Origin of the sequence: Nocardia sp. NPDC050630 (assembly GCF_044457245.1) — a bacterium.
Taxonomy (GTDB): Bacteria; Actinomycetota; Actinomycetes; order Mycobacteriales; family Mycobacteriaceae; genus Nocardia.
Genome location: NZ_JBITGN010000012.1, coordinates 115,344 through 172,526, shown reverse-complemented (window position 1 = coordinate 172,526; position 57,183 = coordinate 115,344). Strand labels below are relative to the sequence as shown.

Genomic DNA, 57,183 nt, shown 5'->3' with positions numbered 1-57,183 from the left:
CCCGCCGAGCCAAAAGGTCGGATCGTGGTTCAGGGTGCCGAAATTGCCGAAGACATAAGGTAATTCGGTGGCGTGACCCGCGCCGACGCGGGCGGCCTTCAGCATCGGGGTGGCATGGTCGAAGCGGTACATCCAGGTCGGCGAGTGCTGGGCGTGGCCGTCGGCGACCCAGTGGGCGGGCATGCGGAAGGCCGCGTCGGTGGACATGGCAAGTGCGCCACGGGTCTTCGCGAGATCCGGATAGGCCGAGGTGATTTCGGCGATGCGCTCGGGCGACATATCCGGATGGCTGGCGGCCACATCGCGCAGCATGACGTTCACCGCATCCGGGGTCACCGGCATGATCGGTGAGCGGAAAACGCGGAACAGTGAGGCCTCGTCCTTATTGGTGCCGATGATCAGCGGCACACGATGCGACTGGCCGTGTTGGAAGCGGTCGATCGGATAGGTCGGGACCAGATCGCCGTCGACCACCGGCGCGGCGGCCAGTCGGCCCGGCTCCTTCAACGGAATCTCATCCAGCAGCAAGCCCGCCGCGGTGACAATTCGTTCGATCGGGCACTCCAGCAATTCGCTTGCGCGCGAATACGGTAATTCAATCAACTCCAGAAAGCGTTGGGCCACCGCGGCAGCCCGCGCCTGCCCGAAAACTGTTGTCGCGGGCGGGCTTTGCGCGATCGCCTGGTGAAACAGACCAGCGGCGCGCGGTGCGGTCAGCAGTGCGGTCACGCATCCGGCGCCGGACGATTCACCGAACAGGGTCACATTGCCCGGATCGCCGCCGAATGCGGCGATATTGTCGCGGACCCACTCGAGTGCGGCGAGCTGGTCGTGCAAACCGAGATTCGGCGTGAAAGCGTCGGAGAGCGAGGACAAGTCGAGGAAGCCAAGCGCGCCGAGGCGATAATTGACCGTCACCACGACCACGTCACCGGCTTCGGCCAGCTTGCGACCGTCGTAGATCGCCTGGGCCGCGGTGCCGAGGCAGTAGGCGCCGCCGTGCAACCACACCAGGACCGGCCGTGGCGTACCGGTATCGGCGGAACTGCGCGGGGACCATACATTGAGCCACAGGCAGTCCTCGCCCATCCGCAGGTCGGAATCGACCGGGACCATATTGCCCATTGTCTGCGGGGCGATTTCGCCGAAGGCGGTGCACTCGCGGATGCCATCCCATGGCTGCGGCGGCAGTGGCGGCCGGAACCGATTCGGACCCGACGGCGCGGATGCGTACGGAATGCTGCGCCACACCGCGACCGGTCCGTCCCACCGTCCACTCACGCGGCCCCAGGTCGTTTCCGCGACCGGCTCAGTGTCACCGACCTCGGAGCCAGGTTCGATATCGAACTGCGTGGTCATGTTCAGCACCTCCTGCCTACGACCCGGGCAGTGCGCTGTGAGTTTGCTCCGGCCGGGTCCAAGCACCTAGCGATCTCTTATCGAGAGTACGTCCAGTTGGACAGCGGGATAGGGCGATGTAGCTCTCACCCTTGGCGCTACGCTGGGCTGATGCCGAGTTATAGCTTCCGGTGTCGCAGCTGTGGCGACACTTTCGAGGTCAACCGTCCGATGGCGGAGGCGTCGAATCCGGCGGCCTGCCCGAACGGTCACGATGACACGGTCAAGCTGCTGACCACATTTGGCACGGTCAGCAGGGGTGCGGCGGCACCCGCGCCCACGCCGCGGCCCGCCGGTGGTGGATGCTGCGGTGGCGGCTGCTGTTCCTGAATCCGGCGTGGTCGATATCAGGCTCGGTTGGGTCAGTCCCGTTTGTCGACGTGGCCGAGGTCACGCTCCGGTGCGACGCGATCGCGCACGCGCTGTTTGAGTACCGCGATATCCGGGAACCCGCCGTCCGCCTTGCGCTCCCAGATCTGGTCGCCGTCGATGGTGATGCGGAAGACACCGCCCGAGCCGGGGATCAGCGCCACCTCACCGAGTTCGGTGGCGAAGGTGCTCAACAGTTCCTGTGCCATCCAGCTCGCGCGCAGCAACCAGCGACATTGGGTGCAGTATTCGATCGCGATTCGCGGCATGGTTGGCACGCTACCCGTCATGGTTCGATGACGCCGTCGAGGTAGACCCAAGCGCCGTCCACGCGGGTGAATGTGCTGACCTCGTGCAGGGATCCGCGTCGATCGGTCTTGTAGTGGGCGATGAATTCCACGATGCCCGTGTCGTCGAATGGTCCGCCGCGCTCGGTGCGCAGGATCTCCAGGAACAGCCAGCGCTGGTCGGGATCCAGTTCGAGCGTTTTCGGTCGGGTGCGCGGATGCCAGGACCGCAGTAGATATTCGGTATCACCGACCACGAATGCGGTGTAGCGCGAACGCATCAGCGCCTCGGCAGTCGCCGCGGACCGCTCCCCTGCCAGCACCGGTCCACAACAGGCACCGAACGCCTCCCCACGCTTACACGGGCATGGCCGCGACTGATCCATGACTCCAAATCTTGCTCGTCCCGCAATCACCGCGTGCACTGGGGCCGGGCTTATCAAGACAAGATCAGGTGGCGCTGGTGGAGGGGCTACTCGCTTGGCGCCTGCACAGATTCCACCTGATCTTGATCCACATGTGCGGGGGGCGGTCAGCGGGGGGCGGCTGTGGCTAGGGTGGTGGCGATCGCGGCGGTCTGTTCGCGCCAGCGGCGTAATTCGGTGACGCCCGGGGCGAGTTCGTAATCGTGGTGGTGGGCGGCGCGGGATAGAGCGGCCCATACCGTCGCGACCTGCGCGGCGGTGGCGTCGCCCGCGAATACGCGCAGGGCGAGCAGTTGTGCGCGCATCGGACAGCGCGCCAATTCTGGTGCCACCTTCGACCACAGCTCGTCGACGGACTGTTCGAGCGCGAGCCGCAGAATCCACACCGTCGCCCGCGACCAGAGCCCGTCGGCATCGGTCACCGCCCCGTCGAGCAGCCGATCCACCGCATCGAACCGCTCAGCCACCGTCGGCCGCGGTGGATGCCGTTTCCGTGTCGCCTCTCGCTTGCGCCCACCACCCCGCCGTTCCACACCCCCTACCTTCCGCTGCCCAGCCCCCTCGCCCTGCCGAGCCATACGGCCCTGCCGGGCCCCCTCGCCTTGCCGACTTGTACGACCCTGCCGGGTCGTACCGCTCTGCCCACCCGAGTCATCCGGCCCCCCCACCCCGACTCGCCTTCCCACCCGACCTTTTCCGGCCCCTGGAGCCCCATCACCGTCCTGAGCCGCGTCGCCGTGCCGTGCCGCGTCGCCCTCCCCAGCCGCGTAGCCCTGCCGAACCGTGCCGCTCTCCCCACCCAAGGCATCCGGCCCACCCACCCCGACTCGCCTTCCCACCCGACCTTTTCCGGCCCCTGGAGCCCCACCACCCTCCTGAGCCGCGTAGCCCTGCCGAACCGTGCCGCTCTCCCCACCCAAGGCATCCACCCCACCCACCCCGACTCGCCTTCCCGCCCGACCTTTTCCGCCGTGCCGAGTTCCGTCGCCCTGCCTACCCCCCGAATCGTCGGCCCCACCCACATCGACTCGCCCTCTTGCCAGAGCACTTCCGCCGTGCCGCGCGCCCGCATCCCCCTTCCGGCCAGCACCATCCCACTGATCCCCGGTGCGCCCCGAATCGCCGATGCCGTGCGACTGCGCGCCGCGCAATGGATCCCTATCCGGCGCGCGACTCTCGTCCTCGTCCGATGTGCCCGCGTCTTCAGGCGCCGCGCTCAACGCCGCCCCCGAGCTATCGATATCTTCCGAGCTATCGAGACGCAGCAGCCGTTCATCGTCGTAGCCAGCCGACGAACTTTTCGGTGTCCGCGATCAGGTCGCGCATGCTGCGGCCGATGGGGACATGGGCGCCCGCGGTGGCGTCGCGTAACGCGTCGACCACCCATTTGCCTTCGCGGGCGAGGTGCTTGTTGAGGTCGTCTACTCGGCCGTCGATACCCATTACCGCGAGTGCGACCATTGCGCGGGTGGTTTGTGCGCCTTCGATATGGCGTTCGACGTCGCGGTGGTCCATGCCGTCGGCGAGCAGATTGCGCCGGGCTCGAGCCAGGCTGGCGGCTTCGACGGCGGAGCGGCAGCAGGTGGCCACCAGTTCGTCGGCGATCGCCGGGGGAAGTTGTGGGGTGCGCACGAGGGAGCGGGCGTCGTCGAGGTAGCGGCGGATGGGGTCGCTGGAGACCCGTACTTCCACTACCGAGCGCTCGCGGCGCTGCACTTCCAGCACGCTGGCGTCCAGTTGCATGCGCCGTACCGCCTCGGCCAGCCGCTCGTCATGGGTGAAGACGATCACCTGCCGCGTCCACGCCATGACCTCGAGCACCCTGGCCAATCCATCCACCTTCGCCGGATCCATGGCCTGCACCGGATCATCGATCATGACGAAGCGAAAAGGGCTGTCCTCCACCGTCGCTCGCGGCAGGAACAGCGAAAGTCCAAGGGCGTGCAATTCGCCCTGACTCATCACGCCGAGCGCGGCGCCGTCCACCTCGTCGACGGTGACATCGAGCAGTACCCGACGTGCGGTTCCGGCATTGCCCTGCAAACGAATGGCACCGAGTTCGACATTGCTCTGCTGACGCAGTGTGCGCCAGACCCAGCGCGCCGTGGTCTCCAGCGGCGCCATCCGCTCCTCGCGCAATCCGGCGGTCGCGGATTTGAGCCAATCCTCGGCACGCTTGAGCGTGCGCAGTTCGCTGCCGTTCGCGACGACCGCGCGCGCCCCCTCCAGCCACCCGCTGATGCGTGGCACCAGGGGCGACCACACCTCGTCTAGGCGGTTCAGTTCCTTGCGGGTGCCCTGCTGCAGTAGTTCGAGTTCGTCGACCAGACGCGTATGTGCACCGCGCAGGCGATCGGGCAGATCCGGCGAGTAGTCGGCACCGGTCAGCGCCGCCCAGTCCGTCCAGGCGCGACGCACGGCGGTGGTGTCGACGGTGGGCGGATTGCGTGGATCGAAATCGAGTTCCGGGGGAATATGCTCCGGTAGCGCGCGGGCGTCGCGGAGGGCCTGTCGCAGTGCGGCGCGTGCGGTCGCGAGCGCATCGACCCGCGAGGTCAGCTCGGCAATCGAGGCTTGCGCACCGCGCGACCACGTCGCATCCAGTTCCCCACGTCCACAGACCGGGCATGGGCATTCCCCGCTGGCACCGACATGATCGAGTGCCCGCCGCAGCAACTCCAGCACCCGCAGATCGGCCTCGGCATCCGCGGTCGAATTGCGAGCCAGGACCGCGCGGCACTGTTCGAGGCGCGCGGCGATGGCCTCGACCTCGGCACCCGACGGCAAGACCAGCCGCACGATTGCCCGCAGCCCATCCGGTCCGACCGGATTCTCTGCGGTGCCGAGTATTTCGCGACCGATGGCGGTGAGATCGGGACGGTCCGGGCGCAGCAGTGCCGCCATCCGCACGGCACGGTCGTCGGCCACCGCACCGAGCGCGGTCACCAGTTCGATGCGTTCCAGACGCGAATCCCGCGCGGCGCGTTCGAGTTCCAGTCGGCGACTGCGAATCCGTTCCTGCGCCACGGTCAATTCATCGAGACCGAGCAGCCGATGCAGCGCGTCGAATAGATCGCTCGGTTTGCCGTCGACGAGTGCGCCGAGTTCGCTGTAGGACAGAAACGGTCGATACAACTCCAGCAGACCTGCCCAGCGGTCGCCATTGAAATCCGTTGGTGTATTGCGGGATCGCCGCTCCGTCCAGTGCGCCTGAGTCAAATCAGCCTGTGGTGACCACTCTTTGGCTATGGTCAGCTCAGGATCGTCTCCGGCGGTGAGCAATTCGAGTTCGATCCGCGCCGAACCACCATCGTGCAGATTCCGCCAACCCTCGCGCCACGCCGCGGATCGGCCGTCCCAGCGGCGATTACTACCGGTGAGCACCAGTTCAGCGGCCTCGGCGAAGCTCGACTTGCCACTTCCGTTGCGGCCCACCACCAATGTGAGACCAGGGCCGGGCGACAGCTCCAGTGTTGCCTCGGGTCCGATGCCGCGGAAACCGCGCACCCGAATCGCACGCAGGAATATGCCCGAACTGTCGAATTCGATTGTCAGATCATCGGGCTCGCCGCCACCGAGAGCGCGGAGCACGGTATGGGCCACATCGGGGGTGACGGCGGGATCGGTGGCGAGCCGCCGGGATACCACTTCGGTCAGGCGCGGCACCGGCGCAGTATCGGTTCCGGGATCTGTACGCATGCGTAACCCCCTACGCCACCGAACCGCGGCATGTCCTCCAACCCCGCACGGGTATCACTGTTGAAAGTTGAGCGAAACGCTACCCGATGGCGTCGAATTCGCCCACCGCGGTGCCGTTTCACCTGGTCGGAAGGGGAAATACGAATCTGCCCGCGGGGATGGTATGGCCATCGAACAGGCTGGGCCCCGCTCGATGTCCACCCCTCGCCAACCCCGGCGGGCAGCTCGATGGTGTGTCACCCGATTCGGGCGGCTCGGTCGGAGCCGAACAGGACAGAATGCCAGAATCGGACAACCAGCGCAAGGCGCGGTTGCCGCCGAATCTGCCGTCCGCGCAGCGTATTCCAGGAAAAACACCCGCTCACCACCTAACTTGTCGGTGGGGTGCGGTAGAAATTCGGCAACCTAGTAACGGGGGAAGACATGACATACAGTCGATCCGGGGCCGCCGGATGAACCAGGCGGGAGCCAACACATGACCGCGCCGTGGACCGAGGAACAGGTCAGCGCGCTCGCACCGGATGCGAGCTCGCTATCGGCCGCGCGCAAGCTCGCCGGGCGCTGGCACGGCACCGGACAGTCGGACACCGCACTGTGGGGCCTGTGTCAGGGCAGCGGCTCCAAGCCTTATCAGACAATCGTGGATCTGGCGGGTCCGGCATATAAGTGCTCGTGTCCCAGCCGCAAGTTCCCGTGCAAGCACGCATTGTCGCTCTTACTCGCCTGGTCGGGTGGCGCGGTCGCCGAAGCCACGATCGCGGACTTCGCAGCGGAGTGGATCAACGCACGCGCGGTCCGCGCGGCCAAGCCCCCCGCCGACCCGCAGGCCCGCAGGGCCAATCCGGCGACCGCCGAACAGCGGCGGGTACGGGTGACGGCGGGGCTCGAGGAGCTCGATATCTGGCTCGGCGATCAGGTGCGGACCGGACTGGCCCAGACAGACCGCTCATATCGTGCCTTCGAGGCGATCGCGGCCCGGATGGTGGACGCGCAGGCACCCGGCGTCGCCGCCGCGCTGCGTCAGCTGCCGACCACCGTGGTGACCAGGGCGGATTGGCCGGATGTCGTACTCGCCGAATACGCGAGACTGCATCTGCTGATCGCCGCGCACCGCCGCCTCGACGAATTGTCGCCGGAGCTGCGGGCAAGCGTCCGTACCCATATCGGCTATCCGACGTCCGCCGAATCCGTGCGCGCCGAACCGGCGGTTCGGGATCAGTGGCAGGTACTCGGCATCCGGACCAGCGAGGAGGAGCGCCTCTATACGCGCCGAACCTGGTTGTACGGCAGGCGGACTCGCCGCTGGGCACTGCTGCTCGAGCATTCCTTCGGTTCGCCGAGCTTCTCGGCGGAGGTACCACTTCCGGGGATGATGGCCGAAGCCGATCTGCACTACTACCCGGGCGGCGCGCCACTGCGGGCGCTCTGGGGCGAACGGCACGGTGCGGCCGAACCGTTCACCACGCTGCCGGTCGCCGACGGTACGATCGCTGGCGCATTGGCCGAACATGCCGAGGCGCTCGCGGGCGATCCATGGCTGCGATCGCGGCCGCTGCTGCTCACCGATGTCATGCCGGTATGGACTGAAAATGGCTGGTATATCACCGAATCCAATGGCACCGCGCTACCTGTTGCGGCCGCCGAGCAGCCGTGGCGACTGCTCGGGGTCTCCGGTGGCCATCCGTTGACACTGGCCGCCGAATGGGGTGTGGCCGGATTGGTGCCGATCTCGGTATGCACCGCCGGTGAGGTCGTCGATGTGGGTAGTGCGGAGTTCGGGCCGCGCGGGGCATCGAATGCGCTGGTGTCCGAGGAGCTGACCTCGGTGGCACTGCTCGGCACTGCTCGCAGGGCAGCCGATCCCGCTCGACTCGAGGCTCCGGTGGCGGCCGCCGCGACCAGGTTGCGCACCGATCCGGCACTGCTGCTGCTCGAATCCGCCGCGCTGCGTGGGGCTTTCGCGCGCGGCGGCGTATCCGTCAGCACGGCGGCCAAACCCGAACCCGCCGTGGATGACCCGCGGCGACTGCTGCCCCGCGCCGCGGCATCCCGCCTCGCCCGCCTGTTGCGGGATCGGTCCCCGTTTCTGCCCGAATGGCTTACGGCCGCAGCACCATTCGACTATCGCGCCCCCGATGCACTGTGCGCGCTGCTGCTCGAGCAGGCGAAGGCCGATACCGAACTGCGCGAGCCGCTATTGCGCCTGGCCGGAACCCGCGGCCGCTGGCTCGCCGATCAAAATCCGGACTGGCGCGACCTGGTGCGGCAAGGACCTTCCGATGCGCCGACGGAGCAGAGCTGGCTGTTCGGCCAACCGCCCGAGCGCCGCGAATGGCTGACCGAGCTGCGCGGCCGAGATGCCAAGGCCGCACGGGAAGCACTGATCGCGTCTTGGCCGAAGGAATCCGGTCCGCTGAAGGCGGAGCTATTGGCCATACTCGCCGATGGGATTTCGGCCGACGACGAACCACTGCTCGAGGCCGCATTGGACGATCGGCGATCTGATGTGCGGCGAGTCGCGGCCGCACTGCTACCACTGCTGCCGAATTCGGCATTCACCCAGCGCATGACTCGGCGCGCGAGCGCATGGGTCACGGTCGAACATATGCTGCTGCACCCGAATCTGGTTGTCCGCATTCCGGAGGAGCTCGATGACGCCGACCGCAGGGACGGCATCAACGACCGCACCGTCGAGTTCACCTATCGCTGGGACGGAGCACCGGATCTGCGTGCGGGTCGGCTGCGGCAACTCGTCGCGGCGACACCGCTGATGCACTGGGAGTCCGAACTCGGCGCGCCGGATAAGGCCACCCGCGCCAAGATCAGCGAACGGTTCCGCCAGCCGCTGTTCGACGGCTGGGTGGATGCCACACTGGCACAACATGATCCGACCTGGGCGCGGGCGCTATTCGACGCGGGCGTGCCGACCGATCTGGCGATGCTGCGGCGGCGTGAATTATTCGCGCTGCTGCCGCTGCCCGATCGCACTCGGCATCTGCTGCAATTGGACGGCGCGTGGCTCTCGGAGCTCGAGGCATTGCTGCCCGCCATCGGCCATCCGTGGCCGGAACCCCTTGCCCAACACCTGATTCTGTTGTTGTTCGAACGCGCACGCGCCGCAGCCAAGCGCCCGGAAGCGCATGGCACGGGACCGAGCGCGCATCGGTCACTGCTGTCCGCGGCGGCCGTACATCTGCCCGTCAGCGCGGCGCGTACGGCCACTGCGGTGGCACGCCGATGCACCGATCCCCATTGGGAGCGAGCCTTCGATCAACTCGCCCATGACCTCAACCACCGCTCGATGATGCTCGAGGAGTTGCAGTGACCACTACCGATTCGATGCCGGAGCTGTTGCGTCCACATGCCGAACAGGCGTATGCCGAGGAGTTGCGGGCGCTGGCAGCGATCGATGATCGGCCGCGGCCGCCGTCGTGGCAGCTGTCACCATGGGCGGTGGTCACCTATCTGCTGGGTGGCACGCTCGACGATGGCACCGTGATCAGCCCCAAGTACGTCGGACCGCGTCGCCTCATGGAGGTGGCGGTCGCGACGCTGGCGACCGATCGGGCGCTGCTGCTGCTCGGCGTGCCCGGCACCGCGAAAACCTGGGTATCGGAACATCTTTCGGCCGCGATCAGCGGCGCGTCGACGCTGCTCGTCCAGGGCACATCGGGCACCGCCGAAGAGGCGATCCGCTATGGCTGGAACTATGCGCGGCTGCTCGCGGAGGGGCCGAGCGAGGGTGCGCTGGTGCCGTCGCCGGTCATGACGGCGATGCGTCGCGGTGCGATCGCGCGGATCGAGGAACTCACCCGTATTCCGTCCGATGTGCAGGATGCGCTGATCACCGTGTTATCCGAAAAGACGCTGCCGGTGCCGGAACTCGGGATGGAGGTGCAGGCGGCCAAGGGTTTCAATGTGATTGCCACTGCCAATGACCGTGACCGTGGCGTCAACGACCTGTCCTCCGCGTTGCGTCGCCGCTTCAATACCGTTGTGCTGCCGCTGCCCGCCAGTGAGGACGAGGAGGTCGCCATTGTGACCCGCCGCGTCGAACAGCTCGGCTCCGCGCTCGAACTTCCGACTGTTCCGGCTGCGGCCGAGGAGGTGCGCAGAGTTGTTCGCGTCTTCCGCGAGCTGCGCTCCGGTATGACTGCCGACGGCCGCACCAAACTCAAGACGCCCTCCGGCACCCTGTCCACCGCCGAGGCGATCTCGGTGATTACCAATGGCATAGCCCTGTCGGCACACTTCGGCGACGGTACCTTGCGTGCCTCGGATATCGCGGGCGCGGTCCTCGGCTCGGTCATCAAGGATCCGGTGGGCGACGCTGTCATCTGGACCGAATATCTGGAAGCCGTTGTGCGTGAACGTCCAGAGTGGTCCGACTTCTACCGCGCCTGCCGCGAGGTCACCCGATGAGGGCGCGGCGACATCTGAGCCGACGACATCGCCCGTTCTACCGGGGGTGACATGGTGAGGAAGACAAACACAGTGGACGAGCAGCAGAGCGCAGCCTCGAGCGGTCCGGTGACCCGCGTATTCGGTATCCGCCATCACGGCCCGGGTTCGGCCAGATCCCTGCGCGCCGCATTGGAGCAGTTTCGTCCCGACGCGATCCTGATCGAGGGTCCGGCCGATGCCGATCCCTTGGTCGGATACGTCGCGGCAGAGGGGATGTCGCCGCCTGTCGCGCTGCTGGCCTATGTGCCGGATCAGCCCGCCAAGGCCGCATTCTGGCCCTTCGCCGTATTCTCCCCCGAATGGCAGGCGCTGCGATATGCGGTGGAACATGCAGTGCCGGTGCGGTTCTGCGATCTACCCGCCACCACTGTCCTGGCCACCGAAGACGAACCGGGCGACCGCATCGACCCACTCGCCGAATTGGCCGCCGCCGCCGGCTATGACGATGCCGAACGCTGGTGGGACGCAGTAGTCGAATCCGTCGCCGACACCGACGCTTTCGAAGCGATCACCGAGGCAATGGGCGCACTGCGCGAAGCAGTTGCAGGTGACACCAGCGGCGAGGCACCCGATGACGCGGGCGACGACATCACACCGACTGGCGGCACTGTCGAGGTCGAACCCGGCGACGCACGCGAAGGGTCGGTACGCGATCGAATCCATTACGAATACACGGCAACCGACGCCGTCGCAGGCCGTACCGCACACGGCTCGGCCGACGCCAACCCCACCGAGGTCGAACCCGGCGGCACATGCGACGGGCCAACACACGACCGACTCCAGCAGGAACACACAGCATCCGACACCGCCGTAGGCCGTGCCGCACACGGGGCGGCCGGTGAGAACGCACCGACCGGCGACACTGTCGGCGAAGCGATCGGGCTCGAACACGCCGAGCGCGAACCCCTCGGAATCGACACGCACACACTTCGGCGTGAAGCGTATATGCGGCAGACGATGCGGAGGGTGTTGAAGGAGGGGGCGCGGCGGGTTGCAGTGGTGTGTGGGGCATGGCATGCACCGGCGTTGGCGGGGAAGTTGGGTCCGGCGACGGCAGACACCAAGTTGCTCAAGGGGCTGCCGAAGGTGAAGGCGACGGTGACTTGGGTGCCGTGGACGCATTCGCGGCTGGCGACGACCTCCGGATACGGTGCCGGGATTACTTCGCCGGGCTGGTATCACCACCTGTTCACCGAGACCGAGCAGCCGATCGCGCGCTGGCTGACCAAGGTGGCTGGAGTACTGCGCGCCCACGATCTGCCGGTGTCGAGTGCGCACATCATCGAATCCGTCCGGCTCGCCGATACGCTCGCGGTGCTGCGGGCTCGGCCGCTGGCCGGACTGTCGGAGGTCACCGAGGCGGTGCGGTCGGTAATGTGCGCCGGCGATGAGACGATGCTGCGGCTCGTCGCTTCCGAACTAGTGGTCGGCGAGGCACTCGGAGCCGTGCCGGATGGCACGCCGACCGTGCCGCTGGATGCCGATCTGCGCGCCAGGATCCGCACACTGCGGCTCGAGCAGGAGGCCCTGTCCCGCAATCTCGATCTCGACCTGCGCAAGGAGCGCGGAGTCGAGCGTTCGCGACTGCTGCACCGGCTGCGGGTGCTCGGAATCGACTGGGGCACACCGACAACCGGTGAAGTGCGCAGCACCGGTACCTTCCGCGAATCCTGGACGCTACGGTGGCGACCCGAATTCGCCGTCGCGATCATCGAGGCCTCCCGCTGGGGCACTACCATTCGCACCGCGGCGGAAGCCAAAATCCTGGATACCGCTGGCCGCGAGGGCAGTACCGTCGGCGATCTCACCGACGCACTCGAAGTCGCGCTGCTCGCCGACCTCGGCGATGCCACCAATGGCCTGATCACCCGCCTGGAGTCGGCAGCGGCACTCGACCACGACGTAACCCACCTGCTCGCCGCCCTTCCCGGCCTGACCCGCACACTGCGCTACGGCGATGTCCGCGGCACCGATACCGAGGCACTCGCCCACGTCGCGGACGGTCTGCTCGTGCGGATATGCGCGGGCCTGCCCGGCGCGGTGACCGGCCTCGATACCGACGCCGCCGAACATCTGCGCACCCAACTCGATGCCGCCCACACCGCCATCCACACCCGCGACAATGATTGGGCAACCGGCGAATGGCTCGCCGCCCTGCACCGCCTGGCCGACCGTGACGATGTGCACGGCGCTCTCGTCGGCCGCGCCGTCCGATTACTGGCCGATGCCGGGCGCATCGATGAAACCGATTCCGCGCGTCGGCTTTCCGCCGCGCTCTCGATCGGCAATACGGCCGCCGCCAAGGCGGCCTGGATCGACGGGTTCCTCGGCGGTCGCGGGCTGATACTGGTCCACGACCGAGAGTTGTTGCGGCTCATCGACGATTGGCTGCGCGGTCTCGGCGACGATATGTTCGTCGAAATCCTGCCGCTACTGCGCCGCACCTTCGGCGCATTCGAATCCGGGGAGCGCCGCGCCATCGGCCAGGCGGTGCGCGACAGCGGCTCCGGCGCAGCGCGCACCGGCGAGGAAGCGGCATTCGATATCGAACGCGGGCTCGTCGCCATGCGCACGGTCGCGGACATCCTGGGAGTGCCGGTATGAGCCCAAACACGCTCCTTCAGCACCCGTTCGACCCCCTCGATCAACCCCGAACCACGATGTGGCGACATAGTGCCGTCACCGAACTTCCCGGAGTGACCGGATGAACGCGATCGATGAAACCCAGTCCAGGCGTTGGCGTCTGGTACTCGGCACCGCGGCCGAACAACCCCTCGGCGGGTTGGGTTCCGCGGACGACGAGGCGATGGATCGAGCACTCGGCGCGGTCTACAACACCGATGATCAGACATCCGGTAAACGCTCCGCCGGACTGGGCGGCTCCGCACCGAAGGTGGCCCGCTGGCTCGGCGATATCCGCAGCTACTTCCCGTCCACCGTCGTCGAGGTCATGCAGCGCGATGCCGTGGATCGGCTCAATCTGACCCAGCTCCTGCTGGAACCGGAACTACTCGAGGCGGTGGAACCCGATGTGCATCTGGTCGGCACCCTGCTGAGCCTGAACCGCGTGATGCCCGAAACCACCAAGGCAACAGCGCGAATGGTGGTCGAGAAGGTGGTCCGCGAAATCGAACAGCGCATTGCCGCGCATACCGTCGCAGCGGTCTCCGGTGCGCTGAATCGCGCCGCCCGCGTCACCCGACCTCGGCTGCGCGATATCGACTGGGACCGCACCATCCGCAAGAACCTGGCCAACTACCTCCCCGAACATCGGACCGTGGTGCCCGAACGCCTGGTCGGCTACGGCCGCAAGGCGCAGGCGGTGCGCCGCGATGTCGTCCTCGCGATCGATCAATCCGGCTCTATGGCCTCCAGCGTGGTCTACGCCTCGGTCTTCGGCGCGGTTCTGGCCTCCATGCGCTCGCTGAAAACATCTCTGGTCGTCTTCGATACCGAGGTCGTCGATCTGACCGAACAGCTCAGCGATCCGGTCGAGGTCCTTTTCGGCACCCAACTCGGCGGCGGCACGGACATCAATCGTGCTATCGCCTACTCCCAATCACTCATCACCCGCCCGGCCGATACCTTGTTCGTCCTCATCTCCGATCTCTATGAGGGTGGTATCCGCGAAGAGATGCTGCGCCGCGTCAACGCCATGCGGGAGTCCGGCGTTCAGGTGGTTGTGCTGCTCGCCCTCTCCGATGACGGCGCTCCCGCCTTCGACCACGAAAATGCCGCCGCCCTGGCCGCGCTCGGCGTACCGGCGTTCGCCTGCACCCCCGACAAGTTCCCGGACCTGCTCGCCCTGGCCCTTGACCGCGGCGATATCCAAGCCTGGGCCAACCGAAATGCCGGAGCCAGCTGAGTCAGCGCGTCGGCACAAGCTGCGGACCCACCGGCCCCATGGCACCCCACGCCGTAGCCGAGGCGGGCACCACCAGCGGATGCAGCAGCGCGGCCAACCCGAGCAGCACCACCGCGACGATCGCGTCGAGCCAATAGTGATTGCCGGTCCCGACCACGACGAGCGTGGTGAGCACCGGATGCGCCAATGCCAGCCACCGCCAGGAACTACGGGTCGCCGCGACCACGGCGAAGGCCAGCAGCAAGGCCCACCCCACATGCAGCGAGGGCATGGCGGCGAACTGGTTCGAAAGCCCGCCGGAATCCGGTGAACCATAGACGGATTGGCCGTGGAGGGCGGCGAGGTCGACGAAACCGTAATCGGGCAGCATGCGCGGAGGCGCGAGCGGTATCAGCACATGCACGACGAGCGCGGCCCCGGTCAATGCCACCATCAGGTTGCGGGTCCAGCGGTAGTGCTCCGGCCGGAAGACCCACAGCCACAACAGCACCCCGACCGCCACCGTGAAATGTGCGGTGGCGTAATAGAAGTTGGCCGGTACCGCGAGCAAATCCCGATGCAGGAATACCGCCTGCACCGTAGTCTCCTCCGGCAGCCCGAGCTTATCCTCGAGCCCGAGCATGGCCCTGGCATTTCCGAGCGCGTGCACGGTGTCATCGGCGGTGAACATCCGCCCGACCCGATAGGCCACATAGAGCACGGTGATCAACGCGAGCTGTCGAACCGCCTCGCCGCCGCGGCCGTGCACCGCCGCCCTCATCTTCTCGCCGATGCCATCGACCGCGGGCGAAAAACCCACGTTCGGACCACCGAGACCCACCGCCACCATTGCCAGCGGCCTCCTTACCCATCCATCCCCGGGCCGTTATCAGACGTTAAACGGAGTATCAACCTCCGTTTAACGTAGCATCAGTCGTTAGCCAGACTCAGCACACTGTGACCAGAGAGACATCTCGATTCGACTGCTCAGCGATCTCGACTCGCTGGATGATCCGCACGCTGCGCGTCATCGCCAGCCGACGGCCGCACCCGACTACACGCATCGGGATGCGAAACCCGCCAATGTCCTGCCGCGACGGTCGGCGGGCACTGGATTCGCACGATCGAGCGCTGTTGACCGACTTCGGGATCGCCCGGCTGCCCGACGACAGCGGCCACGTCACCAGCGCCCGGAACGCGGTCCGGGCTACGCCTCGCCCGAGTAGCTGACTCTTGGATCGCCTAACCGACCAATACTCCCCGGCCTACCCCAGTCAGCTGCGCACCGACCGCATGCAGCCCCGCGTGGACTCGACCACCGCAGAATCGACGGAGACATCTTCGAATCTCAATGTGTGACGCAGCGGCACTCACACGATTGGCCCGGAAGGCTGGCTGCCGGGCATTCGCCGTACTCCCCGCCGACCCGGTCGGCGACACATCGAACCGATCGTGCGCAGCGAAACCGTTGTCGCGGCGGGTCCGATCATCGAGCGACTGCCGCGCACCTCTGCACCGACTCGGCCCACTCCGCCGAGCGACGTCTATCGAGTGCCGACGGCGGAGTGGCCCGTACTTTCCGAGGTAGACCTACAGGTCCGCGATAGCCGCCAGTGGTGGCGTACGGGCGGCCCGGATGCCCGGCCACAGCGCGGCCAGCACACCGACGACGGCCGAGCTGATGAGCACGAGCACCAGCTGGTTCCACGGGATGGCGATCTCATCGATGCCCAGATCACGCAGGGTTCGGAGGAAGCCGATACCCAGACCGAGGCCGAGCAGCATCCCGACGATCGCACCGAATACCGCTATCAACATGGATTCCAGATAGATGGTTCGGCGCACCTGCGACCGTTGCATGCCGACCGCGCGCAACATACCGATCTCTCGACGGCGTTCCACCACCGACAACGCCAGGGTATTGACGATGCCGAGAATGGCGATCACCACCGCCAACGCGAGCAGTCCGTAGAGGATAGCGAGCAACGTATTGATCTGTTTGCCCTGCGCGCCCTTGAACTCCTCCCGGTCCTGCACCTGAACGACGACGAACTGCTCGGTCGCATTCTCCAGATCGGTACGCATCTGGGTCAGATCGGCACCCGGCTCGGCCTTGACGAACATGAGCAGGTTGGTCCGGAAGTTGACCGGCATCACCTCGTCGTACATGACCGGCGAGACCACCAACGGGCCGAGCAGCGGCGTCTTCTTGTAGATGCCGACCACCCCGACCGGAATCTTCTTGAACCCGAGGCTCGTCACGGTGACCTGATCGCCGACCTTCCAGCCGCGTTTATCGGCCTCGTCCTCCGACACCATGACATCGTGATCGCCGAGGGTGTTGGTGCCCTTGATCATGTCGTAGTTGATGACGCGATCGGGCGTGCCGTCGAATTCGGTGCCGGTCAGCTGCTCATCGCCGACCTTGAATGTGACACCGCGCAAGCCGACCACATCCGCCACCCCGGGCACCGATTTGCGTACCGCGTCACCCGCACCGAGCGGCACACCGATCAGCTGCGGTCCGGCCAGCACATAGTCGGCCTTCACCCCCTTATCGACGAGCACACTCACGCTGGCTTTCGCCGATGCGCCGAGCATGCCGATCGCGGTCACCAGCATCAGACCGAGGGTGAGCGCGAAAGCCGTTGCGGCAGTGCGCCGTGGATTGCGCGCGGCGTTATTGCGCGACATCCGGCCGATCGACCCGAACGGCCGCAGCAGCACCCCGAGACCGCCCACCACCGGCCGCGACAATGCGGGCGCGGCGAGCAGTACCGCGAAGATCAGACCGAGCGCGCCGATCCCGACCGTCAATGCGGCGTGGCCGCCGGTCTTCTGCGCGCCGAGCAGCACGAGCACCACACCCGCGACGGCCAGCGCGAGGCCGATTCCGGTCCGCAGCCGCAGCGATTCACCGGTCGAGGCGAACTCCTCGCGCATCGCCTGCACCGGCGGAATCTTGGCGGCGCGACGCGCGGGCGCATAGGCGCTGACCACCGTCACCAGCAATCCGACGAGCAGCCCGACGATCACCGTGCGCGGCAGCACCGTCAGCGATCCGGTCGGCAGGCCGAGATCGAATGCATTGAGCAGTGCCGAAAGCCCGAAGGCAAGACCGATGCCGCCCGCCAAACCGATTGCGCTGCCGATCAATCCGATGACCAGCGCCTCCGCCACCACGGATCGGCCGACCTGTTGTCGACTCGCGCCGACCGCGCGCAGTAGCGCCAACTCACGCAGCCGCTGGGCCACGATCATCGAGAAGGTGTTGTAGATGATGAAGGTGCCGACGATCAGTGCGATCGCACCGAAGGCGAGCAGGAAGTAATTGATGAAGTTGAGCGCGTTGGAGACTTCCTTCTTCAGATCGGCGCGCACCTGATCGCCGTTCTGCACCTTGTAATCCACCAGCACGTTCGCGATCTTGTCGCGCAGTTCGTCGCCGGGAGTACCGGCAGCGGCCGCGATATCGACATAGGCGACATGGGTGCCGTCGGTGAACAGCTGGCGCGCCTGCGTGTCGTCGAACAGCACACCGATGAATCCGCCGGTGTCCGACGGGACTTCGTAGATTCCGGTGAGCGTGACGTCGATCGGATTGCCGTGTGAGGGAACCAGCACCTTGGTCTTCTCACCGACATGCAGACCCGCGCGTTCCGCGCCGCCGGTATTGAGCGCGATTTCGCCCTCGCGCGCGGGCGGGACACCCTGAACGAACTTATCCGGCTCGGCGACCGCCTTATCCGGCGGGATATAGGACTGACCGAAAGTCGGTGCGCCTCCGGTCTGTACGGCCTTTTTGCCATCCGGATACAGCAGCACCAGCGGTCCGTTGACACTCGGCGCGACCGCCCGCACCCCGTCCATCTTGGCGATCTGATCGACCACGCTGAGCGGAATACCCTGTGCCTGTTGTTTTTGCGGACTCACCCGCACATCGACGCCCTTGGCCTGATTGGCGAATATCCCGTCGAAGGTCCGCTGCAAGGTGTCGGTGAAGACGAAGGAGCCTGCGATGAATGCGGTTCCGAGCACCACCGATAGCAGGGTCAATGCCAGGCGCACCTTGTGCGCGGCGAGATTGCGCAAGACCACCTTGCGCATCGGTTTGCCGCTCACGACTGCGCCTCGCTGACGCTCGGCTCCGTCGTGCGCGAAGGCGCGCTGTGTCTTTGGTTCACTCGCTGACGCTCGCTCACGACTGCGCCTCGCTGACGCTCGGCTCCGCCGTGCGCGAAGGCGCGCTGTGTCCTTGGTTCACTCGCTGACGCTCGCTCACGACACCTGCTCCAGCGACTTCATCTTGTCGAGCACCGATTCGGCGGTCGGATCACGCAACTCGTCGACAATACGACCGTCGGCTAGGAATACCACCCGGTCGGCATATCCCGCCGCATGCGGCTCATGGGTGACGATGACGACCGTCTGCCCGAATTCGTCCACCGCCGCGCGCAGGATCGACAGCACCTCCTCCGAGGCGCGCGAGTCGAGATTGCCGGTCGGCTCGTCACCGAAAATGATCTCCGGCTTGCCCGCCAGCGCCCGCGCACACGCCACGCGCTGCTGCTGTCCGCCGGACAGTTCGCTCGGGCGGTGCGTGAGTCGATCGGTGAGTCCGAGCCGCTTGATCACCGTATCCAGCCAGTCCTGGTCGGGCTTGCGGCCCGCGATATCCAGCGGCAGGGTGATGTTCTCCTGCGCGGTCAGCGTCGGCACCAGGTTGAACGCCTGGAAGACGAAGCCGATGCGGTCGCGGCGCAACCTGGTCATCTGCTTATCGGAGAGCCCGGCGAGATCGGTATCGCCGATCCGCACGGTTCCGGAGCTGGCACTGTCCAGGCCGGCCAGGCAATGCATGAGAGTCGATTTGCCCGATCCGGAGGGCCCCATGATCGCGGTGAACTCCCCCTTCACGAACTCTGCCGATACCCCATCCAGTGCCCTGACCTGCGTATCTCCGTGTCCATAGACCTTCGTCATGTCGATGGCGCGGGCCGCCACAGTAGTGGCGGCTGCCGAATTCTCGAGGTCGGCACCTAGGGCGTGCGAAGTCATGGAATCCAGTCTGTCCGGTATCGAGCGCCCGCGCCATCAGGGACCTCCCCCAACTCTCGAGGTCTCAATAAACCCTTAGAACTACTCCGACCGGCCCAGACCGAAGACGGTCGGATCTTGCGCGAGGTCGCGGAAGTAGCGCGCGCCGTCCGGCACCAGGCGCCGTTCGGTGAGATCGAGCAGACCGCCCACCCCGACGATCTCGGCGGAGATCGTGCCATCGGCCTTGCGGATCTCCTGAATGGTCCGGTGGGTCTTGCCATCCCAGGCGAAATCGCAAGTGACGGTGACCTCGTCGCCCACGAACAGTTCCTGTTTGAACTCGAGCGTGACCTGCAGCGAGATCGGCCCGACCCCGGCATCGCGCAGCTTCTCTTGGGACAAGCCGCCCTCCCGCAGGCAGGCCCACCGCGCACGTTCCGCATAGTGCAGATAGACAGCCTGGTTCATATGCCCGTTGCCATCGATGTCCTCGGGCGACACGGTGATCGAGAGCGCGAATCCCATGGACTCACGGTAGCGGCGGGGTACGACAAGAATCCGCAGCTACCGCACCGGCCTCATGCCTTGATGAAATCGAGGATGTCGGCATTGAGCTGCGCGGCGTGCGAGATCATGATGCCGTGTCCGTTAGCCCCGGTATCACTTGGCCAGTTGCCCTACTCGCTGGCGCGCAACACCGAGCAGAGTTGCGACATCGACGTCAGGAACGTCTTCGCGCCGGAGCTCCTTCACAAGTGCACGCTGTTCATCGTTGAGTTGGTTCGACAGACTTTCGAGCTTCGCGCGAAGCTCAGCAATGCGTTCAGTTCGCATTTGCAAATCGTGCGCATCACCGAAGTCGTCGACAATCAAACGTGTTTCGACCCGAGAGAGCGGAACGTCGAGCTTCGCAGCAATGATCGTGCGCGCCTCATAGCCGACGTCTGTCAAGTGGCGTGCTTGTCCGCACGGATCTTGCCCGTACACATCTGGGATAGTGATTTCCCACCATCGCCCGACGCGGCTTGCGTGAATGTCATAGGTAATGGCTTCGCTCACTGTTCCTCCTTAGCGCAATCGCAGGAGTCAACGGCCTTGTTGATAGTGCGGACCACGCCCGGCGAAATTGTGCGGTGGCCATCCGGGACACTCACGTCATGTTTACTGGACGGACACCCGTAGATGGTGTGGCTACCGGCACCATCGCGCAGCCGGGACCAACCGGCCTCCTTGAGTGCCTTGAGGACTTTCCTGGTCGGCTGCTCTGCGATCACTAGATATGCTAGCACGCTAGCCGAAAATTCGGCAAGCGAGCTAGCCCATTCTAGGTTACGAGGATCGCCACGGACGCCGAGGTTCCGCCGTGACGGAGGAGGAACTACTTCAGAATCAGCAGTGCCGACTTCTCGATGCGGTCGGCGATTTCGGAGTAGGAGGCGTAGCCCATACCCGCGCGGACGAGCGCGCCCGCGTACAAGAGTTCCAGGGATTCGACCACATTCTGGTCGGCGTCGGGACCGAGAGCGCGCACCAGGCGTTTGCGGATCTCCATCCCGATCCGCGCGCGCAGGTGGGCCACATCCGGATCGCGACCGAGCAACGCGCTGGTCACCGCGCCCGAGAGTTCCTGTTCATCGGCGACGAGCATGGCGATATTGCGCAGTTCGGCGACGACCCGGACCGTGGGGTCAGGATCATCGCTGACGGGAGCCGAACTGGCGAACAGGCGACGCCAGAAGATCTCGGCGACGAGATGTTCCTTGGAGGAGAAGTAGGTATACGCCGTGGCGGTGCCGACGCCGGCCGCCGCGGCGACCATGCGGATGGTCATCCCCGCGAAGCCTTCGCGCGCAAGCACTTCCACTGCGGCCTTGGTCAGCTTGTCGACGGTGTCGGCCTGCTTCTCGGTGAGGCGACGCCGGGTCGCCTCCAGGATGATGGACTCACCTTCGGACATGTGTCTAGATCCTACTTTGCGGCGGCGCGACCGGCGCGTCGGCCATAGAAGCTGCCGTCACCAAGGGACGCACCGCTGACATAGCCACCGGCACAGAGCCCGGAGGTGCAGCGGCCCGCGGCGAACAGACCCGGAATCGGTTCACCGCAGACGTGCAGCACCCGCGAATCCAGATCGGTGCGCAACCCACCGAGCGTGAAACCCGCTGTGAATCCCCGCATGTCGAAGGCCGCGAGCGGGGTGCCGATCGGCTTGACCCACTCCGGCTTCTTCCCGAGCAACGGATCCTTGCCATCGGCGGCGTGCAGGTTGTAGCACTCCACGGTGCCCTGCAACGCACGCTCCGGCAGACCCATATCGGACTCCAGCTCGGCGACCGTCTCGGCCGCCCAGGTCGGCGGTTGCCGGAAGAACGGCGTGGACGTCACCGTGGCCATGGCTGCCTCGAGCGACTCCTCATCAATGACCAGAAATGCCTGATTCTCCTGCTGGATCAGCGTCGCCTGCCCGATCCGCCCCGGATAGGTGTCCTCCGGGATATAGCGCTGGCCGCGCCCGTTGACCAGGATCCCGCGCGCCAACAGCTGTGGATCACCGAAGAACGCCACCTCGGTCGCATCCATGTGCGCCAACTCCGCACCCAGCGCCTGCGCTACCAGGATGCCGATGCCGTCGTGCTCCTCGATGGCGGCGGCGGGTCGCCCGATCAACCGCGGCGCATAGCCTTCGATCATCTGCTGGTGGTAGGCGAAGCTGCCGGTGGCGAGCACGACCCCGCGTTCGGCGCGGATCGCGACCTCTTTGCCGAAGCGCGTCGCGATGACGCCGACCACCCGATCGGTCTCGTCGATCACCAGCCGCCGGATCCTGATGTCGTATTCGACGCCGACGCCGAGACTTTCGGCGGTATCGGCGAGCGGTTTCATCAGCATGTAGCCGCCGCTCTTGGCCCCGATCTTCTTATCCGCCATCTGCGGAACGTGGCCGCGCGGAGCGGGTTTCGCGATCGTATTGAACGGCGCGGCATTCTCGCCACCGGAGTACATGAGTCCTTGGTCGTGCGGCGGTTCCCAGCCGGGCTCACCCCAGAACTCCTCCTTGAACGGCACACCGCAGGAGACCAGCCAGTTGTAGTGCTCGACGCTGTTCTGGCAGTAGTCCGTGATCTTGGCTCTATCCTGTCCCGGCCCCAGCGCGGCCTGCAGGAATGTCTCCATATTCTCGGGTGTGTCCTCGAAGCCGAGCGCCTGCTGCAACGGGGTGCCACCCCCGAGGTAGATGAATCCGCCCGCCATGGCCGCCGCACCGCCCCAGCCGCCGGTGCGTTCCAGAATCAGTACATCGGCACCCGCGCGTGCGGCCTCGATCGCGGCACAGACACCGGCGATGCCGTATCCGGCGACGACGACATCGGCTTGGAAATCCCACGCGGTGACCGCGTCGGCGAGCAGCGGCCGGACCTTTGCGGCATCAGACATGTTTCGCGTTCCTCACTTGCTCACGTCTTCGGACGGCACAGACGATTCGGACTCCGCCACTTGTTCGGACTGCTTGCGTGCCGCCTTTTTCTGTTGGGCGACAATCGTTCCCACCAGTAGATCGAGTTTCGTGCCGGTCGGCCACCCGATGTAATAGCAGAGGAATAGCGCGATTTCATGCAGCTGCGCCTCGGTCAGCTCCTGGTTGCGCAGGGCCGCGCCGATCTGGATACCCGCCGTATCCATCGCCCCCTGGGCGGCGAGCGCACCGAGCAGGAGCAGTCGGCGGTCCCGGATGGTGATTCCAGGGCGCGACCAGATTTCGGCGAAGAGGTGATCTGCCGTCACGGCGAAATGGTCGCCCGGGTAGTCCTGGAACTCGGTGCCGTAGACCTCGGCCATCTTGGCCAGCCCGCGCTGACGCACGGAATCGGCGGATCCGTTCTCCTGCGCACCGGTCACCCGACCGCCACCCCCCATCGAATCGCTACGCGATGCCTCACTCATTGGATTCCCTTTCCTTTGGCACGCCGAGCCCCGGCCCGAGACGGTCGAGAGCCAGTTCCGCCAGCGGCAATTCGACGCCGAGTCGCGCGCCGAGATCCAGGGCCAGGCTCAGATCCTTTTCGCCGAGATCGCGCACGTGGCTCAGGATCGGCAGCCAGAAATCATGCGGTTCGATCGGCGCGGTGCGGTCGCGCAGCATGATCGCGCCGGGCCCGCCGGTGACCGCGTCGGAGTGCCGGACGACATTGCCCAGCACGGTGATATCCAGATCCGCGGCCTCGGCGAGCCGCTGCGCCTCGGTGGCGGCGGTGAATGCGATGAAATGCAAGAGGTTGCGCGCCAACTTCATTCGGGTGCCCGCACCGACCGGTCCGGCGTGCACGACCAGATCGGCGAAGCAGCCGAAAGGACCGCGCACCCGCTCGAATGCCGTATCGCTGCCGCCGACCATCACGGCGAGCTTGCCGCGCGCGGCCCCGACCGCACCACCGCTGATCGGTGCGTCCACCAGTTCGACGCCATATTCGCCACATTCGCCCGCCAGCTCCTCGGCGGTCCGGTCGCTGATGGTGGAGTGGACCGCGACAACCGTGCCAGGGGCGGCCGTTCGCAACACCCCGTCCGGTCCGGTGACCACGGCCCGCACCTGCGCGTCATCCAGTACGGTCACCGAGATGACGGCCGCCTTCTCGGCGATCTCGGCAGCAGAAACGGCCGCTGCCGCACCGGCTTCGAGAAGCGGCGCGACCGCATCGGGCCGCATATCGCAGACAGTGAGGCCGCCGGGCCAGGACAGCAGACTTTTGGCCATCGGGGCGCCCATATTGCCCAAACCGATGAACCCGACCGGCAATTCGTCAGCTGTGCCGATTGTTCGCTCGTTGCGCTCACTCATGACCGGAACACTTGTCCGCCGTCGACATTGAAGATCTGCCCGGTGACCCAGCTCGCGTCGTCCGAGAGCAGATACAGGCAGGCGCCGACCAGGTCATCCGGTGTTCCCATTCGCTTGAGCGGCAACCGTTTCACCATATCGTCGACAATGACGCTCGGTGTCACGGTTTTGGTGGCTTCGGTATCGATGGGGCCGGGTGCGATGGCATTGATGCGAATGTTGGAACCGCCGAGTTCGAAGGCAAGTTGCTGGGTCAGGCCGTTGATGCCGACCTTGGCCAGGCCGTAGAAGCTGGAGTAGGTCCAAGCGGCGGTGGAGGATTGGTTGACGATGGATCCGCCGCCCGCCTTGACCATGTGCTGCCACACCGCACGCGTCATATTCAGCGCGCCGTCCATATTCACGCTCATGAACTTCTTGTAGTAGTCCCATGGCACGCTGAGCAGCAGGTTGAGTTTCATATCGCCATAGATGGCGGCATTGTTCACCAGATGGTCGATCGCACCGAATTCGCGGATGGTCAATTCGGCCAGGGCGGTGGCCGAGTCCGGATCGGCCACATCGACCTCGCCGAAGATGGCGCTGCCGCCGTCGGCGGTGATCTCGGCCGCGACGGCTTTACCGCGTTCGGCATTCAGGTCGGCGACGACGACATTGGCACCTTCGCGCGCCAAGGCCTTGGCATACGTCGCGCCGATGCCTTGGGCCGCGCCGGTGACGATGGCGGTCTTTCCCGGGAATCGAGTCATGAAATCAGCTCCTATAATTTATCCAGCATCGCGAAGCGAGACGGGTGGGCCTATCCGGCGGTCGCGACGAGCTTGGTTTCCAGGTATTCCTCGAATCCGGCGACGCCCATTTCCCGGCCGATGCCGGATTGTTTGTAACCGCCGAACGGTGCGTCGGCCGAGTACCAGATGCCGCCGTTGACGCCGATCGTGCCGGTGCGAACGCCGTTGGTGACGTGCCGAATTCGGTCCGGGTCGGTGCCCCACACCGAGCCGGAGAGCCCGTACGGGGAGTCGTTGGCGATCCGGATCGCATCGTCGTCACCGTCGTGCGGGATCACCACGAGCACGGGTCCGAAGATTTCCTCGCGCGCGACCGTCGCGGTATTCGGCACATCCGCGATCAACGTCGGTTCGATGAAGTACCCGCGCTCGCGGCCAGCCGGTCGGCCGCCGCCGACTACGATCCGGCCGCCTTCGGCGCGCGCGATCTCCAGATAGCGCTCGACCCTGGCCCGCTGGCGTTCGGAGATCAGCGGCCCGCAGACGGTGCGCGCATCGGCGGGATCACCAGGCACGATGCCCGACAGCGTTGCCGCCGCCGCCTGGATCGCTTCGTCATATACGGCGCGCGGCACCAGCAGTCGGGTGGTGAGGGCACACCCCTGTCCCGCGTGCACGGCCACCGAAAACGCCGCCACCGAACAGGCTCCCGCGATATTCGCATCGTCGAGCACGATGAATGCCGATTTGCCGCCGAGTTCGAGGAAGGTCTTCTTCAAAGTTGTTGCCGCACCCGTCATTACCGATCGACCGGTCTGCGTCGAACCGGTGAAACTGATCATGTCGACGCGCGGATCGGTGGTGAGCTGTGCGCCCAGACCGTGATCGGTGGAGGTCACGATATTGACGACGCCGGGCGGAATATCGGTCTGCTCGGCAATGATCGCACCGACCGCCGCCGCACACCACGGGGTATCCGGTGCGGGTTTGAGCACCACGGTATTTCCGGCCGCGAGCGCGGGACCCAGTTTGGCGAAATTGATCTGGTGCGGGAAGTTCCACGGCGTAATGGCACCCACCACGCCGACCGCCTCGCGGCGCAGCACCCGATGGCTCTTGATGCCCATGGGCGTCGCGGTGCCGAGATCGGTTTCCCAGCTGTAGGTTTCGGCCAGCGACGCGGAGAATGACAGATCCGCGACCGGGCCTTCGAGTTGCGGCCCTCGGGTCAGCATAGTCGGTGCGCCCGCCTCGGCCACGGTGATCTCACGTAGCTCCTCGACATTGGCCTGCAATGCGGTGCGCAACTGTTCGAGGCAACGGGCGCGGAAGGCATGATCGCGCGACCAATCGGTGTCGTCGAATGCGGTGCGCGCGGCCCCGATGGCCGCGTCCATATCCGCGCCGTTCGCATTCGCGGCCTCACCGATGACCGCTTCGGTCGCCGGGTTCACCGTCGCGAAGACGCCGTCCCCGCCGGTGACCAGTTTGCCGCCGATGAGCAGGCGCGAACCGTCGGCGGGCAGGAGGCTGCGCCCACCCGTCGCCCGACCATCACCCTGCACCGAATCGCTGCGCGATGCTGCATTCATAAAGGCTCCGATACTGTCTGGACAGGTGTACGGAATATAGTCTCGCCGCGCTCGCAAGCGCAAGAACCCGTTTCAGAACCGAGCTTCAAGACTAGTCTGGCCGCGCCAGGCAAGAGCTATCAGCGACCATTCTGAGCGAACTCCACCCACACCTAGATTGTTCAGGAAACCTCTGTTGATTCCGGCATCTCGGTGGTACCGTCCAGACACATGTCCAGCTATGTGTCTCCCACCGATGCCGCGGCGCGGATAATCGATGAGAACTGGTTCTCGAATTTCGGGTTATCGCGATGACGGCCGCCTCACTGGAGCCCCTGACCTTCGACCCCTACGACTACGCGTTCCACGAGGACCCGTACCCCACCTATGAGCGGCTGCGCACCGAGGCGCCGCTCTATCACAACGCCGATATGGATTTCTGGGCGCTGTCGCGGCACGCGGACGTGACCGCGGCCTTCCGCGACAGCGTCCGCCTGTCCAGCGCCAACGGTGTCTCGCTGGATCCGGCGGCCTGGGGCCCGCACGCCAGCCGGGTGATGTCGTTCCTTGCCATGGACGATCCGCGGCATATGCGCATGCGCCGATTGGTCTACAAGGGGTTCACCCCCAAGCGGGTTGCCGAGATGGAAGCCCGGATCAGGGCACTGACGCTCTCCTACCTCGAACCGGCACTCGCGACCGGCGAGTTCGACTGGATCGATGAGGTCGCGGGCAAACTCCCGATGGATGTCATCTCCGAGCTGATGGGCGTGCCCGAGCCAGACCGCGCGGAGATCCGCAGGCTCGCCGACCTGGTGGTGCACCGCGAGGACGGCGTCCTGGATGTCCCCATGGCCGCGGCGCAGGCATCGATTACCCTGCTCACCTATTACGCGGATCTGGTCGCCGCGCGAAGGAAAACTCCGACAACGGATCTCACCTCCGCGCTGCTGGACGCCGCCATCGACGGCGACACCCTGTCCGATGAGGAGATCATCGGCTTCATGTTCCTGATGGTGGTGGCCGGCAACGAGACCACCACCAAACTCCTCGGCAATGCGCTGTATTGGAGTGCGCGCAATCCGAACGAGTACGCCAAGGTCGTGGCAGAACCCGAGCTGGTCACCGACTGGGTCGAGGAGACGCTGCGCTACGACACCTCCAGTCAGATGGTCGCGCGCTGCGCCGCGACGGATATCGATCAGCACGGCCGCACCATCCCGAAGGGCGCGAAGGTGCTGCTGCTGATCGGTTCGGCCAACCGGGACCCGGAGGTCTTCGCCGACGGCGACAGCTACCGTATCGACCGCGCCGACAAGGCCGGACTGGCCAGTTTCGGTGCGGGCGTGCACTTCTGCCTCGGCGCACATCTCGCCCGGTTGGAAGCCACCGTCGCGCTGCGCGAATTCGCTTCGCGGGTGCGGTCTTACGACGTCGTCGACGCCGGGATCAAGCGGGTGCACTCGAGTAATGTCCGTGGGTTCGCCCACCTGCCCATCATCGTGGAGGCGAAATAATGCCACGGTTCGAACCGAATCCGGTGCGCCGACCGGCGATTGTGGCCGGAGCGTCCTCCGGTATCGGCGCGGCAACGGCCGAAGCACTCGCCGAACTCGGACATCCCGTCGCGCTCGGGGCACGCCGGGTTGATCAATGCGAGGCACTGGCGGCCAAGATCCGCGCCAATGGCGGCGAGGCCTTCGCCCATCAGCTCGATGTCACCGACCCGGCATCGATCGACGATTTCGTCGGCGCGGCCGAAGATACCCTCGGGCCCACCGAAATCCTGGTCTCCGGTGCGGGCGATATCGAATTCTCGCTGGTACACGAGATGGAGCCGGATCGGTTCCTGCAACAGGTACAGGTGCATCTGGTCGGCGCGCACCGATTGGTCCACCGAGTGCTGCCGGGCATGATGCGAAGGCAGCGTGGCGATTTCGTCCTGATCAGTTCCGACTGCGCCGACGAACCGCGCCCGCGTACCGGCGCCTACAGCGCGGCCAAGGCCGGGCTCGAGGCAATGGTCCAGCAGATGCGCATGGAGCTGGAGGGCAGCGGAATTCGCGCGTCACTGGTGCGCCCCGGCCCGACGCTGACCGGTATGGGCATGAACTCCACACCCGAGGTGGTCGGGCCGATGCTGGAGGACTGGAAGACCTGGGGTTTCGCCCGTCACCCCTACATGCTGCGCGCCAGCGATCTGGCCGCCGCGGTCATCGCCGTGGTCTGCGCACCGCGGGGGGCACATCTCGTGCTGGTCGAGGTCCAGCCCGAGGCCCCGCTGCGTCCGTTACCGAACCCCGAGAACAGGAGCTGACCGTGAGGATCGTCGCCGATCTGGATCTGTGTCAGGGGCACGCCGTCTGCCAGGACGAAGCGCCCTCGACCTTCACCGTGCCCAAGCGCGGCAAGGTCGAAATCCTCGACCCGACACCGGGTTCCGAAGCCCGCGCGGATATCGAACGCGCGGTGCGCTACTGCCCCACCCAGGCGCTGTCGATCCGGGAGGACGACCCCGCGAAAGGAACACGGTAATGCCAGACTTCGACCGCGCCGAACTCGACGAGATGGTTCGGCGCTGGGTGCTGGAGAACCAGCGCTGCGAGGAAAAGGGCGATTGGAAGCCACTCGCCGAGATGTATACCGAGGACGCGACCTACGGCTGGAATTACGGCCCGACCCAGGAATTCATGGCCGTCGGACGGGCCGAGATCCGGGAACTCGCACTCGGTCAGGAAATGGAGGGGCTGGAGGGCTGGTCCTATCCATACCAACAGTTCGTCATCGATGAGCGCAGCGGCGATGTCATCGGGTTCTGGAAGCAGATCAGCGATAACAAGCGACCCGACGGCCGCAACTACAGCCCGGAGGGCATCGGCGGCAGTTGGTTCCGCTACGGCGGTGACTACCAATGGTCCTGGCAGCGTGACTTTTTCGACTTCGGCAATGTCTCGCAGTTGTTCGTGGAGATGATCCAGAACAATGCGTTGACCGCGGGTATGCAGAAACGCATCCAGCGGTCGGTCTCCGGAAAGACGCTGCCGGGCTGGTATCGGATCGGCGAAGCACCGGTTCCACTGTGGTGATATCGAGCTTCGACCGGTTGACGCGGGCCGAGCTGGCGAAGCTGGTGCCCGAACTGCTGCTGTGCGGTCACCTGATCGACCGGTCCGGAATGGCGCACTCCATCGGCGCATTCGGGCGCGAGGGCATGACGGCGGTCGCCATCGAGGAGTGGCAGCTGGCCAGTCCGGTCTATACCCGCCGCATGCGCCGCGCGCTCGATTTCGACGGCGATGACGTGCCGACGATCTTCAAGGGTCTGCAACTCGATATCGGTGCGCCGCCGCAGTTCATGGACTTCCGGTTCCGCGTCGACGATCGCGATCACGGCGAGTTCTGGCTGGACCACTGCGGCGCGCTGGCGGATGTGGAGCCGCTCGGCGAGGAGTTCGTGGTGGCCATGTGCCACGACATCGAGGATCCGACCTTCGATGCGACCGCCCTCGCCACTAATCCGCATGCCCAGGTCCGGCCGATCCACCGGCCGCCACGTCGGCCAGCGGACCGAAAGCCGGTGTGCGCGTGGACCGTCGTCATCGATCCGGCGCATATTCCACCGCCCGCACCGCCGAATGCCGAGGTGGTGGCCGATTCGCGAGCCGCGCTGCTGGAGTTGTCCCCGATCGATAAGGACGATCCGGGCCGAAGCGATTACGCGGGTCCGCTGCTCAGCGATCTGCGCTTCGCGGACTTCTCCAAATCGGCGTTGGTGCGCATGGCCGACGAGGTCTGTCTGCAACACCATTTGCTCACCCTCGGCTTCATGACCGCCGTGCGCGCGCGAGCCGCCGACATCGCGACCGATATCGGCCGCAAACAATTCACGGGCATCGCCGGAATTACCTCCGAGCGGATTCGCAACGCACTCGGGCTCGGTGCCGATCCGGCCGCGCTCGCCGAAGTACTTCGCCTGCATCCGGCGTGGAATCCCGTGTCATACAGCGGGTTCGACGTATCCGCTACCGACGATGCGGTGCGGCTGCGGGTGCCGTGGCACAGCGATGCCAACACCGATCGCACGTGGCCATCGATGATCGATCCCGACTATCTCGCACCGCTGGAAGCCATGGTGCGCGGCGTGAATCCGCGGTTCGAGGTGCGCTCTACCTCCTCCGACGAGCAGGGCTGGATCGCTGAGATAGCCCTCGCCGCAGCGCCGTTCAAGGAGGCGACCGAGGTGGCCATTACCCGGATCAGCACCGGCGCCGCCTTCACCTTCACCGACCGCGGCATCCCGCTACCGCTCACCGTCATTCACTGAGAGTGAATCGCCATGTCCAACAACTTCGCCGACCTCTTCGAACATGCCGTCGACGCGATGCCGCGGCGCATCGCGCTGATCGAAGGCGATCTCGCACTCACCTACGCCGAACTCGAAGCCCGCGCGAATCGGCTCGCCGATCATCTCGGCTCGATCGGTGTCGGGCCCGGTACGCACGTGGGTTTCCAGATGCACAACGGCATCGAGACCATGACAACCCTCATTGCCTGTTTCAAGGCGCGGGCCGTGCCGATCAATATCAACTACCGCTACGGCGTCGAAGAGCTGCGCTATCTCTATGACAATGCGGATCTCGAAGTGCTCGTGTGCCATGCGAAATACGCAGCCGGGGCACTGGAGGCACTTACCGACACGCCGTCGATTCGCGTGTTGATCGTCGACGACCGGCAACCCGACGACCCCATCGCCCCCGCAGAGCTGTCCGCCTCGTATGAGCAGGCTTTACTATCCGGCTCCCCCACCCGCCGCACCATCGACCGCAGCCCCGACGACCTGTTCATGATGTACACCGGCGGCACCACCGGCCGCCCCAAGGGCGTCATGTGGCGGCAAGAGGATATGTGGCGGGTCCTCGGCGGTGGTATCGACTTCTACACCAACGAACCGGTTTCCGACGAATATCAGCAGTCCCGTATCGGCGCACAGGGCGAACCGAGCACCTGGTTCGTCCTCCCGCCGCTCATCCACGCCGCCGCGATGATGCCGTCCTTCACCGCCCTGTGGTCCGGCAATGCCGTGCTCTTCGAGCCCAAATTCGATGCGCGGCGGGTATGGCAGGTGGTCGAACAGCGCCGTCCGCAGATCATGGTGATCACCGGCGATGCCATGGCACGTCCACTGATCGATGCCTTCCGCGCCACACCGGTCGACGCCTCCTCGCTCGTCGCTATCGGCTCCGGTGCCGCGCTGCTGTCGCAACCGGTGAAAAACGCACTGCTGGAACTTTTTCCGTCGACGGTCGTCTCCGACTCCATCGGCTCCTCCGAAACCGGCTTCGGCGGTATCGGTTTCGCACAGAAGGACGACAATCCCGGCCGCGGGACGCGCGTACAGAGCGGGCGCGGTGCGGTCGTGGTCGATGATGCGGGACGGCCGGTCGAATCCGGTGCCGAGGGGTGGCTCGCCAAGACCGGTGCGGTGCCGATCGGCTATTACAAGGATCCGGAGAAGACCGAGCGACTGTTCAAGACGGTCGACGGCGCCCGGATCGTGGTGACCGACGATCGCGCCAGGGTGGAGCCAGACGGCTCGGTGACCCTGATCGGGCGCGGCAATATGGTCGTCAATACCGGCGGCGAGAAGGTCTTCGTCGAAGAAGTCGAGAGCGTGGTCAAGGCGCACGAGGCCGTGTATGACGCGGTGGTGATCGGGGTACCGCACGAGCGCTGGGGCCAGCAGGTGGCGGCGGTCGTATCCGTGGCGGGTGCCGAGATGGACTTCGCCGCACTGGAGCATCATGTGCGCAAGCATCTGGCGGGATACAAGGTGCCGAGGCAGATCTGGCTCGCCGACGTCGTCACGCGCGCCCCGAGCGGTAAGCCCGACTACCGCTGGGCGCGGGAATTCGCGGCGAGCCGAGCACCGGATCATCAGGCGGATTGAATATGCATTCGACCAGGTCATCCCACCCAAGGCCCTGACAGCCACGATGAGAACGTGTTCTAATTCGGGGGCATCTACCGTCAGCACGGAGAAGGTCTGATGAATACAACCGAAGCCAAGAAGGATTCCGCACCGGCGCTGCCCGCCCGGATCACCGAAGCGTTGATCGGCAGGCTGACCGACATGGTCGCGGCCTCCGGCACCGCCGCTGCGTATTCGATGATCGAGGTCTACACCGGCGCCGTGGTCGGCGAGCTACCCCAATCGACTCCCGAGGATGTCGCCGCCGCCTACGCGAGCGCTCGCGCGGCCCAGAAGGAGTGGGCCGCCTGGCCGCTGCAGCGCCGCCTCGAGGTCTTCCAACGCGCACATGACCTGATTCTCGCCGAATACGAAACCATTGCCGACCTGATCCAGATCGGCTGTGGGAAGACCCGCCGCATGGCCTTCGAGGAGTCCTGCGATGTCCCGATGGTTATCAGCCATTACCTGAAGACCGCACGCCGCGTGCTGAAGTCCAAGCGGCGCGGCGGGCCGGTTCCGCTGATCACTACTTCGACCGAAGAGCACCGACCCAAGGGGGTCGTCGCGGTTATCGCGCCGTGGAATTTCCCCTTCGCCATCGCGCTGTCGGATTCGATGCCCGCGCTGATGGCGGGCAATGGCGTCGTGCTCAAGCCCGATAACAAGACGGCGCTCTGTGCGCTATTCGGTGTCGAACTGCTATATCGGGCGGGTCTGCCGAAGGGGCTGTTCCAAGTCGTCTGCGGCGAGGGTCCCGATGTGGGCCCGGCCTTGATCGACAACGCCGACTTCGTCATGTTCACCGGCTCGACCGCGACCGGACGGGTGGTCGGCGAAGGCGCTGGCCGCAATCTGATCGGCTGCAGCCTCGAACTCGGCGGTAAGAACCCGATGATCGTGCTGGACGACGCGAATCTCGACGAGGTGATTCCCGGTGCGTCATTCGCGGTCTTCGCGAATTCGGGCCAGGCATATATGCACATCGAACGGATCTATGTGCAGGACAGGTTGTATGACGAATTCGTGCGCCGATTGGTCACGGCGGCAGAGGAATTGAACGCCGAGATCGGCGCGGCCTACGACTTCACGCCGGAATTCGGCTCGCTGGTCTCGGTGCAGCATATGGAGCGGGTCGCGGCGCATGTCGAGGACGCGCGCGCGAAGGGCGCGACGGTGCTGACCGGCGGCAAGGCGCGACCGGATATCGGCCCGGCATTCTATGAACCCACCGTGCTGACCGATGTCACCCCTGAGATGACGCACGCGACCGCGGAAACCTTCGGCCCGGTGGTGAGTGTCTACCGGTTCACCGACGAGCAGGAGGCCATCCGGCTCGCCAACGACACCACCTACGGTCTGAATGCCAGCGTCTGGAGCCGGGATCTGGTCCGTGCCAACCGAATCGGCGCGCAACTCGAGGCCGGGAATATCAATATCAACGATGGCTTCGTCACCACCTATGCCGCCAAGGGCACCCCGTCCGGTGGCGTCAAACAATCCGGCGTCGGCACCAGGCACGGCGATCAGGGCCTGCTCAAATACACCGACACGGTGAATATCGGCGTGCAGAAGCGTCAGGTAATGGCCGCCCGTGCGGGCTTGCCCTACGAGAAGCAGCTGAAGACGACGCTGACAACCCTACGACTCATGCGCCGACTCAGGCTGCGCTGAAACGCATTTCACCCCAGGAGGTAGCTATGGCAGCGCCCGCGTTCCCGGCAGGCTTCGATTTCACCGATCCAGGACTGTGGGAAAACCGCATGCCGGTCGAGGAATTCGCGACTCTGCGCCGCACAGCACCGGTGTGGTGGTGCGCGCAGCCGGATGCGACCTCCGGCGGCTTCCGCGACGGCGGGTACTGGGTGGTCAGCAAACACGAAGATGTGAAGGAGATTTCGCGCAGCCCGGAAATCTATTCCTCCGCACAGAAGGGCGCGATCATCCGGCTGCCCGACGATGTCACGCCGGAGCAGATCGAACTCACCGGTGCACTGCTGGTCAATATGGATGCGCCCAAGCATGCCAAGATCCGCCGGATCGTCTCCAAGGGCTTCACCCCGCGCGCGGTCGAGGGCCTACGCGCGGCGCTCACCGAACGTGCGGCGCGCATCGTGCACGAGGCCAAGCGAACCGGCGGCGGCGATTTCGTCCAGCAGGTAGCCTGCGAACTGCCGCTGCAGGCCATCGCGGAACTGCTCGGCGTGCCGAACGACGACCGGCACAAGCTGTTCGAATGGTCCAACCAGACGCTGAACTACGACGATCCGGAGTACGGCGACGCCACCACCGCCTTCACCGAAATCCTCGGTTATGCCTGGAATATGGCCGAAAAGCGGCGCGCCTGTCCGGTCGACGACATCGTCAGCCAATTAGTGCATGCCGATGTCGACGGCGAAGCACTCGGTTCCGACGAATTCGGCTTTTTCGTCATCCTGCTCGCCATCGCGGGCAATGAGACCACCCGCAATGCCATAACCCACGGCATGAAGGCCTTCGTGGACCATCCGGAACAGTGGGAGTTGTACCGGGACCAGCGACCGCGCACCGCACCCGATGAGATCGTGCGCTGGGCGACCCCGGTGAATGCCTTCCAGCGCACCGCCGCCGAGGACACCGAACTCGGTGGACAGCGGATCGAGCAGGGGCAACGGCTGGGAATCTTCTACAGTTCGGCCAACTTCGACGAGGACGCCTTCGAAAATCCGTTCACCTTCGACGTATTGCGCGATCCGAATCCGCACGTTGGATTCGGCGGCACCGGTGCGCATTATTGCGTCGGAGCGAATCTGGCGCGACTGGAGATCGACCTGATGTTCAATGCGATCGCCGATGTGATGCCCAAGATCAGCCAGGTCGCTGATCCGGTACGGTTGCGATCGGGGTGGATCAACGGAATCAAGAACTGGCAGGTGCGATACGAATGAATATCCGCAACATTCCCCTACGTACCCTCTCCGGCGACCCGGCAACACTGGGCGAATTAGTCGGAGATAAAGCGGTACTGCTGGTCAATGTGGCCTCCAAGTGTGGGCTGACACCGCAGTACACCGGGCTCGTCGAACTTCAGAAAACTTATGGCGAGCGTGGTTTCAGCGTCGTCGGGGTGCCGTGTAACCAGTTCATGGGCCAGGAGCCGGGTACCGCCGAGGAAATCGCGGAATTCTGCTCGACCACCTATGGCGTCGACTTTCCGCTGCTGGAGAAGACCGATGTCAACGGTGCGGACCGGCATCCGCTCTACCAGGCACTGATCGAGACCGCGGATGCCGAGGGCGCTGCCGGTGATATCCAGTGGAACTTCGAGAAGTTCCTGATCGATCGCGAAGGTGCGGTGGTCGGCCGCTTCCGCCCGCGCACCACACCCGACGACGCCACCGTCGTTTCGGCCGTCGAAGCCGTTCTGTAGCAATAGCGGCCGGAGCTCCTCGCCCGAGCTCCGGCCGGCCTGCTCATGCCATGGCGAAATGCAGTAGGGCCTGCTTATCGCCCTGCTTGATCTTGCCCTTGCGGTTGAGCACCTCGAGCTGCCAGCTACCACCGTTGCGGAATGCCTTGGCCACCGCATTGGCGTTATCCGTGCCGAGCAGCGACGGCCAGATATCGGCCACCTGCTGGGTACTGCCGCCGGAGGCGTCGTAGATCTTGAAACTGATGTTGTTGGCCTTCTCGAAAGAGGAGCCCTTCTTGAATGCCGCGGCCACGAAAATGATCGCGTCGATGGCCTCGGGCACATTCGCGAACGTGACGTGCACCGATTCGTCGTCACCGGTGGCGGCGCCGGTCTGTTCGTCGCCGGTGTGCTGGACCGAACCATTGCCCAGCGGGTCGAGCGAGTCGAGACCGGCGAAACGCACCGGCTCGGCGCCTTGCATGAGGATGGCGATCAGATCGAGATCCACACCGCGCTTGCGGCGCAGCATTCCGAGCGCGCCGCCGCTGGTGCCCCCCGACGGGTCCCAGCTCACCCCGACCGTCAGCTTGGTGATGCCGTTGAGATCAGCGGCACCATCTTCCTTTTTGAGCGTGATCATGCCTTCACATTACAAGCGAATTCGCCGAGCTTATGGGGCACAGAACGTTCCAGCGCACGCGGAACCGTCGGCGTAGAGCTCGTCGAGTTCATGGACCACCCGGCGCAATTGCGCCGGATGCCTGAACAATTCGATGACCGTCCAGGCCGATTGCCGGGCGAAGCGCTTGCCTAGAGCCGCTAGCCCGGATCAGCGGCGAAAGAGGTTGTTGAGGTCGCTCTGAGTGAGTTGCTCGGCGGCATAGGTGAAAGTACCTCGGTCGGCCAATTCATGTGCGGTATCGAGCAATTGGCGATACATGGCGCGGAAGATGCTGCCGCCGACCGTAACTCGCCGAACGCCGAGCTCGCGCAGGTCGTCGAGTGACAGTGCGTTGCCGGTCAAACCCACGACCACGTTGAGTGGACCGTCGAGTTCGCGCACCAGGGTGCCGATGGTGGTTGCGTCGCTGGCACCTGGAACAAATGCACAGTCCGCACCCGCTGCCAGGTAGGCGTTGGCCCGGCGGACGCATTCATCCAGAGAGCTATCGACCAGCAGTCCGTCGGTGCGCCCGACCAGAACGAATGGCTCGCCGCTGGCATCGATAGCGGCGCGGGCCGCGCTGATGCGGTCCGCGCACAACGCCTCGTCGTAGAGCGGGCGGGTGCTGTCGCCGGTGAAGTCCTCGATATTGCCGCCCGCCGCACCGGCGTCGAGCGCCAACGAGATCGTGGTCGCCACCGTCTCGGGCTTCTCGCCGAATCCCTCCTCGAGGTCGGCGCTGACCGGCACCCCTACCGCATCGACGATCTCGCGAATCCGCCCCAGCATGGTCTCGCGATCGACCCGGCCCTCTTCGTGCTCAGCGAAGAAGTCGTGATCCGGACGCCCGAGGGAGAATGCGATACCAGCGCTGGTGGTGGCGACGGCGGGGAATCCAGCCGCTTCCAGAATCCGGGCACTACCCGCATCCCACGCATTCGGAAGCAGAAAGCAACCTTCCCGATGCAACTCCACGAACCGCTGCGCGCGTTGGCGCCGATCGCTGACCACGTCGCCTTCCTCTCTATATCCCGTGTTCATTCGTCCAGCGCGAAGGCCATCGAGACAGCCGAACTTGTTCGGCTATCAGTTCAGCGGAGCCGAACGCCACCAGCGCAGGACCTTGTCCTGAGCACCCGCCAAACCGTCGGCGTACATGAGGAATTGGGCACGCTTGCTGTCGCCGGTGAAGGCGGTGACGATCTTGGGCCCGTCGTTGACGAACTTGTAGTTGGTGTAGGTCTTGCCGCCGTTGGTGTCGGTCGACTTGGTGGCGTCCGAGGGCAGGTTGCTCAGCACCTTCTGCACATCGGAGGTGTTCTTGTAGACGTAGATCGTGTAGAACGGATCGTCGTTGTCACCGCCGCCGTAGCAGTCCCATTGCGCGGCCCAAGCGCCGAAGTCCGGCGTGCCCGGTGTGGGCAGGGTCAGATCGCCGGTCTTGTGGGCATTGCATTTCGCGCCGTTGTAGCCGACCGAATCGGATTCGCTGGCGGGCACCATGCGCGGGAACTCTTTACTGATCGCGGCCGCGGTCGCATCCACCGAGCCGCCACCACCATTGGACGAAATGGAGGTCGTGGTGCTGCTGCCGCTGGAACTCGACGAACCGCTGCTCGACGACAGCGCGCCGATGATCGCGACCACGATCACCAACAGGATCACCAGACCGACACACAGCGCGACGATCAGCCCGACATTCGATTTGCGCTGGGGCGGCGCGGGCGGGTGCGGTCCGCCCATCGGCGGCCGCGGCGCGAAGCTGAGTGGCTGCTGGTTGTATGGGTTGCTCGGATGCGGCTGCTGCTGGGTCGGCGCGGTTTGCACCGGCTGCGGATGTGGAGTGCCCTGCGAGGCGGGATTGACGGTTGTCGGCGGCTGCGGCTGCACGGTGTGCGGTGCGCTGGTCTGCGGGTACGGCCCGCTGGTCTGCGGGTACGGTCCGGCGGTCTGCGGGTAGGGCCCGTTCGTCACCGGAATCGGCTGCCCGGTGATCGGCCGCGGCACACCCGTCACCGGAATCGCCGGACCGGTGCCCGGACGCGGTCCACCGACCACCGGCATCGACGGAACGCTCGGATTGGTCAGTGCGTGCTTGGCGGCCTGCGCGAACTCCGAGCACGAGGCGAACCGATCGTCGGGCCGCTTGGCCATGGCCTTGGCCATCACCGCGTCCAACTGGTACGGCAAGCCGGGACGCACACTGCTCAGCGCCGGCGGCGCGGCCTGCAGATGTCCTTGGATCACCGCCGCCGGATTCGTCGCCGCGAACGGACCGGACCCGGTGAACAGCCAGAACAGCGAACACGCCAGCGAGTACTGATCCGATCGGTGATCCAGCGATGCGCCGGTGAGCTGTTCGGGCGAGGCGTAAGCCAGGGTGGCGGTGAAGGTGCCGGTCTGGGTGAGGTGGCCGGTGTCGTCGCGCAGTCGCGCGATGCCGAAGTCGGTCAGGTAAACCCGCTCGCCGCGGCCGCCGCCGGAGCGGGCCAGCAGGATATTCGCGGGCTTCACGTCGCGGTGCAGCACGCCCATGCCGTGCGCGTAGTCGAGCGCGTCGGCGGTCTCCTTGATGATCTGGACCGCCCGCTCCGGCGGCAGCGATTTGGGATCGACCGATGCGGCATCGATGCCATCGATGTATTGCATCGAGATCCACAGCTGCTCGTCATCGAGGCCGCGGTCGTAGACGGTGACGATATTCGGGTGATCGAGCTGGGCGACCAGATCCGCCTCCCGCTCGAACCGCGCCCGCACCTCCTTATCGAAGAACATCTCCCGATTCAGCAGCTTCAGCGCCGTCATCCGCGGCAGTCGCGGATGTTTTGCCAGGTACACCGAACCCATGCCACCGCGACCCAGTTGTCGATCGATGACATAACCGGCGAATACGTCACCGCTGGCCAGCATGTCTGCTCCACTTCCCGCCGCCACCGGGACCCACCGATGACAGGCGTACAGCATAAGAATGCGCGATCAGGACCTCCTGACCACGGAAAACATCGAAACCTTAGCAGGATTCGCTTAAGCCCTGGTTATCGTCGACTTATCGTCATCGCCTGCGATATCCGGCTATGGCGGCGGGCGCGGCGCGGGTCCGGGCGGGGTTCTGCCGGGGCGACGTGGGATATCGGGCAGGGCGATGGTGCCGGGCCGCGGTGCGCGGCGCGGGGGCAGCGGCAGACGTGGCCGAGACGTTCTCGGTGGCTCGGAGGCGGAGTGGCTGCTCGGCTCGATCGGCCGGGCGGTTCTGCTGCCGACTCGTTCGGAAGCATTGGGGGGCACCGTGTTTCCAGACGGCACCGGGTTCCGGGCCGGACCGACATCACCAGAATGCTCCGTGCCTGGCCCCCTGCCCATCGCTGGACCGTAATGCCCGTTCCCTTGATGCGGGTACGGCACCGCCGACAGCAGCGCCCGACGGGCGGCCTGCGCGAATTCGGTGCAGCTGACGAAACGGTCCGCGGGCCGTTTGGCCATGGCCCGCGCCAGCACCGCGTCCAGCGCGTGCGGCACGTCGGGGCGATACCGGCGCAGCGACGGTATCGCCCCATACAGATGCCCGTTGATGACGGCCATCGGATTCGCGCCTTGGAACGGCGCGGCACCGGTCAGCATCCAGAACAGCGAGCAGGCCAGTGAATACTGGTCGGCCAGGTAGTCCGGCGTCCCGGTCAGTTGTTCCGGCGCGGCGTAGGCCAGCGTGGCGGTAATGGTTCCTGCCGAACTCAGCGTTGACTCGCCATCGCGCATGCCCGCGATACCGAAGTCGGTGAGCAGCACCCGTTCCGGCTGTCCGATCGGGGCCTTGGCCAGCAGGATATTCGCCGGTTTCACGTCACGGTGCAGTACGCCGTTGCCGTGTGCGAAATCCAGTGCGGCAGCGGTATCGACGATGATCTGCACTGCGCGGCCCGGCGCGAGCACATTGACATCCGCGCAGGACGCATCCGCGCCTGGCACGAATTGCATCGAGATCCACAGCTGTTGCTCCTCGGCGCCGCGGTCGTAGACCGTGACGATATTCGGATGGTCGAGCTGGGCGACCAGATCGGCCTCCCGCTCGAAGCGGCGCCGGATCTCGGCATCGGTATACAGTTCGCGCCTCAGTAATTTCAGCGCGGTCAGGCGCGGCAGACGCGGATGCTGGGCCAGGTATACGGTGCCCATACCGCCTTGGCCGAGCACGCGTTTGATCGTGTATCCAGCGAAAACATCGCCAGTTCGCAGCACAGTGGATTCACCCCCCGTATCGGGTCGAGCACCTGGATCCTACCGATGTATCTGTCCGCACGGCCCGGACGCAACACCTTCGTTGCGGTGGGCGAAGACGTTGTCGGTGGCAGTCGTTAGGCTCGGCCCCATGCGCATTGGAGCACACGTCCGGCTCGACAGCGATCCGATCGGCTTCGGTGAAAAACTCGGCGCCGATGTTATCCAGCTGTTCGTCGTCGACCCGCAGAGTTGGGACAAACCGACCCCGCATCCGCGGACCGAGGAGATCCTCGCTAGTCCAATCGATGTGGTGGTGCACTCGTCCTATCAGATCAATGTGGCCAGCCTGAACAACCGCCTGCGCATGCCATCACGCAATGCGGTCGCCCAGCAAGCGAAGGCCGCCGCCGATATCGGCGCGTTCGGTCTGGTGGTGCACGGTGGACATGTGCGCTCCGATGGCGAACTGGAAACCGGAATCGATAACTGGCGCAAGCTGTTCGAACGTCAGCAGGACAAGGGCGGCTTCGCGGTGCCGATCCTGATCGAGAACACCGCCGGCGGTAACCACGCCATGGCCCGACATTTCGATTCGATCGCCCGGCTCTGGGACGCGGTCGGCGATTTCGGCGCGGGTTTCTGCCTGGACACCTGCCACGCCTGGGCGGGCGGTGAGGATCTGGTCGGCGTCGTCGAGCGGATCAAAGCCATCACCGGCCGCATCGACCTGGTACACCTGAACTCCTCACGCGACGAATTCAATTCGGGCGCGGACCGGCATGCCAATTTCGCGGACGGAACGATCGATCCGCAATTGCTCGCCGAGGTGTGCCGAACCGCGGATGCTCCGGTGGTCCTCGAGACTCCCGCCGAGGGCGTCGCCGAAGATCTGGCGTATCTGCGCGAGCACGTCAGCTGATCGCCCCGCCTTCCTCCGAGGCATGGGCCGAGAGCAGATCGAACCGAACAGCTGGCTGAGGGTAGTCGGATAGCCGAGGCCGTGAGCGACCATTCGACTCCCCTCGACAAACGCTCGATAACGCAACCACAACCAGTGGGGCGAGACGGAGGCTGTGGGCCCGCCCAGCTGACTGCGGGAGATAAGCCAGGTGCGGCACACGACGCGCCCAGCAATGCAACGCGAACCACGCAACGGCCAGCCCTCCCATCGAGGGCAGTCATATGGCGGCTCCGCGACATGTGCCGAGCCGCCATATGACTCCGCTCGGCGGGTGGTGCGTTGGGATCACGGCGACGAAAACCCTGGTTGGAGTGGTTGTTTCGGTGGTGTGCTCGGGGGCGCATCAACCGATTCAACGCAGCGAAGGTGATCTCATGACGGTCGACTACGCCCAGACAACCGCCACCGTGACCAAAATCGGCGCACGCATCGGCGCCCAAGTCGACAACGTCCGGCTCGGCGGCGATGTGGACGCGGCAACCGTCGCGGTGATCCGGCGCGCGCTGCTCGAGCACAAGGTCATCTTCTTCCGCGGTCAGGACCACTTGACCGAAGACGGGCAGTACGAGTTCGCACAGCTGCTCGGCACCCCGACCACCCCACATCCGACGGTCACCTCGCACGGTGTCAAGAGCCTGGCCATCGACTCGGAGTACGGCCGCGCCAATAGCTGGCATACCGACGTCACCTTCGTCGACCGGATCCCGAAGGCTTCCATCCTGCGCGCGGTTACCCTGCCGACCTACGGCGGCTCGACCACTTGGGCCTCCACCGTCGCCGCCTACGATTCGCTGCCGGAGCCCCTCAAGCGCCTGGCCGAGAGCCTGCGGGCGGTGCACACCAATCTCTACGACTACGCGGCCACCGACATCGACCGGAGCAACCCGAATACCGACGCCTACCGCGCCGAGTTCCAGTCCGACTATTACGAGACCGAGCATCCGGTGGTGCGGGTGCATCCGGAGACCGGTGAGCGCGCCCTGCTGGTCGGGCACTTCGTCAAGCGTTTCGTCGGCGTCTCCACCAGTGAATCCCAGGCCCTGTTCCGCCTGTTCCAGGACCGGGTGACCCGGCTGGAGAACACCACCCGCTGGAACTGGCAGCCCGGTGACGTCGCCATTTGGGATAACCGCGCCACCCAGCACTACGCCGTCGACGACTACGACGACCAGCCGCGCAAGCTGACCCGTATCACCCTGGCGGGGGATGTCCCGGTCGGTGTCGACGGCGTCAAGAGCACCTCGCACCACGGCAATGCCGAGCACTACTCGATCATCGAGGAGGTTTCTCCGCTCGAAGTGTGACGGCAATCGCACGGCTGCCGCAGTATCGCCTATTGTGCTGCGGCAGTTGAGGGGCCGTGCGGTTGCTTGACCAGCATTCGCCGAGGTAGTAGGTCGGGCCGTTGCCGGGCGGCGCGATGGTACAGACTGATGCCCATGAGTATCAGCCCGCTGGACGGGGTTCGCGTCCTGGAACTCGGCAATTACATCGCCGCGCCGACCGCTGGGCGCATCCTCGGCGATTTCGGCGCCGAGGTGATCAAAGTGGAGCGGCCGAAGGCCGGGGACGAGCTACGCAACTGGCGGCTCTACGGCGGCGATACCTCGATGCTGTATCGCACCATCAACCGGAACAAGAAGTCGATCACGCTGGATCTACGCACCGACGCGGGCCGGGGCGTCGTCCTGGAACTGCTGCGGCACTGCGATGTGCTGTTGGAGAATTTTCGGCCGGGAATGCTGGAGAAGTGGGGCCTCGGTCCGGAGGTGCTGAACGAAGTCAATCCGGATCTGGTGATCACCCGGATCTACGCTTACGGACAGACCGGGCCGATGGCCGCGCGGCCCGGATTCGCGGCGGTCGCCGAGGCGGTCGGCGGGCTGCGCGAACTCGTCGGGGATCCGGATCGGCCGCCGGTCCGGGTCGGTGTGTCCATCGGTGATTCGATCGCGGGGATCTATGCCGCATTCGGCACGGTGATGGCGTTGTTCCAGCGGGAACGCACCGACGCCTCGATTCCGCTGGGGGAACGTGTCATCGATGTGGCGTTGAATGAGGCGATTTTGTCGGTGATGGAATCGCTTGTGCCCGATTATCTTGCCTACGGCATCAACCGCGAGCGGGTCGGCGGGCGGATGGAGGGCATCGCGCCGAGTAATGCCTACCCGACCAGCGACGGTACGAGCATCATTATCGGCGGCAACGGTGATGCCATCTTCCAGCGCTATATGGAGGTGATCGGCCGTCCCGATCTGGCCGCTGATCCTGAGCTGCAGGACAATGCCGGACGCTGGCGCAATCGTGAACGGCTCGATGCGTCCATTGCCGAATGGACCGTTCGGCACACCCGCGACGAGGCGCTGAAGCTATTGGAGGCGGCCGCCATTCCGTGCGGTCCCATCTACACCGCCGCCGATATCGTCGTCGACGAGCAGTACAAGGCGCGCAATATGATTCAGCGATTTCCGGTGGATGTCGGTGCGCCGCAACCGAAGACGGTCGGCTTTTCCGGCATCGTGCCGGTGATCGGCGAAAAGTCCCTGCCGATCCGCAATATCGGGCCGGACCTGGGTGAGCACACGCGAGAGGTGCTGTCGGAACTGCTCGGAATGAGCGATGCCGATATCGCCGGATTGGAGGCGTGATGCACGCCGGTATCGATGGAGTGGAGGCGGAATGACGCGACGGGTATATGGCAGGCGTCGACCGCCGGGGCGTGGTGCGCGCGAAATGAGTGCGCCCGGACACGCGCGTCCGACAGTGCATCCGACCCCCGCTTCGAATGAAAAGCCCTGCGGCGGAGTGATGTGTGTCCCCATGCATGTGCGTCAAGCCCAGCCGGTCCCGGACGCGCGGGAGGAAGAGGGATGAGCGTGGCATCACGTAGCGGAAAAGAGCAGTGATGAGCACGGCATCGCGTAGCGACTCGACCACGAGCGGTGGTCGGGCGATGCGGCCGGAATCCATCCTGCGCGATGTCACACTGCGCGACGGACTGCAATTGACCGGGAAGGTGCTGCCGGTCGAGCACAAGGTGGATATCGTGCGCCAACTGCTCGCCGTCGGCGTGCCCGAACTGGAGATCGGTTCGATGGCGCGTCCCGACCTGGTGCCGCCGATGGCAAACACCATGGAACTCATCGCCGCGCTGAGTCCCGAAGAACTGCAGCACTGTTGGGTCTGGGTGGCCACACCGCGTCACGTGGAGAAGGCCGCCGCCGCGGGTGTGCGCAACTTCCAGTACTGCTTCTCCGCATCGGACGCGCACAATAAGGCCAATATCGGTCGCAGCACCGAGGACAGTGTCGCCGCCATGCCGGATGCCGTTCGGTTGGCGCGGGAGGCGGGCGGCGAAATCCAGCTCTGCCTCGCCACCAGCTTCACCTGTCCGTTCGACGGTCCCGTCGATCCGGAGCGAGTTCTGGCCATCGCCAACGATCCGCGCACCGAGGGCGCCTCCGACATCGTCATCGCCGACACCCTCGGCCAGGCCCACCCGACCCAGGTATCCGAGCTGATCTCGGCGGTGCGCGACCGGACCCCGCACCGCCGCATCGTGTTCCACGGACACGACACCTGGGGCATGGGCGTTGCCAACACCCTCGCCGCCCTACAGGCCGGGGCCACCATGGTCGACGGCTCCCTCGGCGGCCTCGGCGGCTGCCCCTTCGCCCCCGGCGCCAGCGGCAACACCTCCACCGAAGACATCCTCTTCGCCACCCGCCCCACCTGGTTCACCCCACCAGTCCTGGCCACCCTGGTGACCCTCACCGAATCCCTACTCACCGACCTGAACGAACCCAACCGCTCCCGCACCGTCGAAGGCGCCCGCTCCAAAGCCACCGCCTTCGAATGGGTCACCTCGACACCTGGTACCGCACAGGCAACGCGAACCTGCTGAGAACCGCAGGCGGCCCGCCCGTCTATAGATCGATTGCGGCCGAGGTGAATTGATAGTGCCTGAAATCGCGGACGGGTTCGAAGCCGATGGTGCGGTAGATGTGGTTCGCGGTGGGGTTGGCCGTGTCGGCGAAGAGGCAGACGTGCAGGTTCTGCCAACGCAGGGTGCGGGATACGTGGGCGGTGAGGATGCTGGCGTAGCCGCGGCCGCGGTGCGCGGGTGGGGTGTACACGGGGCCGATTCGGGACCAGCCGAAGACCGGGACCTGGTGTGCGGCAAGGGACACGGGCTCACCGTCGCGCTCCCAGAGCCACCAGCGGCCGGTCGAGATGCGGTTGCGGATGGCGATGGGGGTCAGGCTCGGTGGCGGCATACCGGATTCGCGGCGCATGGCTTCGGTCCACTCGACACACAGTCCGATATCGGAATCGGTTGCGCGGCGAGCTGATCCGACGATACTCGGAAAGTTCAGTTCCGCGAGCCGGTAGAGGCGGGTCGAGTACGCCTCGCGATAGCCGATACGGTGCCGTTTGCCCCAGTGCTCGGCGAATTCGGTGGCGTCCTCGGTCGCGCCCTCGACCCCGTCCGCATCCGCGGCTACCTCGGCCAGCGCCTCGGCAACGGGCACAACACTTCCCGCGGGTAGCGCACCGAGATACACCCCGCGCCCGGCCGCGCGCATGGCGACACCGATCACCGTCGCATCCGCATCGTGGACCGACAGGAACCGCGAATGGTCGGCATCGACTTGCATGCCGGTCAGGTGGTTGGCGATGCCGGTGGTGATCACCGTGTGCCGCAGTGGATCACACAGCAGAAACGGCTCGGTCAGCGACCGGAACCGCGCGGCATCGGCGGTGATCTCGATTCTCATACCGAATCACGCTAGAGCCCGAAAGTCCTGTGCGCTCGCGATTTACCCGCGCCACCTGGCGCGGTTCAGCTGGTTCGATCGGCGCGCAGCTTCAGTAGCACCAGACCGGCCGTGCACGCCAGAATCAGTCCGGCGACAGTGATTTCGACGTGCAGTCCGGCGATGCCGAGCACGGCTCCGACAATGCCGCCGATGAAAATCAGCCAGGCCGCTATCCGCGACAAAATCGTGGACAGGGTGCGCACCGGCGGGTTCGACACGACTTGCTGCGAAGTTTCCGGGGCGGCCGATTCGTCGGCCGTGGCGGAGGCTCGCAACGGAGTTGTCGAGTAAGCTCCCATCATCAACTCCTCGATGACGCCGATCAGAGTATTGCCGGCGCCCGATTTGCACCGCGCGTCTCTCATCTAAGTACTGGCGTCTCACGCGTAACTTTGATCACACACGCTACGGCCCGGGACGTGGTTCGACCACGACACGTTCCCGCGACACGCCGAAGAGACACCAATTCGATATCTGAATCACCGCTGTTTAATTGCGCTGGGGCGCCGCACGCTTGCCGTGTTCCCTCGCCTGGCCGGGTCGACCGGCCTCGATTATTGTGAGCCCCACTCGAACGACGAGGAGTGTCACCGATGGAGAGCAGCAGGACCAAGATCGCCGGTCCGGTGATCGCCGCGGGCGCGGTCTCTCTTGGACTCGTTCTCATCGGCGCCTGCGGAATCGGTAAGCACGACACCTACGTCGCACCCCCGCCGATCAAATCCGCCAATGACGCCGTCCCGGCCGTGCGTTACGGCACCACCACCTCGGCGGTCGCGAAGGTGTTCATCCCGCCGTCGCCGAGCTGGCAGGTCGCGCGCCCGGGACCGCCGCGCAAGTCGGTCGATTTCACCGTTCCGCCGACGGCCCTGCCCGAATCCACGAGCCGAGGGGCACAGACCTCCACACCGCCGCCTGCCTTCACCACGGAAGCCGAGCCGCCGCCGACCACCCAGCCGCGTTCTGCCGTCGACCCGACCGTCGAAGAGGCGCCGACGACACGCCGCGTACCGACGGCCAGCTCGCCGGGGCAGAGCGACGACGAATAGCGAAACGGCGGCGCATGACTCGCACGCGCCGCCGTTCGGAACTATCGGACCCTACAGCTCCGGCAGGTCGTAATCACCGACCTGGGCACTGAGCACCCGCAGATGCTCCAGCCCACCACCGAGCGTGCGCTCGATCGCGGTGAGCCGAGCGACGTAATGGCTCACCGGGTATTCCGCGGTGACGCCGATGCCGCCGTGCATCTGGATCGCCTCCTGGCCGATATGCCGAGCCGACCGGCCGATCTGCAGCCGCGCCCGCGAGGCTACGACCGCGTCTACGGAGCTTGCGGAGCCATCGGATCCAGCCGCGGCACCGTCGGCCAGCGACGCATTCGCGTAGAGGCTCATACTGCGCGCCAGTTCCAGCGAGACATACATATTCGCCGCCCGCTGGGTCAGCGTCTGGAACTTCGACAGGGTGACGCCGAACTGCTTACGCGTCTTCAGATAATCGGTCGTCAGCCGCAGCGCCTCTTCCATCGCACCGATCGACTCAGCGCACAACGCGGCCTGGGCGTGCCCGATCGTGACCCGCACCGCCTCGGCGGCGTCGATATTGTCACCGAGCAATTCGCCCGGGACCTTGTCGAATTCGATCTGCGCGCCACGCTGACCGTCGAAGGTCCGGTACGACTTGCGCTGCACCCCGGCGGGATCCACCAGGAACAGTCCGATACCACCGGTCGGCAGCACCGCGCTGACCACCAGCTCATCGGCGCTGTCGCCGTGCGGAACCGGATTCTTCAGACCCGTCAGCACCCACGAATCCCCCTGCCGCACAGCGGTGGTCGCGAGTTCGGTGGACGGCCAGCGCACACCCGGCTCGGCGTGTGCGAACGCGAGCAGCTTGGTGCCACCGGTCACCTCGGGCAGAATCCGCTGGCGCTGTTCGGCACTGCCGACCCGGGCGACCAGACCACCCGGCACCAGCACCGCATCCAGCAGCGGTTCGGGTGCGAGCCGACGCCCGATCTCCTCGAGAACGACCATCGTCTCGACGGGACCGGCGCCGACGCCGCCGTCCTCCTCGGTGAAGCTCAGACCGAGCACGCCGAGTTCGGCCAGCTGGTTCCAGACATCGCGACTCCAGCCGAGTTCGGTGTCGGTAACCTTCAGACGGGTCTCGGGATCGTAGTTGCGGGCCAGCAGCTCGCGAACCGTGTCGCGCAGCATGACCTGTTCATCGGTGAGTTCGAAATCCATGGCTGCGCCTCACAATCCGAGGATCGTGGAGGCGATGATGGTGCGCTGCACCTCGCTGGAGCCTCCGTAGATGGTGGTCTTGCGGTAATTCAGATAGCTGGGGCCGCTGCGCTGTGCCCAACCGGGCGAGGCGATATCGGCGGCATCGACCGGCAGTGCGTCCTGGCCCGCGATATCGAGCAGCAGCTCGGTCGCGGCCTGCTGCAGTTCCGAACCGCGCAGCTTGAGCACCGACGAGGCCGGATTCGGCTTACCGTCGGAGGAGTTGGAGACCACGCGCAGCTGGGTCAGTTCCAGTGCGAGCAGTTCGTTCTCCAGTTCGGCGATGCGCGCGGCGAAGATCGGATCCTCGAGCAGGGTGCCCGAACCCGACTTGGTCTGGCGCGCGTACTCCTTCGCGACACCGAGCTTGACCTTGGTGCGCCCGACACCGGTAATGCCGGTGCGCTCGTTGCCGAGCAGGAATTTCGCGTAGGTCCAGCCCTGGTTCTCCTCGCCGACCAGCTGATCGGCGGGCACCCGCACATTCTCGAAGAAGACCTCGTTGACCTCGTAGCCGCCGTCGATGAGTTTGATCGGGCGGATGGTGACGCCGGGAGATTTCACATCGAAGAGCAGGAAGGAGATGCCAGCCTGCTTCTTCGCTGCGCTCGGATCGGTGCGGACCAGGCAGAAGATCCAGTCCGCGTACTGGCCCAGGGTGGTCCAGATCTTTTGGCCGTTGACGATGTAGGAGTCACCGTCGCGCACCGCGGTGGTGCGCAGCGAGGCCAGATCGGATCCGGCGTCGGGCTCGGAGAAGCCCTGGCACCACCAGATATCCAGCGCGGCGGTCGGCGGGAGGAAGCGCTCCTTGATCTCCTGCGAGCCGAAGTGCGCGATGACCGGACCGACCATCTGGGCATTGAACGTCAGCGGCTCGGGCACCGAGGCCAGCTGCATTTCGTCCTGCCAGATATGCCGCTGAATCGGCGTCCAATCCTTGCCGCCCCACTCGACCGGCCAGTTCGGCACGGCCAGACCGTGGTCATTGAGGATCTTGTGCGCAGTGACGATGTCCTCGCGGGACAGTTCGCGGCCGTATTTGACGCGGTCACGGATGTCGGCGGGGATCTGCGTCCGGTAGAAGTTCCGCAGCTCGTCGCGGAAGCTCACCTCGTCGGGCGTCAGACTTAGTTTCATACACATCTCCCGGTGTGTCTCGTACGTCCGAGTCAAACCTACCCCCCGGTAATCTCGCACTGTCGAGTGGGTCACAGGGGTGGGTCGGGTAGGTGTCGCGCGTCAGCCCCGAGCGGTTGCCCGGGAGTCCCTGGGCGGCGTACGCGACGAGCTGGTACGTTGCTGCACTATCCCGGTGTTCGGTATCGAGGAGAACGAGTGAACGGCAGATCCATCGCACGCACCACCGCGGCAGTGACATCTCTCGGGATCGGCGCGGTCCTCGCCCTCACCGGCACGGCGGTCGCCGACCCATCCCCCGTCGACGCCGGACTCGAACAACTCACCACCGATGCCGGATCCGATCCGACCGCCCAAGCGGGCGTCGGCGCGCTGAACCAGTTCACCAAGATGGTGGACATCGCCGAACTGCGCAATGTCTCGGCCGCGTTCACACCTTTCGCCTATGCCGCGCCGACCTTCGGTTGCGGTAGCGTCGGCCCGGTCACCACGATTATCGCGGCGGCCTCCACCGACGGCTCCAACCCCTATGGCGCCGCGGATCCGCTGCCCGGCACCTTGCGGTTCAGCGCGACACCCGCGCATTCGGGCGCGCCGCTGTCCTCCGGTCTCGTCGTGGCCTGGCTGAACGTCAATACCGGCGCGAGTGGCCTCACGACCCTCGACGACCGCACCGAATACAACATGCCCACGCTGTCCAAGACCGTGACCAGCGGCCCCGGCACCGTCATCGCCTCGATGTGGGGCATGATCGACTACCCTTTCGCGCACTGCGTGATGACGCCGACCGTCGGGATGTTCTACGTTCCGGATCGTCCGGTGCTGCCAGCTCCGGCACCGGAGAACACCGCGCCCGCACCGGCCCAGCCCGCCTCGACTCAGGCTCCGGCGCCACAACCCGTGGCACCGGCCGCCCCGAACAGCGCGGACTCCATATCGCAGGATGAGATCGCGCACCTGAACAACTGAGCGCTCAAGCCACCTTGCCGAAGAACGCCCGGATATCGGCGACGTGCATATCCGGCAGCTCCATCGGCACGAAATGGTTTCCGGTATTGCCCTCGGGCCAGTGCGCAATGGTGTTGTCGCGCTCGGCCAGACGCAGCATGAGTGCGGAGCCGCCCGCGTAGACGCCCGTCGGCACCGCCTTTTGGCCGGTGGGCCAGACGAATCCGCCATCGCCGAGACCGTTGTACATCGGCCAGGACGAGGTGCCCGCCGTGTTGGTGAACCAGTACAGGCTGATATTGGTCAGCAGATGATCACGATCCATGACGTCCTCGGCCAAGTCGGCCAGCGGGGTGAATTCGTTGAATTTCTGCATCAGCCAGGCGAGCAGACCCACCGGCGAATCGGTCCAGGCGTGCGCGAAAGTCTGTGGCGCGGCACGCAGTAGCACATGGTGGTTCACGCCGCCGGACATCCAGCCCTGCATCTGATCCCATTCCGCGCGTTCCTCCGGCGTCATGGTCGGCACATCGGCCCCGGTCGGCATACCGATACCGCCATCGATATGCACGCCGACCACCCGATCCGGTGCGATACGGGCGATTTCGGGAGCGACGTAGGCACCGAGATCGCCGCCCTGGGCGCCGTAGCGCCGATAGCCGAGCCGGTCCATCAGCTCGACCCACATCCGCGCGACCCGACGCACCGTCATCCCGGTCTCCTTCGGCCCCTCGGAGAACGCGAAACCGGGAACGGAGGGCACCACGACATGGAATGCCTGCGCCGGATCGAGCCCGTGGGCACGCGGATCGGCCAGCAGGCCGATGGTTTTGGTGAACTCGACGAACGAATTGGGCCAGCCGTGGGTCAGGATGAGCGGCAGCGCATCCGGCTCGGGCGAACGCACATGCAGGAAATGCACGTCCAGACCGTCGATTTCGGTGATGAACTGCGGGAATTCATTCAATGCCGCCTCCTGCGCCCGCCAGTCGAATCCGGTGCGCCAGTACTGGGCCAGCTCCCGCAGATAGTCGACCGGGACTCCGCGCTCCCAGCCGTTACCCGGCAGTTGCGCCGACCAGCGGGTGCGGGCCAGCCGGTCGATCAGATCGTCGATATCGGCCTGCGGAATATCGATGTGGAAGGGACGAATCTCGTTCATCGGCATGACTCCTAGCTATCGGGTACAGCGACCACGTTAGGGGCCAAGTAGGACTATTTATGTCCTAGTTATCTGGAATCCTGAAAATCATGAACAACACACCCGCCCGACTGCTGCGCCTGCTCTCGCTATTGCAGACACCACGGGAATGGCCGGGCAGTGAACTGGCCGAACGCCTCGGCGTCACCGACCGCACCGTGCGCCGCGATATCGATCGCCTACGCGAACTCGGCTACCCGGTCGAGGCATCGATGGGTGCGACGGGCGGCTACCGCCTGGTGGCCGGTGCCGCGATGCCGCCGCTATTGGTCGATGACGAGGAGGCGGTCGCCATTGCGGTCGGGCTGCGTGCTGCCGCGGGATCGGCCATCGTCGGCATCGAGGAGGCCTCGGTGCGCGCGCTCGCCAAGCTGGAGCAGGTGCTGCCCGCGAAACTGCGCCGCCGCGTGCGGGTACTCGGCACCGCCCTGGTGCCGCACACCGATGACGCCCCGGCCGTCGATCCCGAGGTGCTGACCGCGCTGGCCGCGGCCGTAACAAATAGGGAGCGTGTGCGTTTCGCGTATCGCAGCGAATCCGGTGCCGAAACCCGTCGGCATATCGAACCGGTCGCACTGGTGCCGTCGCGCCGCCGCTGGTACCTCGTCGGCCACGATGTAGACCACAACGACTGGCGCATCTTCCGCGTCGATCGCATCGACCGGCCGCAGCCGACCGGCGTCCGCTACCGCCCCCGAGAGCTGCCCGCCGCGGATCCGGCCGCCTATGTGGCCGGCCGCCGCACCGATTGGGGCACACCGCTGTTCCGCGTGCGCATAACGATCCAGGCCCCGATCGGCCGGGTCGCGGGACGTCTCGGCGACTCCCCCGGCGATATCGCACCCATCGACGACAACTCCTGCCGACTGGATGCCACCCGCGACGACGACCCGACCTGGTTGGCATACCGCCTGATCGACCTCGGCGCGGACTTCCGTGTCCACGAGCCTCCCGTCCTGGTGGAGCGGTTGCGTACGATCGCGTCCCGGATAACCGACGCCGTCACTTGATGGCCGAGGAAGCGATGTGCACGATAGGGGTCCGATTTCCGAACCGGAGGCCTGAACCGTGCTCGACGCCGACGATGTGCGCCGCATCGCGTTGTCCTTTCCCAAGACCGTGGAGAAGGAACGCTGGAACCATCCCACCTTCGATGTGGCGGGCAAAATGTTCGTCACCATCCCCGACGATCAGACCTCGTTCGCTATCCGCTGCCCCAAACACGATCGCGAGGAACTCATCGCCGCCGAACCGGACAAGTTCTGGGTCCCGCCGCACGAGGCATCCTCATCCTGGGTCCGGGCCCGGCTCACCGCTGTAGAAGATATCGATGAGCTGTACGACATCCTGCTGGATTCCTGGCGTCAGGCAGCACCACCGGACCTTATCGAGGACTGAACGGCTCAGTGCGGTAAGCGAATCCGCAGGATGGCGCCGCTCTCGGTGCCGGCGAGGAGTTCATCGGAACGGCCGGGCACGGCGACCACCGATGTCATCGGTTGGTCGGTCAGTACGGCGCATGCGCTGTTCGTGCCCGGATCGACGCGAACCAACTGGCCGGTCACTGTGGTCACGTAGAGCACGCCCGCGTCATCGATGATGAAATCGTCCGCGAAGTCCGGCACACCGGGTGACACCGTCAAGTCCGCGACCACGGCGACGCGGCCCGGATCATCGATCGGGAAACGCACGATCCGACCGAGCGGATTGCCGTTCATACTGAGATAGATCGAATTATCCCGCACTACAATGCCATTCGCGCCGGCGTAGTTCGCCCGCGCAGTCCAGTCCGCATCGACGACACCGTCCGGACGAATCCGAATCACGCCGAGGCCGGCCGCGACGTACAGATTGCCCTGCGCATCGAAGGCGGCGCCATTGGGCATGGTGAATCCGGAGGCGAATACCGTAGGCCGAGGGTCATCGGGATCGAAGCGCACTACGCCACCCGGACGCACGGCGCTCGTCGGTGAATCACCGAAGACGACGTACAGCAGTCCGTCCGGTCCGAGCCGAACCGCGCCCGGGAATTCGACCGGCACCGTGGCGGTCAACCGGCCCGCGCTGTCGTAGCGCTGCACCTCATTGCGGTACAGCCGCGACACCCACAGGTTGCCCAGCGCGTCGTAGCCAACGTTCTCCGACCAGTCGAGCACTGGCAGTCCGGCTGGCACGGCCGTGGCGGCTCGGGCCGACGCGCATGCGGCGACCGTGCCCGGCTCGGCTTCGGCCATGGCAGCCGATGCATCCATACCGGCACAGCTCAGCGCGAAAGCAGCCGCCCACAGTCCTACGTTCGGACGATGCAGCTTTCTCAAAGCGAACCTCGACTCTTCTGCCCGACCTATCGGCCGGAAGTCTAGCCAACTTGTCAGTTATTAACTGGCAAGTAGTTATGTCAAGAACTCGACTGCATCCCCCCGAGTTGACAGTATTTACAGATGCCCTTCTTCGATGGCGCACGCGGACGGATGCATTATCGGCGATGGCCGGTCGACCACCCGACGGCGACCGCGGTGCTCTTGCCCGGAATGGGCCAGCACAGCGGCCACTACCACCGCTTTGCCCGCACCGCGACTTCCGCCGGGATCGAACTGTGGGCGCTGGACACCACGGGGCACGGGTTGAGCGAGGGCGATCCGAACAACCCCGGCACGCTGGTGGAACTGGTGGACGATGCGATGCGGCTGATCGAGCTGGTCCGCGCGGAATTGCCGGGCAGGCCGCTGATGCTGATGGGCCATTCACTCGGGGCGGTCACCGCCTTGGGCATTCTGGGCGCGGCGGTCCCGGATCAGACCAGCGCGGCCGACGACTTGCACGGATTAGAGGCCAAGTACCCGCTGCGTCCGAGCCTGCCGCCGACCGAACTGGTCGGGCTGGTGCTGTCCGGAGTGCCGAAGCGCGCGCTCGGCGGCGGCGCGCCCGGTGCACCCGGCACGCCGTTGCCGAGCACCCTGCCGATTCTCGCCGTGCACGGTATCGAGGACCGACGGGCGCCGATCGATGCGATGAGGGGCTGGACTCGTCGCCACGATTGGGTAAGTTTGCGTGAGTACGCCGACGCCGGGCACGACCTGTTGCACGAGCCGGTGCACGCGCGGGTCGCTGCCGACATCGCGGACTGGATGCAGGGTGTCGTCGTGGGGTTGGCGCACCGGTGAGTTGATCACGGCTGCGCGGGCAGCACGACGAGGAAGGGGGCGGCGAAATGTCGGACGTGACAGCGCTGAATCAAGCGATCGACGATGGCCAGCTCTGGATCGATGGGGTGCTGGTCGCCGAGGGGGCACACGAACAGTGCGCTAGGCGCTATGCACAACTCGCCGATGAGGTCGAGGCCCAGATCGCCGTATTGAGTAGTGCCACATCGCTTCCCGGCTTCGGCGGCTTCGATTCCGGTGCGGCGCTGCGGCGCGGCTTCGAAGACAAGGCCGACGACGCGATCACTCGATTGCGCGCATACGCCGACGCCGCAAGGGCACTCGCGCAGACCTTCCGCGCGGCCGGAGCGGCATACACCCGGGCCGATACGGATCTGGCAGCCGCGGTCGGTCAGGTCGAGGTGGCGGGAGCGGCGCATGCGTAAGATGCCGCACTCCGGTGAGAAGACCCCCATCCGATATGCCGACCCCAGCTACACCGACCCCAACTACGCGCAGACCGTCGAAATTTTCGACAACCTGTCGCATCGCGAAATCCACAACGGTGTCCAGTTGATGAATCCGGTTGTCCTGTCAGCCGGACAGCAGGCGTGGCAAGGCAGTTCAACCGGACTCGCCACCGCAGTCGAACAGGCGCACAGCGAGATTCGGGCCGCGATGGCCGACGGTTGGCGCGGTGCCGCGGCGGATGCCGCCGCGGCAGCGGTGCGCGAATTCGAGCGGCACGGACAGCAACTCGCCGATGTCATGGCCGCGGTCGGTCAGCGGCTCGGCCAGGCGGGCGATGCCGCCGAGGCACTGCGGGCGGCCGTGGTCGAACCATCCAGCGAGACAACGGATCTAGCTGGTGCACTGCTGGATCCGACCAAGGCGACCGAGAACACCGCCACACAGAAATCCGCCGACGGCATCCGCCAGGATGCGGTGCAGGCGATGGACAGCATCTACACGAATGTGTTCATCGCGACAGGATCCGGTGTGCCCGCCTTCCCCGATGCGGTGACCGCTGAGGTGCCGCAGTCCTGCGCCACCACACCTGCCGCTCAGGTATCCGCGACGACCGTCCTCGACAGCGGTACGCAAACCCTCACCACCCCAACGGTTTCGACGACTGCGGCGGTACCGACCGCACCGCACACCACCGTCGAGCCCACCGCGGCGACTCAACCGGCGAGTGCGCCGACCACTGTCCCTCCGGTGGGGACCACTGCCGACACCGCACCCGCCGCCGCCGCCGAACCCGTTGTGCCGACGGCGGATTCCCCAGCAACGAGCGCCGCCGCAGCCACCACACCGACGACCACACCGGATCACTCGGTGCGACCGGGTACCACCGCACCGGTGACCACCGCCGCATCCACCTCGGTAATCGCCCCGACGGTTCCCGGCACCTCCAACACCGACGATGAGCGCAAACGTGATGAGCGCAAGCGTGATGCGAGCAGCGACGCGATCAACGGTGTCGGGGCGGGTGCGGTCGGCGGACTCATGGGCGGCGCGATGGTCGCGGGCGACAGCACGCGCTCCGGCATGAGCACCAGTGCGGCCGCTGCCCGCGCGGCCCACGAAGAGGACGAGTACGACGACGACTACCACTTCTTCGACGACGATCTGACCTTCCTGGAACCGGCCGATGACGGCGGTGAGCTGATCGGTGATATGGATCCGACGACACCCCCGGTCGTCGGCGAATGGACCGAACTGGAGTGAACTGGACGCTGACCCCGGACCAGTTCGCCATGGCCTGGG

General features: G+C 65.7%; 53 protein-coding genes (2 of these 53 running past the window's edge). 26 read left to right on the top strand and 27 right to left on the bottom strand.

Features of this window, described 5'->3' with window-relative positions:
• A protein-coding gene (locus ACIBG0_RS27575) for a carboxylesterase/lipase family protein (RefSeq protein ID WP_397036118.1) crosses the window boundary here: on the bottom strand, positions 1-1,359 show its 5' portion. 219 nt of this gene lie to the left of the window's left edge; the window shows 1,359 of its 1,578 coding nt (coding positions 1-1,359); its start codon is at positions 1,357-1,359; the stop codon falls past the left edge of the window.
• 150 nt (positions 1,360-1,509) lie between these two features.
• On the opposite strand from ACIBG0_RS27575, the gene ACIBG0_RS27570 reads away from it, so the two are divergent.
• Entirely contained in the window at positions 1,510-1,728 is a 219-nt protein-coding gene (locus ACIBG0_RS27570; protein WP_397036117.1) for a zinc ribbon domain-containing protein, read from the top strand.
• Between the two features lie 32 nt (positions 1,729-1,760).
• Here ACIBG0_RS27570 and ACIBG0_RS27565 read toward each other — a convergent pair whose 3' ends face one another.
• The 4 genes from ACIBG0_RS27565 to ACIBG0_RS27550 form a co-directional block, all read right to left on the bottom strand.
• On the bottom strand, positions 1,761-2,036 hold the full coding sequence (locus ACIBG0_RS27565; protein WP_397036115.1) for a SelT/SelW/SelH family protein: 276 nt from the start codon (positions 2,034-2,036) through the stop codon (positions 1,761-1,763).
• Between the two features lie 17 nt (positions 2,037-2,053).
• Positions 2,054-2,440 carry a YchJ family protein gene (locus ACIBG0_RS27560; RefSeq protein ID WP_397036113.1) on the bottom strand — a complete coding sequence of 129 codons (387 nt, stop codon included), beginning with the start codon at positions 2,438-2,440 and terminating at the stop codon, positions 2,054-2,056.
• A 146-nt stretch (positions 2,441-2,586) separates the two neighbouring features.
• Positions 2,587-3,012, bottom strand: coding sequence for a hypothetical protein (locus tag ACIBG0_RS27555; protein ID WP_397036112.1), 426 nt, complete (start codon positions 3,010-3,012; stop codon positions 2,587-2,589).
• Between the two features lie 739 nt (positions 3,013-3,751).
• Positions 3,752-6,178, bottom strand: a complete 2,427-nt coding sequence (locus ACIBG0_RS27550; protein ID WP_397036110.1) for an AAA family ATPase — start codon at positions 6,176-6,178, stop codon at positions 3,752-3,754.
• Positions 6,179-6,653: 475 nt separating this feature from the next.
• On the opposite strand from ACIBG0_RS27550, the gene ACIBG0_RS27545 reads away from it, so the two are divergent.
• The 4 genes from ACIBG0_RS27545 to ACIBG0_RS27530 all read left to right on the top strand — a co-directional run bounded on the left by ACIBG0_RS27545 (position 6,654) and on the right by ACIBG0_RS27530 (position 14,507).
• Positions 6,654-9,503 (top strand): DUF5691 domain-containing protein, encoded by a 2,850-nt coding sequence (locus ACIBG0_RS27545; RefSeq protein WP_397036108.1) that lies wholly within the window; start codon positions 6,654-6,656, stop codon positions 9,501-9,503.
• Between the two features lie 14 nt (positions 9,504-9,517).
• Positions 9,518-10,600, top strand: a complete 1,083-nt coding sequence (locus ACIBG0_RS27540; RefSeq protein ID WP_397036257.1) for an AAA family ATPase — start codon at positions 9,518-9,520, stop codon at positions 10,598-10,600.
• A 72-nt stretch (positions 10,601-10,672) separates the two neighbouring features.
• A complete protein-coding gene (locus ACIBG0_RS27535) occupies positions 10,673-13,246 on the top strand; it encodes a DUF5682 family protein (RefSeq protein WP_397036107.1) in 2,574 nt (857 codons plus the stop codon).
• A 100-nt stretch (positions 13,247-13,346) separates the two neighbouring features.
• Complete coding sequence (locus tag ACIBG0_RS27530) at positions 13,347-14,507, top strand: VWA domain-containing protein (RefSeq protein ID WP_397036106.1); 1,161 nt, start codon at positions 13,347-13,349, stop codon at positions 14,505-14,507.
• 1 nt (position 14,508) lies between these two features.
• Here the strand turns inward: ACIBG0_RS27530 and ACIBG0_RS27525 are convergent, their stop codons facing one another.
• From ACIBG0_RS27525 to ACIBG0_RS27470, 12 genes are all read right to left on the bottom strand, one after another.
• Entirely contained in the window at positions 14,509-15,336 is an 828-nt protein-coding gene (locus tag ACIBG0_RS27525) for a phosphatase PAP2 family protein (protein WP_397036105.1), read from the bottom strand.
• A gap of 740 nt (positions 15,337-16,076) precedes the next feature.
• The gene (locus ACIBG0_RS27520; protein WP_397036255.1) at positions 16,077-18,593 is read right to left on the bottom strand and encodes an ABC transporter permease; all 2,517 of its coding nucleotides are present in this window, start codon (positions 18,591-18,593) and stop codon (positions 16,077-16,079) included.
• A 171-nt stretch (positions 18,594-18,764) separates the two neighbouring features.
• Positions 18,765-19,544 carry an ABC transporter ATP-binding protein gene (locus tag ACIBG0_RS27515; protein WP_397036103.1) on the bottom strand — a complete coding sequence of 260 codons (780 nt, stop codon included), beginning with the start codon at positions 19,542-19,544 and terminating at the stop codon, positions 18,765-18,767.
• A gap of 81 nt (positions 19,545-19,625) precedes the next feature.
• A complete protein-coding gene (locus tag ACIBG0_RS27510) occupies positions 19,626-20,051 on the bottom strand; it encodes an acyl-CoA thioesterase (RefSeq protein WP_397036101.1) in 426 nt (141 codons plus the stop codon).
• A gap of 135 nt (positions 20,052-20,186) precedes the next feature.
• The gene (locus ACIBG0_RS27505) at positions 20,187-20,585 is read right to left on the bottom strand and encodes a hypothetical protein (RefSeq protein WP_397036100.1); all 399 of its coding nucleotides are present in this window, start codon (positions 20,583-20,585) and stop codon (positions 20,187-20,189) included.
• The gene (locus tag ACIBG0_RS27500; RefSeq protein WP_397036098.1) at positions 20,582-20,800 is read right to left on the bottom strand and encodes a type II toxin-antitoxin system HicA family toxin; all 219 of its coding nucleotides are present in this window, start codon (positions 20,798-20,800) and stop codon (positions 20,582-20,584) included. Before ACIBG0_RS27500 ends, ACIBG0_RS27505 begins: the two co-directional genes overlap by 4 nt.
• A 104-nt stretch (positions 20,801-20,904) precedes the next feature.
• Positions 20,905-21,483: a TetR/AcrR family transcriptional regulator gene (locus ACIBG0_RS27495; protein WP_397036096.1), complete on the bottom strand. Its 579-nt coding sequence runs from the start codon at positions 21,481-21,483 to the stop codon at positions 20,905-20,907.
• Between the two features lie 11 nt (positions 21,484-21,494).
• A complete protein-coding gene (locus ACIBG0_RS27490; protein ID WP_397036094.1) occupies positions 21,495-22,961 on the bottom strand; it encodes an FAD-dependent oxidoreductase in 1,467 nt (488 codons plus the stop codon).
• A gap of 12 nt (positions 22,962-22,973) precedes the next feature.
• Positions 22,974-23,441 carry a carboxymuconolactone decarboxylase family protein gene (locus ACIBG0_RS27485; protein WP_397036253.1) on the bottom strand — a complete coding sequence of 156 codons (468 nt, stop codon included), beginning with the start codon at positions 23,439-23,441 and terminating at the stop codon, positions 22,974-22,976.
• Positions 23,442-23,460: 19 nt separating this feature from the next.
• Positions 23,461-24,363: an NAD(P)-dependent oxidoreductase gene (locus ACIBG0_RS27480; RefSeq protein WP_397036093.1), complete on the bottom strand. Its 903-nt coding sequence runs from the start codon at positions 24,361-24,363 to the stop codon at positions 23,461-23,463.
• Positions 24,360-25,112: an SDR family oxidoreductase gene (locus tag ACIBG0_RS27475; RefSeq protein WP_397036092.1), complete on the bottom strand. Its 753-nt coding sequence runs from the start codon at positions 25,110-25,112 to the stop codon at positions 24,360-24,362. The genes ACIBG0_RS27480 and ACIBG0_RS27475 overlap by 4 nt, the downstream gene beginning before the upstream one ends.
• A gap of 50 nt (positions 25,113-25,162) precedes the next feature.
• On the bottom strand, positions 25,163-26,686 hold the full coding sequence (locus ACIBG0_RS27470; protein WP_397036090.1) for an aldehyde dehydrogenase: 1,524 nt from the start codon (positions 26,684-26,686) through the stop codon (positions 25,163-25,165).
• Positions 26,687-26,976: 290 nt separating this feature from the next.
• Between ACIBG0_RS27470 and ACIBG0_RS27465 the strand changes: the two genes are divergently transcribed.
• From ACIBG0_RS27465 to ACIBG0_RS27425, 9 genes are all read left to right on the top strand, one after another.
• Positions 26,977-28,182: a cytochrome P450 gene (locus ACIBG0_RS27465; protein ID WP_397036088.1), complete on the top strand. Its 1,206-nt coding sequence runs from the start codon at positions 26,977-26,979 to the stop codon at positions 28,180-28,182.
• Positions 28,182-28,982: an SDR family oxidoreductase gene (locus ACIBG0_RS27460; protein ID WP_397036087.1), complete on the top strand. Its 801-nt coding sequence runs from the start codon at positions 28,182-28,184 to the stop codon at positions 28,980-28,982. Before ACIBG0_RS27465 ends, ACIBG0_RS27460 begins: the two co-directional genes overlap by 1 nt.
• 2 nt (positions 28,983-28,984) lie before the next feature.
• Positions 28,985-29,200: a ferredoxin gene (locus ACIBG0_RS27455; protein WP_397036086.1), complete on the top strand. Its 216-nt coding sequence runs from the start codon at positions 28,985-28,987 to the stop codon at positions 29,198-29,200.
• Positions 29,200-29,751, top strand: coding sequence for a nuclear transport factor 2 family protein (locus tag ACIBG0_RS27450; RefSeq protein ID WP_397036084.1), 552 nt, complete (start codon positions 29,200-29,202; stop codon positions 29,749-29,751). Before ACIBG0_RS27455 ends, ACIBG0_RS27450 begins: the two co-directional genes overlap by 1 nt.
• On the top strand, positions 29,745-30,989 hold the full coding sequence (locus tag ACIBG0_RS27445) for a hypothetical protein (RefSeq protein WP_397036082.1): 1,245 nt from the start codon (positions 29,745-29,747) through the stop codon (positions 30,987-30,989). The genes ACIBG0_RS27450 and ACIBG0_RS27445 overlap by 7 nt, the downstream gene beginning before the upstream one ends.
• Positions 30,990-31,001: 12 nt before the next feature.
• Positions 31,002-32,612 (top strand): acyl-CoA synthetase, encoded by a 1,611-nt coding sequence (locus ACIBG0_RS27440; RefSeq protein ID WP_397036080.1) that lies wholly within the window; start codon positions 31,002-31,004, stop codon positions 32,610-32,612.
• 99 nt (positions 32,613-32,711) lie between these two features.
• A complete protein-coding gene (locus ACIBG0_RS27435) occupies positions 32,712-34,307 on the top strand; it encodes a succinic semialdehyde dehydrogenase (RefSeq protein ID WP_397036078.1) in 1,596 nt (531 codons plus the stop codon).
• A gap of 26 nt (positions 34,308-34,333) precedes the next feature.
• Positions 34,334-35,560 (top strand): cytochrome P450, encoded by a 1,227-nt coding sequence (locus tag ACIBG0_RS27430; RefSeq protein WP_397036076.1) that lies wholly within the window; start codon positions 34,334-34,336, stop codon positions 35,558-35,560.
• Positions 35,557-36,042 carry a glutathione peroxidase gene (locus ACIBG0_RS27425; protein WP_397036074.1) on the top strand — a complete coding sequence of 162 codons (486 nt, stop codon included), beginning with the start codon at positions 35,557-35,559 and terminating at the stop codon, positions 36,040-36,042. Before ACIBG0_RS27430 ends, ACIBG0_RS27425 begins: the two co-directional genes overlap by 4 nt.
• A 43-nt stretch (positions 36,043-36,085) precedes the next feature.
• Here ACIBG0_RS27425 and ACIBG0_RS27420 read toward each other — a convergent pair whose 3' ends face one another.
• From ACIBG0_RS27420 to ACIBG0_RS27405, 4 genes are all read right to left on the bottom strand, one after another.
• Positions 36,086-36,667, bottom strand: coding sequence for a TerD family protein (locus ACIBG0_RS27420; RefSeq protein ID WP_397036072.1), 582 nt, complete (start codon positions 36,665-36,667; stop codon positions 36,086-36,088).
• Between the two features lie 189 nt (positions 36,668-36,856).
• The gene (locus tag ACIBG0_RS27415; protein WP_397036070.1) at positions 36,857-37,702 is read right to left on the bottom strand and encodes an isocitrate lyase/phosphoenolpyruvate mutase family protein; all 846 of its coding nucleotides are present in this window, start codon (positions 37,700-37,702) and stop codon (positions 36,857-36,859) included.
• A 75-nt stretch (positions 37,703-37,777) separates the two neighbouring features.
• The gene (locus tag ACIBG0_RS27410; protein WP_397036068.1) at positions 37,778-39,601 is read right to left on the bottom strand and encodes a protein kinase; all 1,824 of its coding nucleotides are present in this window, start codon (positions 39,599-39,601) and stop codon (positions 37,778-37,780) included.
• A gap of 162 nt (positions 39,602-39,763) precedes the next feature.
• The gene (locus ACIBG0_RS27405; RefSeq protein ID WP_397036067.1) at positions 39,764-40,924 is read right to left on the bottom strand and encodes a serine/threonine-protein kinase; all 1,161 of its coding nucleotides are present in this window, start codon (positions 40,922-40,924) and stop codon (positions 39,764-39,766) included.
• Between the two features lie 130 nt (positions 40,925-41,054).
• Between ACIBG0_RS27405 and ACIBG0_RS27400 the strand changes: the two genes are divergently transcribed.
• The 4 genes from ACIBG0_RS27400 to ACIBG0_RS27385 all read left to right on the top strand — a co-directional run bounded on the left by ACIBG0_RS27400 (position 41,055) and on the right by ACIBG0_RS27385 (position 45,771).
• Positions 41,055-41,825, top strand: a complete 771-nt coding sequence (locus tag ACIBG0_RS27400) for a deoxyribonuclease IV (RefSeq protein WP_397036065.1) — start codon at positions 41,055-41,057, stop codon at positions 41,823-41,825.
• A gap of 416 nt (positions 41,826-42,241) precedes the next feature.
• On the top strand, positions 42,242-43,171 hold the full coding sequence (locus ACIBG0_RS27395; protein ID WP_397036063.1) for a TauD/TfdA dioxygenase family protein: 930 nt from the start codon (positions 42,242-42,244) through the stop codon (positions 43,169-43,171).
• Positions 43,172-43,306: 135 nt separating this feature from the next.
• Positions 43,307-44,515, top strand: coding sequence for a CaiB/BaiF CoA transferase family protein (locus tag ACIBG0_RS27390; RefSeq protein ID WP_397036061.1), 1,209 nt, complete (start codon positions 43,307-43,309; stop codon positions 44,513-44,515).
• A 305-nt stretch (positions 44,516-44,820) separates the two neighbouring features.
• Positions 44,821-45,771 (top strand): hydroxymethylglutaryl-CoA lyase, encoded by a 951-nt coding sequence (locus tag ACIBG0_RS27385; protein WP_397036251.1) that lies wholly within the window; start codon positions 44,821-44,823, stop codon positions 45,769-45,771.
• Between the two features lie 22 nt (positions 45,772-45,793).
• Here the strand turns inward: ACIBG0_RS27385 and ACIBG0_RS27380 are convergent, their stop codons facing one another.
• Together ACIBG0_RS27380 and ACIBG0_RS27375 are read right to left on the bottom strand one after the other, a co-directional pair.
• Positions 45,794-46,645 carry a GNAT family N-acetyltransferase gene (locus ACIBG0_RS27380; RefSeq protein ID WP_397036059.1) on the bottom strand — a complete coding sequence of 284 codons (852 nt, stop codon included), beginning with the start codon at positions 46,643-46,645 and terminating at the stop codon, positions 45,794-45,796.
• Between the two features lie 65 nt (positions 46,646-46,710).
• Positions 46,711-47,052: a hypothetical protein gene (locus ACIBG0_RS27375; RefSeq protein ID WP_397036058.1), complete on the bottom strand. Its 342-nt coding sequence runs from the start codon at positions 47,050-47,052 to the stop codon at positions 46,711-46,713.
• A gap of 228 nt (positions 47,053-47,280) precedes the next feature.
• On the opposite strand from ACIBG0_RS27375, the gene ACIBG0_RS27370 reads away from it, so the two are divergent.
• Positions 47,281-47,736 carry a hypothetical protein gene (locus ACIBG0_RS27370; RefSeq protein WP_397036056.1) on the top strand — a complete coding sequence of 152 codons (456 nt, stop codon included), beginning with the start codon at positions 47,281-47,283 and terminating at the stop codon, positions 47,734-47,736.
• A 51-nt stretch (positions 47,737-47,787) separates the two neighbouring features.
• Here the strand turns inward: ACIBG0_RS27370 and ACIBG0_RS27365 are convergent, their stop codons facing one another.
• Both ACIBG0_RS27365 and ACIBG0_RS27360 read right to left on the bottom strand, forming a co-directional pair.
• Positions 47,788-48,939 carry an acyl-CoA dehydrogenase family protein gene (locus ACIBG0_RS27365; protein ID WP_397036054.1) on the bottom strand — a complete coding sequence of 384 codons (1,152 nt, stop codon included), beginning with the start codon at positions 48,937-48,939 and terminating at the stop codon, positions 47,788-47,790.
• A gap of 9 nt (positions 48,940-48,948) precedes the next feature.
• Positions 48,949-50,121 carry an acyl-CoA dehydrogenase family protein gene (locus ACIBG0_RS27360; protein ID WP_397036053.1) on the bottom strand — a complete coding sequence of 391 codons (1,173 nt, stop codon included), beginning with the start codon at positions 50,119-50,121 and terminating at the stop codon, positions 48,949-48,951.
• A 198-nt stretch (positions 50,122-50,319) separates the two neighbouring features.
• Here ACIBG0_RS27360 and ACIBG0_RS27355 point away from each other — a divergent pair, with 198 nt between their 5' ends.
• On the top strand, positions 50,320-51,090 hold the full coding sequence (locus tag ACIBG0_RS27355) for a hypothetical protein (protein WP_397036051.1): 771 nt from the start codon (positions 50,320-50,322) through the stop codon (positions 51,088-51,090).
• A 4-nt stretch (positions 51,091-51,094) separates the two neighbouring features.
• Here the strand turns inward: ACIBG0_RS27355 and ACIBG0_RS27350 are convergent, their stop codons facing one another.
• The gene (locus tag ACIBG0_RS27350) at positions 51,095-52,231 is read right to left on the bottom strand and encodes an epoxide hydrolase family protein (protein WP_397036049.1); all 1,137 of its coding nucleotides are present in this window, start codon (positions 52,229-52,231) and stop codon (positions 51,095-51,097) included.
• Positions 52,232-52,320: 89 nt separating this feature from the next.
• Here ACIBG0_RS27350 and ACIBG0_RS27345 point away from each other — a divergent pair, with 89 nt between their 5' ends.
• Positions 52,321-53,280 carry a helix-turn-helix transcriptional regulator gene (locus tag ACIBG0_RS27345; protein ID WP_397036047.1) on the top strand — a complete coding sequence of 320 codons (960 nt, stop codon included), beginning with the start codon at positions 52,321-52,323 and terminating at the stop codon, positions 53,278-53,280.
• A gap of 58 nt (positions 53,281-53,338) precedes the next feature.
• Entirely contained in the window at positions 53,339-53,668 is a 330-nt protein-coding gene (locus ACIBG0_RS27340) for an MmcQ/YjbR family DNA-binding protein (RefSeq protein WP_397036046.1), read from the top strand.
• A gap of 5 nt (positions 53,669-53,673) precedes the next feature.
• Here ACIBG0_RS27340 and ACIBG0_RS27335 read toward each other — a convergent pair whose 3' ends face one another.
• Positions 53,674-54,522: an SMP-30/gluconolactonase/LRE family protein gene (locus ACIBG0_RS27335; protein WP_397036044.1), complete on the bottom strand. Its 849-nt coding sequence runs from the start codon at positions 54,520-54,522 to the stop codon at positions 53,674-53,676.
• Positions 54,523-54,711: 189 nt separating this feature from the next.
• On the opposite strand from ACIBG0_RS27335, the gene ACIBG0_RS27330 reads away from it, so the two are divergent.
• The 4 genes in view from ACIBG0_RS27330 to ACIBG0_RS27315 are tightly spaced (at most 47 nt apart) and all read left to right on the top strand, a layout consistent with a single transcriptional unit that may run on beyond the window.
• Positions 54,712-55,434, top strand: coding sequence for an alpha/beta hydrolase (locus ACIBG0_RS27330; protein WP_397036042.1), 723 nt, complete (start codon positions 54,712-54,714; stop codon positions 55,432-55,434).
• A 47-nt stretch (positions 55,435-55,481) separates the two neighbouring features.
• Positions 55,482-55,859, top strand: coding sequence for a hypothetical protein (locus ACIBG0_RS27325; protein ID WP_397036040.1), 378 nt, complete (start codon positions 55,482-55,484; stop codon positions 55,857-55,859).
• Positions 55,852-57,144 (top strand): WXG100 family type VII secretion target, encoded by a 1,293-nt coding sequence (locus ACIBG0_RS27320; RefSeq protein WP_397036038.1) that lies wholly within the window; start codon positions 55,852-55,854, stop codon positions 57,142-57,144. Before ACIBG0_RS27325 ends, ACIBG0_RS27320 begins: the two co-directional genes overlap by 8 nt.
• Positions 57,126-57,183, top strand: partial view of an ESX secretion-associated protein EspG gene (locus ACIBG0_RS27315; RefSeq protein WP_397036036.1) — the 5' end (the start) only. The gene runs 815 nt beyond the window's last position; the window shows 58 of its 873 coding nt (coding positions 1-58); it begins with the start codon at positions 57,126-57,128; its stop codon lies off the right edge, out of view. Before ACIBG0_RS27320 ends, ACIBG0_RS27315 begins: the two co-directional genes overlap by 19 nt.

What these genes read in the sequence shown, in the direction of transcription:
- ACIBG0_RS27395 (WP_397036063.1), top strand. Translation starts at nt 42,242, where the DNA reads ATGACGGTCGACTACGCCCAGACAACCGCCACCGTGACCAAAATCGGC.
- ACIBG0_RS27485 (WP_397036253.1), bottom strand. Translation starts at nt 23,441, where the DNA reads ATGGGGGGTGGCGGTCGGGTGACCGGTGCGCAGGAGAACGGATCCGCC.
- ACIBG0_RS27325 (WP_397036040.1), top strand. Translation starts at nt 55,482, where the DNA reads ATGTCGGACGTGACAGCGCTGAATCAAGCGATCGACGATGGCCAGCTC.
- ACIBG0_RS27430 (WP_397036076.1), top strand. Translation starts at nt 34,334, where the DNA reads ATGGCAGCGCCCGCGTTCCCGGCAGGCTTCGATTTCACCGATCCAGGA.
- ACIBG0_RS27530 (WP_397036106.1), top strand. Translation starts at nt 13,347, where the DNA reads ATGAACGCGATCGATGAAACCCAGTCCAGGCGTTGGCGTCTGGTACTC.
- ACIBG0_RS27515 (WP_397036103.1), bottom strand. Translation starts at nt 19,544, where the DNA reads ATGACTTCGCACGCCCTAGGTGCCGACCTCGAGAATTCGGCAGCCGCC.
- ACIBG0_RS27320 (WP_397036038.1), top strand. Translation starts at nt 55,852, where the DNA reads ATGCGTAAGATGCCGCACTCCGGTGAGAAGACCCCCATCCGATATGCC.
- ACIBG0_RS27435 (WP_397036078.1), top strand. Translation starts at nt 32,712, where the DNA reads ATGAATACAACCGAAGCCAAGAAGGATTCCGCACCGGCGCTGCCCGCC.
- ACIBG0_RS27520 (WP_397036255.1), bottom strand. Translation starts at nt 18,593, where the DNA reads ATGCGCAAGGTGGTCTTGCGCAATCTCGCCGCGCACAAGGTGCGCCTG.
- ACIBG0_RS27370 (WP_397036056.1), top strand. Translation starts at nt 47,281, where the DNA reads ATGGAGAGCAGCAGGACCAAGATCGCCGGTCCGGTGATCGCCGCGGGC.
- ACIBG0_RS27545 (WP_397036108.1), top strand. Translation starts at nt 6,654, where the DNA reads ATGACCGCGCCGTGGACCGAGGAACAGGTCAGCGCGCTCGCACCGGAT.
- ACIBG0_RS27450 (WP_397036084.1), top strand. Translation starts at nt 29,200, where the DNA reads ATGCCAGACTTCGACCGCGCCGAACTCGACGAGATGGTTCGGCGCTGG.
- ACIBG0_RS27385 (WP_397036251.1), top strand. Translation starts at nt 44,821, where the DNA reads ATGCGGCCGGAATCCATCCTGCGCGATGTCACACTGCGCGACGGACTG.
- ACIBG0_RS27570 (WP_397036117.1), top strand. Translation starts at nt 1,510, where the DNA reads ATGCCGAGTTATAGCTTCCGGTGTCGCAGCTGTGGCGACACTTTCGAG.
- ACIBG0_RS27470 (WP_397036090.1), bottom strand. Translation starts at nt 26,686, where the DNA reads ATGAATGCAGCATCGCGCAGCGATTCGGTGCAGGGTGATGGTCGGGCG.
- ACIBG0_RS27425 (WP_397036074.1), top strand. Translation starts at nt 35,557, where the DNA reads ATGAATATCCGCAACATTCCCCTACGTACCCTCTCCGGCGACCCGGCA.
- ACIBG0_RS27365 (WP_397036054.1), bottom strand. Translation starts at nt 48,939, where the DNA reads ATGGATTTCGAACTCACCGATGAACAGGTCATGCTGCGCGACACGGTT.
- ACIBG0_RS27335 (WP_397036044.1), bottom strand. Translation starts at nt 54,522, where the DNA reads ATGGATGCATCGGCTGCCATGGCCGAAGCCGAGCCGGGCACGGTCGCC.
- ACIBG0_RS27490 (WP_397036094.1), bottom strand. Translation starts at nt 22,961, where the DNA reads ATGTCTGATGCCGCAAAGGTCCGGCCGCTGCTCGCCGACGCGGTCACC.
- ACIBG0_RS27400 (WP_397036065.1), top strand. Translation starts at nt 41,055, where the DNA reads ATGCGCATTGGAGCACACGTCCGGCTCGACAGCGATCCGATCGGCTTC.
- ACIBG0_RS27390 (WP_397036061.1), top strand. Translation starts at nt 43,307, where the DNA reads ATGAGTATCAGCCCGCTGGACGGGGTTCGCGTCCTGGAACTCGGCAAT.
- ACIBG0_RS27345 (WP_397036047.1), top strand. Translation starts at nt 52,321, where the DNA reads ATGAACAACACACCCGCCCGACTGCTGCGCCTGCTCTCGCTATTGCAG.
- ACIBG0_RS27420 (WP_397036072.1), bottom strand. Translation starts at nt 36,667, where the DNA reads ATGATCACGCTCAAAAAGGAAGATGGTGCCGCTGATCTCAACGGCATC.
- ACIBG0_RS27375 (WP_397036058.1), bottom strand. Translation starts at nt 47,052, where the DNA reads ATGAGAGACGCGCGGTGCAAATCGGGCGCCGGCAATACTCTGATCGGC.
- ACIBG0_RS27510 (WP_397036101.1), bottom strand. Translation starts at nt 20,051, where the DNA reads ATGGGATTCGCGCTCTCGATCACCGTGTCGCCCGAGGACATCGATGGC.
- ACIBG0_RS27410 (WP_397036068.1), bottom strand. Translation starts at nt 39,601, where the DNA reads ATGCTGGCCAGCGGTGACGTATTCGCCGGTTATGTCATCGATCGACAA.
- ACIBG0_RS27560 (WP_397036113.1), bottom strand. Translation starts at nt 2,440, where the DNA reads ATGGATCAGTCGCGGCCATGCCCGTGTAAGCGTGGGGAGGCGTTCGGT.
- ACIBG0_RS27465 (WP_397036088.1), top strand. Translation starts at nt 26,977, where the DNA reads ATGACGGCCGCCTCACTGGAGCCCCTGACCTTCGACCCCTACGACTAC.
- ACIBG0_RS27565 (WP_397036115.1), bottom strand. Translation starts at nt 2,036, where the DNA reads ATGCCGCGAATCGCGATCGAATACTGCACCCAATGTCGCTGGTTGCTG.
- ACIBG0_RS27380 (WP_397036059.1), bottom strand. Translation starts at nt 46,645, where the DNA reads ATGAGAATCGAGATCACCGCCGATGCCGCGCGGTTCCGGTCGCTGACC.
- ACIBG0_RS27480 (WP_397036093.1), bottom strand. Translation starts at nt 24,363, where the DNA reads ATGAGTGAGCGCAACGAGCGAACAATCGGCACAGCTGACGAATTGCCG.
- ACIBG0_RS27540 (WP_397036257.1), top strand. Translation starts at nt 9,518, where the DNA reads ATGCCGGAGCTGTTGCGTCCACATGCCGAACAGGCGTATGCCGAGGAG.
- ACIBG0_RS27360 (WP_397036053.1), bottom strand. Translation starts at nt 50,121, where the DNA reads ATGAAACTAAGTCTGACGCCCGACGAGGTGAGCTTCCGCGACGAGCTG.
- ACIBG0_RS27460 (WP_397036087.1), top strand. Translation starts at nt 28,182, where the DNA reads ATGCCACGGTTCGAACCGAATCCGGTGCGCCGACCGGCGATTGTGGCC.
- ACIBG0_RS27330 (WP_397036042.1), top strand. Translation starts at nt 54,712, where the DNA reads ATGCCCTTCTTCGATGGCGCACGCGGACGGATGCATTATCGGCGATGG.
- ACIBG0_RS27350 (WP_397036049.1), bottom strand. Translation starts at nt 52,231, where the DNA reads ATGAACGAGATTCGTCCCTTCCACATCGATATTCCGCAGGCCGATATC.
- ACIBG0_RS27525 (WP_397036105.1), bottom strand. Translation starts at nt 15,336, where the DNA reads ATGGTGGCGGTGGGTCTCGGTGGTCCGAACGTGGGTTTTTCGCCCGCG.
- ACIBG0_RS27550 (WP_397036110.1), bottom strand. Translation starts at nt 6,178, where the DNA reads ATGCGTACAGATCCCGGAACCGATACTGCGCCGGTGCCGCGCCTGACC.
- ACIBG0_RS27440 (WP_397036080.1), top strand. Translation starts at nt 31,002, where the DNA reads ATGTCCAACAACTTCGCCGACCTCTTCGAACATGCCGTCGACGCGATG.
- ACIBG0_RS27475 (WP_397036092.1), bottom strand. Translation starts at nt 25,112, where the DNA reads ATGACTCGATTCCCGGGAAAGACCGCCATCGTCACCGGCGCGGCCCAA.
- ACIBG0_RS27495 (WP_397036096.1), bottom strand. Translation starts at nt 21,483, where the DNA reads ATGTCCGAAGGTGAGTCCATCATCCTGGAGGCGACCCGGCGTCGCCTC.